Here is a 55682-nt window from a genome sequence, read left to right as displayed (position 1 = left end):
CTTGATATGTTTGAATTTTTGGTTAAGGGTAAATTTGACTGTATTGAACTTGGACAAACACAGGAATGGATTTTAAATAATTTTCCTGACCCCAATTATTATGACGGCAAATCAATATTGGGGTCAGAGATTTGGCAATATGGCAAAATTGAATTTCATTTTTATGATAACAAGTTGGAACAAATATTTTCTGACCACTTTCAATCCAATTATTTGGGAAAAAAATTCAATGCAGGTGATGAGTTTATTGTCAAACCGTGGATTTTTAAAAATCCCAAAAAATTAACTTTGGATTATGTGATGAGAAAATTTGTTAAATTAAACATTGATTTTGAAAAACGCACCACAAGTTATTCTATTGAGTTGATTTTAAAAAGTGGGGTTAAATTGATTTTTCAAAATCCCAATGACAGCAAAAATAAAAATCCCAATCGTTATTTGATGATGGCGTTTGTATTGAATTAAAGATTGTTTTGTTGAGAGATAAAAAATAAATATGAAAGACGTTGTTTTTATTAAAGGTTTAAAAATCAATACACATATCGGTGTATATGATTGGGAAAGAGCCATTAAACAAGCATTAATCGTTGATTGTGAAATGGTCTGTGACATGACTATGGCAAGTCAAACTGATGACGTGGCACACGCCATTAATTATAAAACAGTATGTGAGGATATTGAGCGTCTTTGTCATGAAATTAAAGCCAAATTATTAGAAAAGCTTGCCGAAGAGATTTGTGTCTATCTTTTGGCAAATTATCCTTGCCAAAATATCACACTCACCATTCACAAACCCAACGCCATCAAACAAGCAGATAGTGTGGGTGTGAAAATCGTTCGCCAGAAATCCTTATGAACACTCATTATATCATCGCATTAGGCAGTAACGTTAATAGCGACACGGCTTTTCAGATTGCTATTGATGAATTACAAAAACTGGGTGGTGTAATATTATCGTCAGTTGTTACTGGTGGAGACTTTACAGGTAAAACGGATTTGGTGTATCGCAATGTGGTGGCACTCATCACGTTATCAACACCTTGTGATTATGATGTATTTAATGAGATATTAAAAAACATAGAAAAACAATGTGGACGAAATAATGACAACACCCAAGTACCGATGGATTTAGATATTTTGGCATTTTATCAAGTGGATAAATGGTGTGTAGTAAAGAAGCGTTATCCCTTTAAAATGCATGAAAAAAAGGGGCTAAATGAAGTTGCCCCATTTTTATTAGATTGACATATCTTAGATGAAAAAATGACTCATCACCGCAATCAATGCTACGACTGACATTACTATCAACGCCATTTTGGTGGATTTTTGTTTGCTGGCTGTCTCGGCGAGGGCAGTGGTTAGGTGTGCGTTTTCGTTAGCAAGCGTAGCGACTTGTTCCTCTAACTTGGCAATTTTGGCTTTGGTGCGTTCGGCTTTTTTTTCACGTTCTTCGGCGGTGGGTTTGTCTTTTTTGACTTTGCCCAACAGGTTGTCAATCACTCCGCCTATGCCAAGCTGTACCAAAAAGGCTTTGAGCTGTGCCACATCGTCTGTCTCGCCACGGATTTGTAAGCCATCGACACTTTTGGGGTTGTGGTTGGTGAGTAGGTTAAATAGTTGAAATGTATAGGCATTGATGGTGATGTCTGCTGTACGGTTGGGAGGTAGGCGGTCATCAAGTAGCACGCCACGATAGCCAAAAGTAGCATATATTTGGGTATGGGGCAGATAGGTGCGAATGCAGACGATTTTGTCTTGATTGGCAAGCGGATAAGCAAGTTCACGCAATTTGGGGTCAAAGCGAAGCACAAGCGTGATGGCGGATTCTAAAAACACCAACAGAACGTTTAAGGCACTACGGGAAAAAACACCTGTCATGGTTTCGTTGGGTGGTAGCTCTTTTGGGTGTTCTGATGTTGGTTTTGTTGTGCTTTGGGGTGTGTCGGCATTCATAATCATCAATCACAAAATTTTTGAACATGATAAAATGATATTGACAAAAAGTAAACCATTGATGGGAAAATTTTCGGTAATTGTGTAGCGACAACGCCAAAAACCGTGAATTTTTGTAAAAATTTTGTATTTTTTCATCTAAACCCCTTGTAAAATGCCTATCTTATCCCTTACAATGCTTACCTAACCAAGGTTTATCCATTACAGGGTTTACCTTACCTATATTATCCAGTTTGGGCAATACTTGTTCAAACTTATTTTTCACGTGAGGAATTATCATGAATAAATCAGAATTGGTTGATAGCATCGCCCAACAAGCAGGTCTTACCAAAGATCAAGCTACCAAAGCATTGAATGCCTTTACTGCCAGCGTACAAGGTGCATTGGAGCGTGGCGATGATGTGGTATTGGTTGGTTTTGGTACGTTTAGTGTTAAAGAGCGTGCCGCTCGCACTGGTCGTAACCCAAAAACTGGCGAAGAGCTACAAATCGCTGCCAGCAAAGTGCCTAGCTTCAAAGCAGGTAAAGGTCTAAAAGATGCAGTAAATCCTGTGTCTGCCCCTAAAAAAGGCAAAAAATAATTTTGCTGATAACAAAAAACGCACTTCTAAGGTGCGTTTTTTTATGGGTGAAATGGGTGGTTTGTAAAATGATTAATACAAAATTTTTTTGAGTATTTTGCAAAAATGGCGTATCATAGTGAGTTTATTTGAGTTGATAAAAAGTGTGATTGTCTATGGATAAAATTCGTGATTTTATGCAAAGCTGGCCGGGTAAAATAGTGTTGTTATTGACGCTTGTGCCGATGGCATTTATGGGGATTTCTAATTTTCATGGCGGTGCAGGGATTGCCCCCAACGAAGTGGTTAAAGTGGGTAATGCTTCGGTAAGTTTGGATGTTTATCGGAGCGAAATCAACGCTTATCGCAGTCGTTTGTTAGAAAGCGTAGATGCCAATTTGATTGATGAAAAGGCACTTTCTGATGAAATCTTGCAAGGCATGATTGATAGGGCGTTGCTTGAAAATCAAAGCCAATTTTTGGGCATGACCGTCTCTGATGAAATGATGACTCGCCTGCTTAGTGCTGACAGTAGTTTTCACGATGCAAATGGTAAGTTCTCCAATGATTTGTTTGCCCAGTACCTACAAAGTCGTGGCATGACCAAAAGTCATTTGTTTGATGAATTTCGTGTTCAGTTGAGTTTACGTCAGCTGACAAGCAGTCTTTTGGGGACGGCAATTTATCCTGATTTGCAGATTGGGCGACTCTTAGATTTGCAATTACAAAGCCGTGAAGTGTGGCTTTATCGTTTGGCATGGCAAAATTTTGCAGACAAAGTCCATGTGAGCGATGGCGACATTGAAACTTATTATCAAGCCAACAAAGATAAACTCATCAAGCCTGCGACTGTTGATTTGGCATATCTTGAATTGTCCGATAAAGATGTCAAAGTGGAAGCACCCAACGATGAAGAAATTCAAGCTCAATACCAAGCCTATTTACAAAATAGTGGCGTGGCAAACAGCTTTGGACTGGCTCAGATTTTGTTGACAGGCGATGATGCGGAGAGTCGTGCCAAAGAAGTCAAAGCCAAACTGGATGCAGGTGGGGACTTTAAGGCACTTGCCAAAGAGTATTCAGACGACCCAACAGGACAATCAGGGGGCGATATTGGTTCGTATAATCCTGCCATGTTTGGTGAGAGTGCCAAAGCGGTGGAGTCTGCTGTTGATGGGCTTGGTGTGGGACAGTCAAGCAATGTGGTGAAGACACAGTTTGGTTATCATATTTTTAACATCACAAGATTGGCAGAAGTGCCAAGCCAAGACAGTATGCGTGATGAGCTTATCAAGCAAGCCTACGAACACAAACGCAAATCCGCCTTTGAGGAAATGGTTGCCAAAATCAACAGTATGGCGACTGATGGTATGGGTATTGCCGACATTGCACAGGCAATGGGCTTGACTGCCAAAAACATCAAGGCTTATCCACAAACGGGCAACCAAACCGAGCTTTCTGCTTCAAGCGTGATTACTGCCGCCTTTGATGAGTTTGCCATCGCTGACCAATCAGTGAGTGCAGGCATAACGCTGACAGATAAAACGGTGTGGGTACAATCAACCAATCACGAGGCACAGCGCCCCATGACCAAAGAGGAGGCAAATGCTGATATTAAGGCGATTTTGGTAAAACAACAAGCCATTGCTCTTGCTCTTAACGAAGCACAAAACATCGCCAAGCAAGGTGAGGCTGACCCTAAGGTGCTAGCAACCAAAGAGGCGAGTATTGGGCAGGTGGGTTTGAGTAGTTCGGCGTTGTCTACGGCTGAAAAAGCCAGTCTATTTTTGCATCAAGGTGAGGGGCTAAGCGTCTGGACGGTGGAGACTGACGAAGGGGCAAGCGTGCTGGTTGGTTCGCCCATCACATCTAGCAGTCAGCCACAGTTAGGACAAGCCGAACGCATGGCTACCGCCAAGATTATTCGTGATAATGTTGGTCAAGACCAGCTTGGGGACTATCTGCAATACTTGCGAGATACCCAAAAAATCCAGTTAAATGAACAAGCCCTAAAACAATAACACGCCACCCATAAACCCATATTCAAGCGTGAATGTGGGTTTTGTCTTTTGTTGTTAATGAGTTTTCTAATGCACATTCATACCCCTATTTTAAAAGCTGATTTTCATACCCAATTCATTGACCCTATATCAGACCTAAGTCGGGCGTTGTGGCTTACTACTTATGCCAAAACCGCCAAGCAGTTGGTTCTGATGGTGTGCCAGTCGCAAGAAAAATTACACACCCTTGCCGATGAGCTTGCTTTTTTTGGCATAACGCCATACATTTTTGCTGACTATGAAACGCTGGTTTATGACCGCTTGCCTGTGCAAGAAGACATCATTGCCGAGAGGATTGCTCTTTTAACCCAAATGCCAAGCACAGGCGTGTTGCTAGTTAGTGTGCAGTCTTTGATGCAAAGGCTTGCTCCGCCAAGTTATCTTTTGGGGCGGTTTTTTGATTTGAAGGTGGGTGAACGCTTTGATTTGACCACTCAAAAAGAACGGTTGATTAAGGCGGGTTACAAGGCGGTGGATAATGTCTATGTGGCAGGCGAATTTGCTGTGCGTGGGAGCGTGGTGGATATTTTTGCGGTGGGGCAGGCGTTGCCGTTTCGCCTTGATTTGTTTGATGATGAGATTGAGAGCATCAAATTTTTTAACCCTGATACCCAAAGAACACTAAGTGATGATGATTTTGCAAAACTAAAAAAGGATAGGGTATTTGGTGATACCACCCCAAACTCACCCAAAGTACATGAATTTCGCCTGCTACCTGCGTGTGAATTTGATTTTGACAACAAAGAACAATTTCGCCAAAATTTTGCCAGTATTTTTCCTGACGTTTCTGCCCGCAAGGTAGAATTTTATAATGACATTATGACAGGCATACAACCATCAGGGGTGGAGTATTATGCACCGTTATTTTTTGAGCTTGACAACTGGTATGCACACGGCTCGCTGTTTTCTTATTTGCCCAAAGATACGCTCGTTGTTTGTGATGATGGTCTTGCCCATGCTCACCACGATTTTTGGACACAGGTTAAGGCTCGTCATCATTCTTATGGGTTTGATAAAGATGTGCCGATTTTGCCCCCAGAGCTGTTGTATTTGCCAGAAAATGAGTTTTTTCACGCCTTAAAGCCCTATCCAAGAGCGGTGTTTGGGGTGGATAAGGGCAATGCCGTATCGCTGTTTTGTGATTTTGTCGGCGATGTTGTGCCAAGTTTGCCCATTAATCATCAAAAAGATGAGCCGTTGGACGCGTTTTTAAATTTTGTGGCAACTTGTGATGAGCCGATTTTATTTGCTTGTGAAAGTGCGGGCAGACGAGAGATTGTTTTGGAATTGTTAAGAGGCAAATTGGAAGTGGAACTGGTGGCAGATTTTGGCGAATTTTTCCAAAATTTGGACAAATTTACCCACAAACTTGCCCTAACTGTTGCTCCGATTGAGCAAGGTATTTGGTTAAAAAAACAGGGGTTAAAAAACAATCAAAACGGTTTTTGTGTGATTAGTGAAACGCACATTTTTGGCAGACAAATCAGCCAAAGTAAAAGAAAACGCCAAAATGCCCTATCGCAAGCCTTTTTGATAAAATCAGTCAGCGAAATGACCGAAGGGTCTTTGGTGGTGCATTTATCCTATGGTATTGGGCGGTATCAGGGGCTTGTTGTGCTTGATGTGGGCGAAGGTGAGCAAGAATTTATTCACATCAAATATGCCGATGATGCCAACGTCTATGTGCCAATCACCAATCTGGCACTCATTGGGCGGTATAGTGGTACGGACAGTGAGGCGGTGCAACTATCTAAACTTGGCTCAGGCAAATGGGATAAGGCTCGCCAAAAAACCTTGACCGACATTTATGATGTGGCAGCCGAATTGCTCAATGTGCAAGCCAGACGAAACGCCAAAGCTGGTATTGCCTTTGATATTGATATGGCACAGTATGAGCTGTTTGCCAGTGAGTTTGCTTTTGAAGAAACGCTTGACCAAAAAAGTGCCATTGATGCGGTGCTAAATGACATGAAACAAACCAAGCCAATGGATAGGCTCATTTGTGGCGATGTGGGTTTTGGTAAGACCGAAGTGGCAATGCGAGCGGCGTTTGTGGCGGTACAGGCGGGCTATCAGGTGGCAGTGCTGGTGCCAACCACGCTCCTTGCAGGGCAACACGAAGATAATTTTAAGACCCGTTTTGCTGATTGGGCGATTAAGGTGGAAAGTTTGTCAAGGTTTGTTTCTAAAAAAGCCCAAGACAAGGTGCTGACGGATTTGGCAGAAGGTAAAGTGGACATTGTTATTGGCACGCACAGACTGCTACAAGATGATGTTAAATTTAAAAAATTGGGGCTAATGATTGTGGACGAAGAACATCGTTTTGGCGTTCGCCACAAAGAAAAAATCAAAAGTTTGCAATCTGATGTGGATACTTTGACAATGACCGCAACCCCCATTCCAAGAACGCTGAATATGGCGTTGTCTGGAATGCAAGACATTTCTATCATTGCCACACCGCCTGCCCGCCGTCTTGCCATTAAGACTTTTGTTGCTGAAAAAAGCGAGCAGACGACCAAAGATGCTATTTTGCGGGAGATTTTGCGTGGGGGACAGGTTTATTATTTGCACAACGATGTGGCGAGTATTGATAGCGTGGCGGAGAGTCTGTCTGAACTGATTCCCGAAGTACGAGTGGGTGTGGCTCATGGACAAATGGCTGAAAAAGAGCTGTATGCAGTGATGAGTGATTTTTATCACAAAAAAACCAATGTACTGGTAGCAAGTACGATTATTGAAACGGGCATTGATGTGCCAAATGCCAACACCATCATCATTAACCGTGCAGATAAATTTGGCTTGGCTCAATTACATCAGCTAAGGGGTAGGGTGGGGCGAAGCCATCATCAGGCGTATTGTTATTTGTTTGTGCCGTCCATTAAGGGGCTAACCACGGACGCCAAAAAACGCTTAGATGCCATCAGCCGAGCCAATACGCTAGGAGCGGGTTTTATGCTTGCTAGTGAGGATTTGGAAATTCGGGGGGCAGGCGAGATTTTGGGTAAATCGCAGTCGGGCAATATGCAAACCATTGGTTTTGGTTTGTATATGGACATGCTTAATCGTGCCACAAAAGCCATTAAACAGGGCAAAACACCAAAGCTAGAAACGCCTCTTGATTTGGTTAGTGATATTAATATTCACACATCAGCACTCATTCCAAGCGATTATTTGGCGGATGTGTCAGAGCGACTGCTCTTTTATAAACGCATTGCAGGGGTGGATACGCTTGATGAATTAAATGACCTAAGAAGTGAGATGATAGACCGCTTTGGGGCGATGTCTGTCGCCCTTGCCAATTTGTTTTTGGTGCATAAAATCAGGGTGCAAAGTATGCCTTTGGGGGTGGTTAAGGTTGATGTTACGGCTCATTCTTTGACGGTTGAATTTAAAGCCGATACACCTGTGGACGGACTGGCGATTGTTCGGCTCATTCAATCGGACGACAAATACCGTATGCAAGGAGCAACCACCCTAAAATACACCTTCAAAGACGAAAAAGATGTGGTGGGGAGGACAAATGTGGTGTTTGAGTTGTTGCATTATTTTGGGAAAAATTTAATTGAGTGATAAAATCATCATCAAAGAGTCATTTTATGCTCTTATAGCCCCTGTGTTTTGGATTGTAGTGGGTTGGGGGTTTGTGTTTTTTATGTTTGTGGCAATTTATGAAGGTATTGTCAGTGCTGATTTGGTATTTATTTCTAACGCCATTTTTTTCTCTCCTGTGTTGTTGGGGATATTGTATCTTTTAATTAAAAATATCGGTTATTTTTTTAACTTATTAACCTTTTTTATTAAAAACCCTTATATCCAAATTTATGATGATGGTATTGTCGTCAATCATTATGATGTGGATGTTAAACCTGTATTAATTGCTTGGTCTCAAATTAAAGCGATATTTGCTACAAAGGATTTTTCTGTTCATCATCAATTATGTTTATTGTATGACAAGGAGTCCAAATCTCCTAAACATAAAAATACGAATGAATACAAAAAGTTATTTATTCATACAAAAGCAATTATTTATGATGGTGAAACCTATAAAGGAGGTGATTTATTTGATTGTTTATGCCAGCTTGCAGATGAAATTAGTGCCATAAAGCGTGAAAAATGTCCGCCACATGAGTCATCTGCTACCATGTCTCACCATACGACAAAGCGTGGTAGATTTGATGATAGAGAATGGCGATTGGTAGAGCCTATATTTTTCCCCGCTCTTTATTTGGTGGTTACCTTGATTTGTTTCTTTTTGGGAATAACATTTCCATTAAGTAAATTATCAAATCAAGGGGTTTCTTTGGCGAGCATTGCTCCCAATCTATTTTTTGCCAGTATCATGATATTGATGGGTCTGATTTGTGTTAATGTGTTTTTAAAAAGTGCATTATCATCATTTGGCTATTACTCATCAAAGATACAATTAGACAATCAAGGCATCAAAATTTATCAATACAATAAATCAAAACAAATGTTATTTATTTCTTGGGGATAAGTTTATCAAGCAAAAGCAGAATACAGCAGGCATTCTTATGATGTGTGTATTGAGACATTGGTTTATCCTGATGATGATATTGTAGTAGCCATAAAGATTAGGGTGGATAGTTTGTTTCCAATGCTATTTCCAGATTATAAAGAAAAAGCTTTGGACATTGTCAATGCAATTAATAACAGTGTTTACCCACCAAAAGGTCGCCAAGACAATAAATCTTTGTTGCGTATGTCGGTTGATGTGGGTGGTTATGGGCAATACTCCTTTCTTGATGTTGTGCCTTATGAATGATGTGCTGTGTAAAATTGGGCTTGGGACAAATAATCATCACGTTTGCCAAATTTTATGTTACAATAGTACGATTTATTCTATTATTTTAAACTAAAAAGAGAAAACAGATGTTCCAATTACACTCACAACTTGCCAAAGACACCTTTTTGGTGGGCGATTTTCCACTATCTACCGTGCGTTTGATGAATGATTGTCAGTTCCCTTGGCTGATTTTAGTGCCACGAGTATCAGGCATCAAAGAAATCTATGAGTTGTCTGCTACTGACCAAGTGCAGTTTTTGCGTGAATCAAGTTGGGTTTCAAGTCAAATGGCGAAAATCTTTGGGGCAGATAAAATGAATGTGGCAGCACTCGGCAACCAAGTGCCACAGCTACATTTTCATCACATCGTCCGCTACCAAAACGACAGCCGTTGGCCAAACCCTGTTTGGGGTGTGCCTGCCATTCCCTATACCGCCGAAGTGTTACAACATATGCAACAAACACTCATGATGGCACTGCGTGGACATCATGAAATGCCCTTTGATTGGAAGATGAGTGTTTGATTATTAAATTATTGATTTTAAATAAATTTATTTGATTTATAATGCTACATAGCATACTACAAAAATCCCCTGCTAAAAAACAGGGGATTTTAATGTTATTCTTGATATGCCAACTCAATATTTTCTTGTTGAATGGGTTTGACTTCCACTTTGACAATCCCAGCCGACAAGGGTGCAAGTTCCTTAAAGGCTTTTTGGGATAAATCAATCCGCCCAGATTTGCCGATACGGTCATTGACTTTGCAAATGACGGATTTGTTATTTTTGGGGTTAGTAACTTCAACATAAGTGCCTAGTGAGTATTTGTTAGAGGCACAGGTCAATTTTTGATTGCTAAATGTTTCACCGTTGGCGGTTTTACGTCCGTTGAAGTTGTTGGCGTAGTAGCTGGCTGTGGTGGCATGGGCTTGACTGGCAAACACACTGGCAACAAGTAAAGAGATGGTTAATAAACGCATAAAATATAAATAATGAAAAAAAATGAACGACCATTATAATAAAAAATACCACGATGTTTGCTAAAAATATTGCAATTTTTTGTTATTTTTGTTGCTTATTCTCATTTAATCGCTGAAAACTTGGGGTGAAAATGGCGATTTTTTGTTATCAATGTTATAATGCCATCATCATCACATATTGGAAAGACCATGACGATTCGCACACCCAGAGAACTAAACCACGCCCCAAGAAAACGCTTTGGGCAAAATTTCTTGCACGACACTGGCATTATCCGTCAGATAGTTGATGGCGTGCATTTGTCTCGGGGGGACAACTTACTTGAAATTGGGCCGGGTTTGGGGGCGTTGACCGAGCCACTTTTGGCAGAAGTGGATAGCATGACGGTGATTGAGCTTGACCGTGATTTGGCAAGTGCGTTACGCATTAATATTGGAGCAAATAGCCACCCTGATTTTACCATCATCAACGATAATGCCATGCACATTGATTATCGTCAGCTTGCCAATCAGGTGGGGCGTGGGGCGTTTCGGGTGGTGGGTAATTTGCCCTATAATATTTCTACGCCCATTTTGTTTCGTTTGCTTGAATTTAGTGATGTCATTATGGATATGCACTTTATGCTCCAAAAAGAAGTGGTTGATAGGATTACTGCTGAACCAAATACCAAAGCCTATGGGCGACTTTCTGTCATTATGCAGTATTATTGTCAAGCGGATTATTTGTTGACCGTCCCCAATGGGGCATTTAACCCACCACCCAAAGTTACTTCGGCAGTGTTTCGCTTGACACCTTTCAAAATAAAACCTTTGCAAGCCAAAGACGAAAAAATATTTGTCATTTTGGTGCGTGAGGCTTTCAACCACAGACGCAAAACATTGCGAGCGATTTTTAAAAGCGTAAGCCTCTTGCCCATTTTAGACGATGAAGATTTTGCCAAAGTGGGTATCAGTCCACAGGCACGTCCCGAGACACTAGAAGTGGCGGATTTTGTCAAATTGGCAGATTTGTCATTTGAAAAAATGAACCAAAATTAATAAAAAATTTATTTTATAAAATATGAATACATTAACTAAAACATACCGACATGAGTATGTCATTGGTGATTTGCAAGGCTGTTTTGATGCCTTCAATCGCTTGCTTGTGGCGTTGGATTTTGATGAAAATCTGGATAAACTTTGGCTATGTGGCGACATCGTGGCACGTGGCGAAAATTCGCTAGACACCTTACGACAAGTCAAACGCCTATCCGACAAAGGGGCTTTGACTACTGTACTTGGTAATCATGACATTACCTTGATTGCCACTTGGCGAGGACTTTTGCCAATAAAAGCAAAGGATAATACCGCATCAATATTTACCGCCCCTGACTGCGATGAGCTGTTAAATTGGCTTCGTTGTCAGCCTTTTTTGGTATATCCGAGTGAAAAGACAGTACTAACGCATGCGGGCATACCACCAAACTGGAAAGTCAAAGATGCCAAAGCATATGCCAAAGAGTTGCAAATACAGTTTTCAGGCAGTTTAAAACAGCTTGATAGATTGCTTCCTAATTTGTATGGCAAAAAAGCAGACGTGTGGTCTGATAAATTGCATGGTTATGAGCGCATGAGAGCGATTGCGAACTATTTTACTCGCATGAGATTGTGTGACAAGGATGGTATGCTAGAATTTTCTTTTAAAGAAACGCTAGGAGATGATATGCCCAAAGGGTTTCGTCCTTGGTTTGAGTGGGAGGTTACTCGTAAACGCAAAATCTTGTTTGGTCATTGGGCGGGCTTAAAAGCACAAATTGCCACCGACAAAGTGCGTGCATTGGACGCAGGGTGTGTGTGGGGCGGTCAACTCTTGGCATATCGTTTGGCTGATGAAAAAATCATCGTCGTAGAGAGTAAAGGAGAAATGTGATGAAATTAATAAAATTAACCTTAATCATGTCATTTTTGGCGTTGTCAGCATGTGTGGGTTTGCCAACAACCACGCCAGCCCCCAAACTCACCATCAATGCTCAGGGTGTACCCAGTCATTATCAAGTTAAAAAGGGCGATACCATCAGCAAAATTGCGACACGTTATGGCTTAAATTGGCGTGAAGTAGCAAACCTAAACAATCTTGATGACAAATACACCATTCGTCAAGGGCAATGGCTTACTTTGTGGGCAAACTCTACCACAAATACAAAAAGAAAAGCCATTACTACCCCTGTAACCCAACCGCTTATCATACAACAAAATGTTACCCCAGTTGTAATACCACAACCACAACAGCCAAAACCGCAGTTTGTATATCCTGTGCCACAAAATAGCGTGATTGTACGTCATTTTGGTGCAACCAACAATGCCAATGTCAAAAGTGAAGGGGTGTGGTTTCGTAGCGAAGAGAATGCCCCTGTGGTGGCAATTGCTGATGGGCGAGTGATTTTTGTAGATGAAAGTAGTGCTAATGGAATTTTTATCAATATCCGTCACACCGATGGGCTTGTGAGCGAATATCGTTTTGTCAAACAACTTAAAGTTGAGCCAAATCAAATGGTTCGGGTAGGGCAACAAATCGCTAGCACCAAAAAAGCCAATAGCGGTTCGGTGATTACGGAGTTTCGTTTGTCCAAGCATGGGGCATATATTGACCCCATGACGGTCTTAAAATAAACCTTAAAAAACCGTTGGTGTTGTTATACTTTTCCAGAAAACCGTTCGTGGTGAGCTTGTTGAACCATAACGGTTTTCCTAGACTTCGACAAGCTCAGTCCGAACGGAAAACCTTAAAATCTATCTTTATTTAACAATACCAAACCGTTCTTTACAGAACGGTTTTTTTTTATGAATGATTATGCCAACACTTTGTGTAGTAGTTGTATCAGCTTGTTTGTTAGAGTGATTGTGTCTTCATGTGTGATGTTGAGTGCAGGTAGTAAGCGTATGATGTTACCGCCTGTTACATTTAAAATCAGATGAAATTCATCACGAGCCATATCCACGATGTGTGTACAGTCCACACCATCAGGCAAGCCAAATCCAATCATCATACCACGTCCACGAATGTCAAGTTGGGGGAAATGCTCACGTACGCTGGCACGGATAAACTCCCCTTCACGCACGGCATTGTCTAGCACGTCTTGGCTAAGTTCATCATAGACAGCACAGACGACTCGGCAAGCCAGTGGCGTGCCCCCAAAAGTTGAGCCATGACTGCCCGCCCCAAACAAATCACAAGCCTTGCCTGCCACCATGCACGCTCCGACAGGAAAACCGTTACCCAAGCCTTTGGCGGTAGTGAGTACATCAGGCTTGATGTTTGTGTGTTGGTGGGCAAAATATTTGCCTGTGCGACCATTGCCTGTTTGGACTTCGTCTAGCATGAGTAGCCAGTTATTTTTATGACAAATAATCTGTAATTTTTCTAAATAATCATCATGAGGTGTGTGTAATCCACCTTCGCCTTGAATGGGTTCAACTAAGATTGCACAAATATCTTTATCGCCACTCAACGCTTCAATCGCTTCTATGTCATTAAATGGTACACGTACAAAATCATCATCTAATGTATAAAATCCCGCCCTTGCTTTTGGGTTGGCGGTGGCGGTAACGGTGAGTAGGGTGCGACCATGAAAGCTATTTTCCATGACGATGACTTTGGGACGAGATTTGCCTTGTTGGTGGGCATATAGGCGAGCCAGTTTCAATGCACATTCGTTGGCTTCTGCCCCTGAATTAGCAAAAAAGACCTTGTCCATACCTGCTTTTTGGCACAAAATCTCACCTGCCTTTTCTTGCCAATCAATTTGGTAAAGATTGCTTGTGTGAATGAGTGTATCAGCTTGTTCTTTGATGGCATGGCTGATGGTGGGGTGGCAATGTCCAAGCCCACATACTGCAATGCCTGTTAATGCGTCTAGATAAGCTGCGCCATCTGCTGTGTACAGATATGAACCTTCACCACGAGTAAAGGCAATGGGCTGGCGAGCGTAGGTTGGCATGAGATAACTCATGGTATTTTCCTTATTTTTGGTTTGGTGTTAATTCATCACTAAATGGTGTATCGTCAGCAGGTACACGATAGCTTTCGCTTGCCCACGCTTCCAAATCAATAAGTTTACATCGTTCACTACAAAAAGGCTTGGTGGGGTTGTCTGTCCAAACGGTGGGTTTTTGGCAATGGGGGCAGGGATAAGTGGTCATCATCAGATAAATGTGGTAAAAACGTTGTGCTATTATAGCACAAGTCATGTTATTGTGTATTCATGGTGTGTGATGATATATTTGTTTTATTAATAATTATATCTTGAATAATAATTTTTTGTGAAAAATAAAAATAATACATGACAGATATAAAAAATGGCGTTATAATCCCAAACGCAATTTAAATTTTTGATTGCAGGGTTATAAAGAAAACAAGGAAAAAATATGGTTTATAATCATCGCACATGATGTGTTTTGGGGTTATAAATTGTATTTTATCATCACAATCTAAGGAGTTTATTGTGAGTGATAGTAATATGACTGCGGAGCTCAGCGAAGAGCGTCTGCGAGAAATAGAAAGCAAGAGTTATCAAGAGCTACATAAGCCATCATCTAGTTTTGACTCTCGTGATGCCTATCTAAGACACGAACTACAAATCATGAAACCTAAGCGGTGGAAAATAAACCTACCGTTCAAGGACTATCGTTTTGAGTTTGAAGATGCCATTCCTGCGATGGCGGGTACGATTGGCAAGATTGTGATGGTGGGTGCGATGGCGGCAGCTTTTGCGACACCACTCGGTCTTGGCGAAGATTTTATCTTGCAAAACGTCCGCTATGAGATGCTTATCGCTGCCATTTTGGTACTCATCTTTTCAGGTCTTTTTTTACCAACCTCCAACTTACCAGGTACGCATGGTCCACTTATTCCACTAATTCCTATTGTGGTGGCAGCAGGCGGGCACCCATTGGCATTTGGTGTATTGATTGGTGTATTTGGACTTGTCATGGCACTACTTAAAGGTGGTAGCCTGATGTCAAAACTTACCAGTAATGGTGTGGCAGGGGGACTGTTACTCTATCTGGGTTTTGTTGGGACGATAGGGCAAGTCAAAAACATGATAGCATGGGCGGACAAGATTGGTTTGCCACATATTGCTTTCATCATCATTTTGGCAACCATTGTGATGTATGCCTTGCTTGAACACTGGCAAAAACGTTGGCTTGCTGTGCCAGTTGGTTGTGCGTTAGCAGGATTTTTGGCATTTATTTTGGGTGCTCCTTTTGAGTTTCATACAGAACCAGGTTTGCCACCACTTAGCCCAGCTTACTGGTGGGGTGAAAATACAGGTTGGACGCTTGGTTTGCCTGATGCAAAAGCCTTTATTGTCGTATTTCCATTTGCGGTGCTTGCAGTTGCCATGTGGCCACCAGATTTCTTGGGACATAAAGTATTCCAACAAATCAGCTACCCCAAACATAGCGAACGTACGCACATGAATATTGATGATACAACCATCACTTGTTCGGTTCGTCAGATTATTGGTTCGGTGTTGGGCGGAGCAAACTTCACCTCATCATGGGGTACATACATGGTGCCTGCCTCCATTGCCAAACGCCCAATTCCAGCAGGGGCAATTCTGACGGCGACTTTTTGTATCATTGCAGCCATTTGGGGTTATCCGATGGACTTGGCAGTATGGCAACCTGTACTATCCACCGCCTTGATTGTGGCAGTATTTGTGCCACTCCTAGAAGCAGGTATGGAAATGACCCGTGCAGGTAAAACCACTCAATCAGCTGCTATCGTGGTGTTTGCATCAGCCCTTGTGAACCCTGTGTTTGGTTGGTCGCTCACCATGATGCTTGATAACCTAGGTCTTATTGGCGACAAAAAACGTAGTGTTGAGCTTGGGTTTATGGGTCGCGTTGTGATTCCTGTGGCTGGCTTTGCGATTCTGTGTTTCTCTATGGCAGCAGTAGGTATGTTACCGGGCATTCCTGCCATCTTTGAGCAGTTCAGAATCAAATAATGTAAATGTTAAAAACCGTCCATGATTGGGCGGTTTTTTTATGAAAATGCACTTGCAAAATCTTTAAAATTGATTATAATTATCAATCCCAACACTAAATAGGTATTTAGCCATGACTGATGAAAAAACTACATTTAATTTGCGTGTGGACAAAAATTTGGTTGAACAATTTAAAAAGGCTGCCAAAGAAAACAACCGCACTGCCAGTCAACTTTTGCGTGATTGCATGATTGATTATGTCAAAAAGAATCGTCAAGGCGATATGTTTGGCAAATGATGTTTTATGCCAGATTTAAAACCACTCGGTAATGGGTGGTTTTTTTTATTTAAAATTAAGAAAAACTTACTTCATTTATATCTGATGAGTAAAAAATTACCATAAGGTTGTCAGGTACATATCATGCACTGTTTTGGATTATCTCTTTAATGGTATAGTTCGGTTGGCATAATGTGGTGTATTTTGAGTTTGATGATTGTAATTGTAATTGAAATAAAATATACACACAATTCACAAATAAAAAAGACCTTGAAATTCAAGGTCTTTTTATACGATGGTGATTAAGCGTCTTTTAGAGCTTTAATCGCAGCATTTAGACGGCTCTTGTGGCGAGCGGCTTTATTCTTGTGGATAATGCCTTTGTCTGCCATGCGGTCAATCACAGGCACAGCTTTGTTGTAGGCTTCGGTTGCAGCTTCATAAGATTTGCTTTCAATAGCAGAAACAACACGCTTGATGAAAGTACGTACCATAGAGCGTTGAGAAGCATTTTGGGTACGGCGTTTGACATTTTGACGAGCACGTTTTTTTGCTTGGGCTGAGTTTGCCATAAGTTTTCCTTAGTAGGTAAAAAGTGAAAAGGGTTGTTGTCTAGGTGTAGGCGATAATTCAGGCAGCCACCGAATTAACCAAAAGGAGACACGTTGCCTAACACAAACTGCTATATTATCAAATTTTTATTCATTTCTCAATAGCTTTTAACCAACCCATACAAATTTAATCAAAAATAGCAACGCAACCACCGCAACAGGTGCGTTGATTTCTTTGTGGCGTCCTGTGGCAAGCTTCATGATACAGTAACTGATGAAGCCAAAGGCAATTCCTTCGGTGATGGAGTAGGTAAACGGCATCATGGAAGCAGTGATAAAGGCAGGTGTGGCTTCGGTGAGGTCGTCCCATTGGACTTTGATGAGACTGCTTGCCATTAAGATACCCACAAAAACAAGCGCCCCTGCGGTAGCATAGGCTGGTACGATGCTAGCAAGTGGTGAAAAGAAAATGGTCAATAAAAATAAAATGCCAACAACGACAGCTGTTAGACCTGTGCGACCACCGACTGATACGCCAGAGCCACTCTCAATGTAGGTGCTAATGGCAGACGTACCCATATATGCCCCTGCGATGGCACTGGTACTATCTATGAATAGAGCTTGTTTCATTTTTGGAAATTTGCCCTCTTTATCAGCAAATCCTGCTTTATCAGTAACAGCAATGAGCGTGCCAGACGAGTCAAATAAATTAACAAGCATAAACGAAAAAATCACCCCAAGCAATGCCACATCCAACGCACCCATGATGTCCACTTGACCAACCACAGGCGTTAGGGCAGGGGGTAGGGAGAGAATTTGTCCTGAAAATTTGACATTGGGGTCAAATACAAGTGCCAAAAGCGTTACCACCACGATGGAAACGAGTACGCCAGAGTACTTTCCCCGTGCTGCCATGATAACAATAATAAAAAACCCAAATACACTCATTAATAGTTGTGGTGAATGTAAGTTGCCCACAGTAACCAGTGTGGCTTCGTTTGGGACAACCAAACCCATATTTTTAAAGCCGATAAGGGAAATAAAAAAACCGATACCAGCACCAATACCGACACGCAACCCCAAAGGTATGCTTGCCATGAGCCAATAACGCACACCAAACAGTGTCATTAGGAACAGTCCAACCGAACCCCAAAAAACTGTTCCCATGCCAATCTGCCATGTATGACCCAGTTTTGAGACGACCACGAAAGCAAAGAAGGCGTTTAGACCCATGGCGGGAGCAAGTGCGATGGGTAAGTTACTAAATAAACCCATCGCTATTGTGCCAATGGCGGTGATAAGGCAGGTGGTTACAAATACCACCTGTGTATCCATGCCCGTAGTGCCTAAAATGGAAGGGTTGACAAAAACGATATAAACCATCGTAAAGAAAGTGGTGATACCAGCGATGATTTCTGTTTTGATGTTGGTGTTTTTTGTGGTGAGATGGAAGAAGTTATTTAAGAAAGTTTTCATTGGCAAGCCATTGTTTAGTCAAATATCAAAGCCTAATGAAAAACAAAAAAAGGTTTGTTTTTCTAGTGGATTGTATCATAAAAAAACAAAAACGTAAAATTTGCGTTAAATTTTGGTGTGGTTTGGCAGACAATGCTTGCTGATAAGGTTGGTTAAATAAGGTTGGTAGTAGGCAGGCAAATCATGTGCTAAGCCATCTACGATGACTAATTGACTATTTTTGATGTGTTTGGCGATGTGTTTACCATGATTTTGGTGCAATAAACCATCTTTGTTGCCATGAATGATGAGTGTGGGTGCGGTGATGCGTTTGGTGTATTCAAAAATTGACCCAGTGGCGAGTATGGCATTCATTTGTTGAGCCATGCCTAAGGGGTTGTGGCAACGCTGATAACGTATAGATGCTATTTCTCGTGTGCCTTTGATATCAAGATGACCCGGACTACCAACCGCCGTCATAAACCATACGGCGTGGCGTAGCATATCTTTTTCACTATTGCTTTGAGCTTTTTTAAAAAAGGTAGAAAATTGCTTTGGTTTGGGCAGTCGTAAAAAAGGGTGGTTGGTGCTACTAAATAGTAGCACCAATTTGTCTATATAATAAGGATATTTTGCACAGAGTATTTGGGCGATTAATCCGCCCATACTCGCCCCTACGATGTTGGTTTTGCCAAGATTCATGGCGTAAATTAGCCCTGCTACATCATCTGCCATGTCGGTAAGTTTGTAGGCAACTTTTTCTTGTGCATTGGAGAGTCCTACATGATTTTTGGCAATCATTTTTAAGATGTTGGTATGGGGGAGTTTGTGCAAATGGTGAATTTTGGTGGATAATCCTGTGTCTCGGTTGTCAAAGCGTATGACAAAAAAACCCATATCCATCAACTTTTTTAAAAATTTGTCCGACCAAAACATCATCTGTGAACCAAACCCTGTAATGAAAAGTAGGGGTGGGTTATCAGGATTGCCCCCTGCTTCTACACACAGCGTGATGCCTTGTCCCACATTGATTTTGGCTTGGTAAAAATGCGGAGACAAATCAGATGGATACCAAAATTGTTGGAATTTATCCCAACTTTTTGGAGGTGTGGCTGACAATTTTGGCATGGCGTGGGTTAGATTTCAACCATTTCAAAATCTGCCTTGCCCACGCCACAATCAGGACAAATCCAATCATCAGGAATGTCTTCCCAACGTGTGCCAGCAGGCAAGCCTTCTTCTGGACAGCCTAATGCTTCGTCATAAATCCAACCACAAACGATACATTGGTATCTTTTCATGATAAAAACCTCAATAAAATCAGTGAATAAATGTTAATTGTACACCTATTCACTGATTTTGTAAAGTAATTTTTGTATTTTTATGATAAGTTTTATCAATGATACCGTTTTTAATTTTATAAATTAGGGTGTATTGGACTTGTAGATGGTGTTTAAAGGTTCAACATGCCCTAATCATTTGTTTTCTTGATGATGCTACCAGTGCTATCAATGTAAAATGAACGACCATCTAGTCTTACTAAGGCTTGCCCATCTCTAAAATCCCATACATAGTCATACTTTAAAGGTATGGCGATTTGTCCAGATTGATTGATGAAACCCCATTTGTTTTTAATTTCTACCGCCGCCATACCTTCGTGAAATTCCCAAGCATAGTCAAAATCTACCTCACTGATTTTTTGACCTTTTGAATTGATGTGGTTCCATTTGCCTTTTTGCATAACTCGGGCAAAACCATCATAAAAGCAATCCACGCCATCAAACTCTTTAGAGTCTTCAAGGTTGGGGGTTTCGCAAGCGATGACAGATTGACTAAATAAGCAAGTAACTAACGAGATGATGATAAGTTTTATTTTCATGGCAGTGTCCTAAGATAACCAATTAAAATAACTGATGAGTCAATTTGTTGCGAGCGTCAATAAAACCGTCAATACCTTTGAGTAATAGCGTGTTTAATGGCGAGTCATCTTGTTGTGTGTAAAAGTCTTTTTCGCTAATTGGGGTAGGGCGTTCAAGGGGGTTATTGCTGGGTGTTAATTGGCGTATCACTTGGTCGTCCATATTTGCCAACTCATCAAGTAAAGCAGGTGAGATGGTGAGCAAATCACAGCCCGCCAAAGCCAGAATTTGGGCGGTGGAGCGAAAACTTGCTCCCATGATTTCGGTGGCATAGCCGTGTAATTTGTAAAATTGGTAGATATTTTTGACTGAATTTACGCCCAAGTCATCAGCAATATCAATTAGTTGTTTGTTTTCGTGTGTTTTTTGCCAGTCGGTAAGTCGTCCCACAAAGGGGGAGATGAGTTTCACGCCAGCATCTGCACAGGCACGGGCTTGAGTGTTGGTAAATAGTAGGGTGAGATTACAATGAATGCCTTGTTTTTCTAGGATTTCGGCAGACTTGATGCCTTGCCATGTTGAGGCGATTTTGATTAAAATACGGCTGGTATCCACACCTAATTTATCATAAAGTTCAATAAATTCTAGGGCATTTTTGACTGTTTTGTCGGTATCAAATGAGTGGCGTGCGTCCACTTCGGTAGAGACACGTCCATCTATGTGGCTTAGGATCTGTTTGCCAAGTTCGGCGGTCAAACGGTCAATGGTTGCGTCTTGGGTCAGTCCCAACCCTTTGATTTGTTGTATTAAATCGTCATGTTCACCAGAGAGTAGGGCTGATGTTACAAGGCTTGGGTTGGTGGTGGCATCTTTTGGGCGTAAGCGTCTGATGGCATTTAAATCACCTGTATCTGCCACGATGGTGGTATAATGACTAAGTTTGATTAAAGCACTCATCAAAAATATCCTTAAATAAAAAGTTGGTTTAAAATAACACAATTATGAGTTTTTGGCAAAATAAATTTTTGTCATTGTTATAACATTATTTTTATTTTGATAATTTTATTTTGGAATGGTAATATGTTTCGTTTGACTTTTTTAGGCACATCAAGTGGTATTCCCACACGTGAAAGAAATACATCGGCTTTGGCGATAGAATGTATGGCAGATATTCATGCCAAACGTCATGGTTGGTTATTGGTGGATTGCGGTGAAGGTACTCAGCACCAATTATTAAAAAGTCATTTATCCATTACTAATTTGTCCGCCATCTTAATTACGCATACGCATGGCGACCATTGTTATGGGCTTGGTGGGCTTTTGGCAAGTTTGGCAATGCACAAACGTACCAAGCCTTTAACCATCATTGCTCCCAAAGCCATTGCCAAGCTTTTGGATACGCTAACAATAGTGAGTGAGTTGTACTTTAATTACCCCATTGAATTTATAAGTATTGAGGATTATTTGGCTCAAAATCTAACCATCTCGTTTGGCGATAATCATCATATTGATATTTACATTCATACATTATCACATCGTATTAGTTCATTTGGTTTTGAGATTATTCAATATTTACAAAAAGATAAATTATTGGTGGATAAACTCAATCACGAAAAAATACCAACCATATATTGGAATCAAATATTAAAATCTGATGAAGTGATGATTGATAATAAGAAAATTTGTGCTAATGATTATAAAGTTCATTTGGAGAATAAGCTTAAAATTGTCATTGCAGGCGATAACGATACACCAGATTTGCTTGCCCAAGCGGTGCAAGGAGCAAAAGCTTTAGTTCACGAAGCGACTTATACGCATGATATCATGCAAAGAATTATCCACAAACCTATGGAGCAAGGTGGATTTGACCCTAAGCATTCAAGTGCTAAAATGGTGGCAGAATTTGCCCAAAAACACCATATCCCCATGCTGATTTTGACGCATTTTAGTGCCAGATATGCCTTGTTTGAAGATATAGCCTCTAATCTGCCAAACATGGGTCATGTACGTGCCGAAGCTGGTCGGTATTATGAGGGGGAATTGGTGTTGGCAAAGGATTTTTTGCAGGTGATGATTGAATAAATGGTGATTTGATTGGTAAACTTTGCCCATTCATCATGAGCAAAGACAGATGGTAAATGTGTGTGATTTATTTTGTAATGCCTGTGTATTTTTCAAAATTTTGGGCATAATCATCAATGTTATCGGCAAGCATTTGTTGGTACTGCTTGGTATAAAAGTCAATCATCTCTGATTTTTCTTTGGCAAAATCAGATCCTTTGACAAAGCCGATACTCGCTGCCGACACGGCAAAGCGGGCAGCCGCATAGGTCAAGGACGCTGCCACTTGCCCTGCGTGTGAGGTGGGCGACAGTTGTGAATTTGCCAAAGTAATCACCTCGTCCGCGCGCTCAAAAAAGGCGTGGGCATCTTGGGGAAGTTGAGCGGTGTTTTCACTGATTTGTTCATTTAAGTTTGACATAAAATTCCTTAGAGATTGTAAAATAAAAGCCAGTCATGGACTAGCTTTTATTGTATCATAGTTCATCAGTTGGGTAAAATTACCAATTTGTATCTGCTTTAATCGCTTCTACTTTGTCAGTTTTCTCCCAAGTAAAGGCATTGTCTGTACCATGTCTGCCAAAATGCCCATAACTTGCCGTGATTTCATACATGGGTTGTAGGAGATTTAGCATACGAGTGATGCCATAGGGACGCAAGTCAAAATGAGTGCGAATGAGGCGAATGATTTCATCGTTGGAAACCTTGCCTGTGCCAAAAGTGTTCACCGAAATAGAGGTGGGTTCAGCCACACCAATAGCGTAGGATACTTGTACTTCAATACGGTCGGCAAGCCCTGCTGCCACTAGGTTTTTGGCGACATAGCGACCTGCATAGGCGGCACTTCTATCTACCTTGGATGGGTCTTTACCAGAGAATGCTCCACCACCATGACGAGCCATGCCACCATAGGTATCCACGATGATTTTGCGTCCTGTTAAGCCAGCATCGCCCACAGGACCACCAATGACAAATTTGCCTGTGGGATTGATGTGGTATTTTGTGCCAGCGTGTAGAAGCTCGCTAGGAATGACTTTCTTGATGATTTCTTCCATGACTGCTTCGTGCAAATCTGTCTGACTAATTTCTGGGGCGTGTTGGGTGGAGAGTACGAGTGCGTCCACCGCTAGTGGGCAATGGTTGTCATCGTAGCGTAGGCTGACTTGGGCTTTTGCGTCTGGGCGTAGCCATGAGAGTGTACCATTTTTGCGTAGCTGTGCCTGTTTTTCCATGAGGCGATGCGATAGCTGTATGGGGGCAGGCATGAGTACATCTGTCTCGTTGCAAGCGTAGCCAAACATCAAACCTTGGTCGCCTGCTCCTTGATCTTCTGGGCGTTGTCTATCCACACCTTGGGCAATCTCTGGTGACTGCTTGCCAATCATATTGATGACCGCACAGCTAGACCCATCAAAGCCCAAATCAGAGTGGTTATAGCCAATTTTATTGACCGTTTCACGCACTACTTTTTCTACATCAATGTTGGCAGTGGTGGTAATCTCTCCTGCCAGTACCACTGCCCCTGTTTTAGTTAAGGTTTCGCACGCCACACGAGCATCCTTGTCTTGGGTCAAAATGGCGTCCAAAATGGCGTCCGAGATTTGGTCAGCCATTTTGTCTGGGTGTCCTTCGGAGACGGATTCGGAGGTAAATAGTTGATAATTCATAAAATTTCATCTTGATAAGTTAAAAAACTTACGACATTCTGGTGGCTTTTCATCATTTGCCTGAGCATGGCAAATCTAGGCTTGACAGAATGAGCAAGGCTCTGACGTCGTAAGGCGAGAATATCTTGGTTTCAAATAGATATTTGGTGGAAAATTATACGCCATTTTTGTGCAAAAAGGGAAAAATTTTAGATGAAAAATATTTATGATAAGATGAAAAATTATAAATTCATAGTTCTTTTTCATAATTTTTCCATAATTCAAGCTGATTGAGCTTGTTATAATGATGTTATATTTTTTTATGAGGTCAATATTATGTTGTGGGTCAAATGGACGGCGTTGGTTTGGGTAAATGCTATTTTGGGATTGGTATTTGCCAATTTGGGTAATGATTGGTCTTATGATTTGGGTGTGATATTGGGAATTTGTATATTTATTCCTATTTATGTAATGATTGATAATCATGCCATAAAAAGCAATAATCACATCTTGCAAAAATCTTTATTAAATGGTGTTATCATACGAGCTATGACCCAATCTATTGGGATAGTGGATATATGGGCAGGTTTGGTGGCAACATCTATGGTTGGGACAATTGGTGAAGGTGGGTTATTTGTTGGGTTTGCTTTAACGGTCATTACAGGTATTATTTTATCAGGAGTTGTAGCGATATTAACGGGTTTATTGGTGTTAATCATGACAGCTGTTAAACATAAAAAATCACATTAAGTAAATTTGTGAATGGATAATGGAGATTGTTTAATTAGAGCTTTAAACACCCCATTATCCGCCACATTGCCATTTTTTAATAAAGTCAGGCTATCTATACTGATTAAATTGGTAAAATTTTGCAATATCAACGCACCGATTTTGGCAATAAAAAAGGGCATTGAAATAATAATGGCTTTATCTTTTTGATAATGGTTTTTTCTTAATAGTATCAAATAGTCTTTTAAAGTCAAAATTTGATTGCCTGTAAAATTGATAATATTGGGATAATGATAATTGCCAATCAATGTAACAATGCCCAATACCACATCATCGGCGTGTACAGGCTGAATGTTAAAATTTCCGCCCTTTGGTAATGGTAAAATGGGGAATTTGGCTAATTGTAAAAATAATTTGGTACTTGCTCCACCATCGCCATAAATCAAAGATGGACGGACAATGCTAACTTTAAAATAGTCATCGGCTAATGCCAAAACACCCTTATCGCCTTGCCCTTTACTTTTTACAAATGCCACATCGCTATTTTCATCCGCCCCAAGTGCGGATAAATTTAGCCATTGAATTTTTTTATTAAAATCATTGGCATAATCTTTGGCGATTTTGGCAAATAAAATAGGGGTATCACAATGCACTGTTTGCATTAACTGTTTATCACGGCTCATTATGCCAACTGTATTGATGATAACATCAATGTCTTTTAATAAATCTTTAAAAACTTCATCATTAGGATTTAAAAAATCCAGCTCTTTTGAAGTGGGGCAAATCACCAAAAAGTTATTTTGCTGACAAGCCTTTAATAAATGCCGACCAATAAAACCCGATGAACCAAGTAATAAAATTTTCATTGGTTGATTCTATCTTTTGGGTTAATATGACAAACGCCATTTTCACAATGAACCTTTGGCTTACCAAAGAGTAAATGGGCAATCCATTTTGGAATTTTATAACGGTGTTTGGCAAAGATTGGATAAATCAATTCGCTCATTGGTTTAATGATGGGTAAGTCTAAAATAAGGGCAAATTCGCTATTGGCGGTTTGGTGTAGTAGTCTTACCGCCTCTATGCCTTTATAGAAATGACCTTTATCATCTTTGATACACAAATAAGTGAGTGCCTCTATTTTATCAATACCTGCTTGATTTAATTCATCAAGAGCATTTTTAACAGGAATGCCAATGATTTTATCAGGATTTTTGGCGGTTAAATGTGTAATTTCACTTTGACAAATCGGGCAATCATCATCATAAAAGACGGTAATCATTATTTATTCTCCGCTTGATTTTCTTTAATGTTGGCTCTTAATTTTGGGTCAATATGGCAAACGCCATTTTCACAAGAATTGGCAACCCTACCATAAATAAGCCTGATAAGCCATTTTGGGGTTCTGTATCTATTTTTGGCAATAATGGGATAAATAACATTGCTTATTTGTTTGATGATTGGAAAATAAAGCAATGAATGAAAAGGAATATTGGCGGTTTTATATAAAAGCCTGACCGCATTCATTCCCTTGTGCATTTGCCCAAATTCATCTTGTACTACGACATAAGTCATTATATCCAATTCTGTGATGTTGTATTTTGCCAATAGGTCTATGGCATCATCTTTTGGAATAATGGTAATTTTGTTAGGGGCTTTTTGTTGCATTGTGATGGCATTGGTGGTACAAAGAATGCACGAATTGTCATAATATAGGGTAATCATAAAATTATTCCACTCGATTTAAATATTTTGGCAAAACAATAAAACCTGTAATGATTGCCGAAATTGCCCCAATAATTCCAAAAGCTCCCATAAAAGTAAAAACCGTGTTCCATTCATCAGACTTTATACCATCTATCAATGCAAAGAGCGGAACAACATAAATGGCGGATAATATAAAACCAATGAGTGCCATTATGGGATAATGTTTTTTGATATTTTTATATAAGTTGAATCGGCTAATGGCATAGCCTGTCAAGCCAGCAGGAATACCACCAAACAAAATACCAAGCAATCCAAAACCAATAACCGAACCAATAAATTCAAAAATTTCGGAAATTCCATCAAGCTCACCCATAAAAATAGAAATTGCCAATAATATTCCGCCAATAAAACCACCAATGAGCGTATATAAAAAAGTTACTTTAAAAATAGGATATTTATTCATCATATTTTCCTACATCGGTTTAAATACCATTAAAAACACAATGCCCATTGTCGCCAAAAAGGCAGGATAACCAAACAGCTCCCATTTTTTGGCGTATTGCCAATAACTTTAGGGTAGGGTTGTTTCGCCATTATCGCACGCTTTTTTGGCAATATCACGCATTTTAAGTTGCCAGACCACCACAGGAAGCCACAACGCTCCACAAAAGAAAAATAGCACAAGGCTTGCCCAAATCCAAGTGGCGGAAAATGGCATTTTGATGGCGTGCATTAGCCAAAGTCCTGAAAAAAACTGAAAAAACACACACGGTGTGGTAAACCAAAAGTCCGCCTTGCACACCCAGTAGCTGACCACCGATTGGGCAGGGACGCTACCGCTACGGTTGGTAACAAACAAATAAAATGCCGTGCCAAAGCCTGTGCCGATGATGACCATTGCCGATAAAATATGCAAGGTTTTAATAAGGTGGTAAAGGGCAAGACTGTCCATTTTGATGTTCCAAATTGGGATTTGCTCTATTATACAATAATTTCTGTATTTACAGAAATAAAAATTTAAAAAATTTTGTAAGCAAACGATGATAGGGGGCTAACTTGGGGTGTTATTCCCAAGCAAGCTAAGCGATGTCATTGATTTTTAGGTACATTCTTAAATTATCGTCAAACAACTCAAAACCAAATTGTTCATAAAAGGCAACTAAGCCTTGATATTTTAAATCCACAACTAAAAAACAAATGCCGATATCAAGGCTGGCTTTGATTACTCGTTCAATGGCATTTACCATCAGTCGTTGGGCGTGTCCTTGTTTTTGATGAAAGCGACTGACTGCCAGTCGTCCCAGTAACACGCTTGGTAAAGAATGAGGCATACCTTTAATGTTTGGGTTATCCACACTCACCGCCGATAGGGTGTAAAAGCCCAAAATCTCATCATCGGCATTGGTTAAAATATGGGTGCGACTAACACCCTTTTTGGCGTGTTGATTTGCCATTGTGTGCAGGTAACGATTGAGAGCCTCATTACCACAGTCAAAATTGGCTTTGTTGTGGTGCTTGCCCAGCAGTTCAATTTTATACACCCAAGCCCCCAAATTCTTTGAGTAATCTTTGTAATTTTGGGTTTGGGGCTGCTGGCTCATCAAGCCACGCATTTAAACGGTTAAAAGCCGTTTGGCTAATGCCAATGGTTTCATTACTATCAATCCCATCTTTTTCAATAAAATCAAAACCTTGCACTTCGTTACCAACCGCTTGCAATAAAAATTCATCAACCGAGACCCCTTGTTTTTGGGCGTATTCGGTAACTAATTGGGCGGTGTGGGGAGCAACCTCTAAAATCATCGTCTTTCTCTTTTTTTGATATATCAATCATCATAACACAGTTTAGCATCATTGTAAATTTATTGGTTTATGTTCTTGTGATATTGATAAAGCCAAAACAATAACGCCATAATCGGAATATTTTTAATCAAAGGGGCAAACGGGTGGGTTAAATTTTCTGGTAAAAAGACAATAATTAACACACTGTACAATGATACGGTTAAAAATTGACTTAACCACAGCCAGCTATGATATTTAAATTTGGTTAAAATCAAAATACCATAAACAATATCCAAAACGCTTGCCCCAATAAAAATAAGCCAATCTATGCCATTACTTGGAACAGACATTTTATGTAATAACTGCAAAGATGGCTCACGAGCAAATAATAGGGGTATAAGACCGCTATATAGCCATAAAAAGGATAAAGCATAATAAAGATGGTTTGGGATTATCATTTTGATTTTTTCTCAAATATGTGCTAAAATTGGGAAAAGTATATGTATTGCACAGCAAATTAGACTAATAAATAAAGACAGGTGTCAGTCTTAAAAACGCACCATAATGCCTACTGTATATCTTGATGATACTCAAAATCTTGACCAAGCCTTTGATGAATTAAATGAAAAACTCTATCGCCAAACCGCTACTCGTTGGTATAAACGCCGATATGGGTTTTATGAAAAACCGTCTTTATTAAACGCCAAACGCAAAAAGATGCAACTTTTATCAGGCGGACAACGCCAAACATTATGGCTAAAAATAGAACAACCTTTACAATTTGCCCGTACAGGTAAAAATGCGGTTGGCTATTAACTTGTTGTTAAATATTCATCAATATTGTTATATTCAAACTCAAACCCCATCTCCAATAACACTTTGGGATAAACCCTTTGACCGTCCAATAATAAAGTTGCCATTTCGCCCAAGATAGCTTTTAAAATAAAGGCAGGCACAAAAAATAGTGTTGGGCGATTTAAAAATTTGCCAAGTGCTTGGGTAAATGCTTGGTTATTGACACTATTGGGGGCGGTTAAATTATAGATTTGACGATAAGCTAAGTCATCGCTTAAATTTTTATTGATGATAAATAGTACTGCTCTGACCCAATCATCAATACTTATCCAGCTCATTGTTTGTAATCCATTGCCAAGTTTACCGCCCAAGCCAAATTGAAATTGTGGTAATAGCCGTTTTAATATTCCTTTACCTGTTTTATCCAGTACCACCCCTGTTCTGATAATGGCAGTTTTGATGGTGGCGGTATTGGCGAGTATTTCCCATTTTGTACAAAGTTCATTTGAAAAATCATTACAAATAGGTGGGCTTGTTTCATCTAATTGTCGGTTATCATTGAATGATTGAACGCCATAATAACCAATCGCTGAACCGTTAATTAAAAGTTTGGGTTTATAATGAGTGGATTTAATAAAATCAAGCAGTTTTTGCGTGGGAATTAAACGGCTGTCCAATAATTCTTGTTTACGAACATTGCTCCACCGTTTATCGGCAATGCCTGCCCCCGCTAGGTTAATGACAATGTCTATTTTTAAGTCATCATTTAACTCATCATAAGTCAAAATTGTTACTTTTTTATTGGGAGTAAATGCTTTGCGACTAACCCAAAAGAGATGATTATTAGGATTTTTTAATAATTCATCAGTTAAGGCATTACCCAAAAATCCGCTACCGCCTGTGATTAAAATATTCATAGATTTTCCTAATTAAGCAAATAATCCTTTGATTGGACAAGGTTTATTTTCTTTATTTAAAAATGGCATAACCCTATTATTAGCAAGATGTGGAGCAACTTTGTCCAAACGATTGGCAAGTTTGGGTAGGTTTTGTGTTGGTACAGCAGGGAATAAATGATGTTCGGCGTGATAAAATAAATTAAATGATAAGGCATTGACAATCGGATTTCTTTCGGTACGACCCACTTCATCGCAGTCGTGATGAAGTCCCCAAATGGCAATTAACCCTGCAAATGCATTGATGATAAACATTGCTACAAATTGATAGATAAAAACAGTATTTTGATAATAAAAAATGACAATGGCGAATAATACAATTAACACACTTTCTAAAATGATTTTGTGTTTTTCTTTTTTGGGTGCTAAGTTAAAGCCGTGTTTATAAATACGAATACGAAATAATAATCCACCCAATAAGGCTTGATGCCAAGTTTGATGAGCCAAATAACCTTCGGTATCATCATCGCCAAGCGGATTTCTATGATGATGTAAATGGCTGTATTTCATACTGTGCAAACTGGCAAAGGATAATAGGCTCATCACAAAAAGCAAAATAGATCCAAATGCCTTTGGTACACCAAGTGATTGATGATATAAATCGTGTGCTTGCCGATAAGCAGTAATGGCAAAAAAGGTTGAAAATATAAAGGCAATCAAATAAGAAGCATTATAAGCAAAATACCAAGACAATGCCAAAAACGGATAAGGCAAAACAATGTTATAGACTTTTTGATGAAAAGTTAAATGGCGTAAATCTTGCCATTCTATTTTGTTAAGATAATTGGGTTTTTTCATTTTACTTTCCTATTTATTAAAATTTTTGGGTAATTTTGGTAAAAACAACTTACCACAAATCATTGAGGATATTCCGCCAATAGTGCCAAAAAATAAAGTATCAAACATCATCTTAAAAACTTCATCAGATGACAAATAAATAAAAATATAAAGCAAGAAGTAGATGATAGAAATTATCTTTCCAACAAAATAAAGATGAATGTAATCTACCCATTTTTTGATAATAAAATCACGAATGGCACAATAACTACCAACCAGAAAACTTGGAATTAAACCAACAAAACTACCAACAAGAACAATTAGCAAAAAAAATTCAATATCAAGCCAATACACACCGTCTATGATATTTGTTATTAAAATATAAACACTTAAAACAATACTACCAATAGCACCACCAAATAAAACAAAACTAACAATCACTTTTACAGAAGGGTAATGATTGGCATTTTGTTCGTTATTTTTAAATACTTCTTGGTTGCTTGTCATTTTTTTATCCTATTTTTCAAACTCTTTGGGTAATTTTGGTAAAAATAATTTACCACAAGTCATACAACCTTTGCCAAAATTCATCAGGTAAATTTAACCAATGATTAAAATAAATGGCTGAAAATATTGTACCAACCACATACAAATGTATGTAATCTAATTTTTTCATAATAATAAAATTAAAAACCGCACAATAAATGCCTGTTAATAAAGCAGGAATACAGCCAAATACGATACCAAAAGCAACAACGCCCCCAACAAATTGAAAAGTACCACTAATAATAGAAATAACATTTGTATTTATATAAGAAAACAAACTGCTAGAATTTGTAATGAGTGCATAAATAAACAGAATGACTGTCGTAGCCATTAAACCAATGATTCCACCAAATAAGCCAAAATAAAACCCCACTTTAAATTTTGGATAAATAAAACCATTTTGTTTGGCATAAGCGAGAATTTCTTGTTTGGTGGTCATTTTTATTTCCCATTAACTTTATTTCAAAAACTTCTGCACCGTTGCCCCAAGTTTTAAAATTTTATTTAAAGTATTGGTGGAGAGTTTGAGCATTTCATTTGCCCAAGTGGTTAGAGTTGAGACAAATTGGTGGGTGTCTTTGATGCGTTTTTGTACCGCTTCGTTTTCCAGTTCAAACTCGGGCGTTTTGGTCAGCTCTTCCAAAAACTGTACGGTGGGGGCAAGCTCACGCCGATAGCGTTCTTCTACAATGACTTTGGCAAGCTCCCAGACATCACCACTGGTCGTAAAATAGTCCTTTCTATCGCCCAAGATATGGGTGGTCTGCACAAGATTTAGGCTTTGTAACTCCTTGATACTATTAGAAACATTGGAGCGGGCAATGCCAAGCGTTTCCATAATCTCATCAGCATTCATCGGCTTGCCTGTGATAAAGAGTAGGGCGTGGATTTGGGCAACGGTGCGATTAACCCCCCATTTTGAGCCCATTTCGCCCCAATGTAGAACAAATTTTTCGGTGGTGGGATTGAGTTTCATTGTCTATTCTCATCAAATTTTTTTTTTATATTTTAGAAGTTTTTTAATTTTCTGTCAAGAGTGAAAATTTGTGTTATGGTTTTTAGCCAATAGGATGGAGAAGGAAGGGGATAATAAAAACAAAAACCCCCAAACAAATTTGTTTGGGGATATATGATGGTGCCCGGAGCCGGACTCGAACCGGCACGCTCGTAAGAGCGAGGGATTTTAAATCCCTTGTGTCTACCTATTTCACCACCCGGGCAAGTTGCAATAACTTATCCAAAAAAAACTATAAATGTAACCATTTATATCAACCAAGGAGCAAGATAAGTTATCGCAAAAATGGAGGCTGAGGTCGGAATCGAACCGGCGTACACGGAGTTGCAGTCCGCTGCATGACCACTCTGCCACCCAGCCTTTATGGGTACGTATATTACCATACTTTTTGACAAATGCAAGTGATTTTTTGATTATTTTTTAAAATATTGCTTGGTGTGGGTGCTTTGTACAGATTTTTTGTGAAAAAACAAGCAATTTTTATCACAATATTTACAATAAATATCATAAATTTCCACTAGATTTGGGGTATAATAGGCGGATTTAATCACTGTATGGTGAGTATGATTTTACGATTTTGTTTTGTTGGGTATTTTAGTAAAAAACAGTCATGTGGGTTCAAAAAACAAAATCCTAAAATTGATGAAGTAAATGAAAGCAAACATATGTATTAAAGGTAGTTTATGAATGCAATGACAAGAGCAATAACGGTTGCTGTGATTTTGCTTGGTGCAGTTACAGTAACGGCTTGTAAAAATGAATCTGCAAAAGCAAAAGCTGGGGCAACGCCAGCAGGTCAGCAACAACAAATGCCACCAACTGTGGTTGATGTGCAAGTGGTAGAACTTGGTGTGGTGCCTATGGTGAAGACGTTTTCAGGGCGAGTGTCTGCTCTTGAGACATCAGAGGTGCGACCACAGGTGAGTGGTATTATTGATGAGGTGTTGTTTAGAGAAGGCAGTTATGTCAAGAAAGGTCAGGAGCTTTATCGCATTAATCGTGATAATTATATCAGCTCTGCCAATTCTAGCTTGGCAGCCATACATACTGCAGAATCTAATCTAGAAAGTGCTAAAGCTAATTTGTTGGCACAAGAAGCACAGCTTGCTCAGGCTCGGGCAGATTTGGCTCGTGTAGAGGGTTTGGTAAAAATTGATGCCATTTCAAGACAAATGTATGACCAGTATCGCACTGCTGTGCGTACTGCCCAAGCAGGGGTGGAGTCTGCTAAAGCGGGTGTAAATCAAGCCCATGCCAATATTAATAGTGCAAAAGCAAGCCATGATTCTAGTCGTTTGGATATGAGTCGTACGGTGGTTAGAGCTCCCATTTCTGGTAAAATTGGTATATCTTCTGCTACCGCAGGAGCATTGGTATCAGCAGGGCAAGCCACTCCGCTAGCAACCATTTCACGTACAGATATGGTGTATGTAGACATCAGTCAATCATCTTCAGAGATTTTACGTTTGCGTCAAGCGATTGCACAAGGCAAGGCTTTGGAAGGTTCGCCACAGGTACAAATTGTGTTAGAAGACGGCGAAGTCTATCCGATTATTGGACAGCTTGCCTTGTCAGATGCTAAAGTTGATGAGGCGACAGGAGCTGTTACGGTCAGAGCGGTATTCCCAAATCCAGATGGTGTGTTGATTCCAGGTATGTATGTCAATGCCAACCTTGCCCAATCGCTAGCACATAATGCGGTGCTTTTGCCTCAAACTGCCATCATGCGTACACCACAGGGCAAAACCCAAGTTTATATCGTCAATGCCGACAAAAAGATAGAAGTGCGTGAAGTAAAAACCGCTGGCACACATAATGGTCAATGGGTGGTCAATGGCGGTCTACAAAATGGCGATGCGGTCGTAGTCATGGGGGGTGCTAAGGTCAAACCAGAACAAGCTGTAGAAGTAAATTCCCTGTTGTCAGTTGGACCACAAAGCAATCAAAAAAAATCAGATGTTTCTACATCTGCTGATAATGCAGATGACAAAGAAGATGTTGCAGGTCAGCACAGTGTCATGGCACCTAGTGAGTCTGATGAACCTACTGAATCAGCTGACGAACAAGTAGAACCACAAGAGTAGGAGCGTTCATGTCTAAGTATTTTATTGAGCGTCCCATTTTTGCTTGGGTAATTGCTATCCTAATCATGCTTGTGGGGGTGCTTGCGGTACGTTCATTGCCCATTGAGCAATACCCTCAAATCGCACCGCCGACAGTCTCTGTTAATGCTGTATATCCTGGTGCCGATGCTGAAACCATTGAAAATACCGTCACCCAAGTCATTGAACAACAAATGAAGGGACTTGATGGTTTGATGTACATGAGTTCTAGCTCTTCATCAACAGGTAGTGCTTCGGTTACTTTGACTTTTGATAATTCAGTCAATCCTGATACTGCACAGGTACAAGTCCAAAACAAACTACAAGCAGCAACGAGTTCATTGCCCACTGATGTACAGCGTATGGGTGTAACGGTAAATAAATCCACCAGTTCGTTTTTGATGGTAGCAGCCTTTGTATCCGAAGATGGCAGTATGACCCAGTCGGACATTGCAGACTACGTCAACTCCAATGTGGTTGATAGCCTAAGCCGTGTCAATGGTGTAGGCTCGTTGAATGTTTTTGGTTCACCTTATGCCATGCGTATTTGGCTTGACCCAGAGAAGTTGCGTTCTTATTCGCTCATGCCCTCTGATGTGTCATCAGCCATTTCTGCCCAAAACGTACAAGTTTCTGCAGGTCAGCTTGCTGATTTACCAACCAGTCTGGATCGTCAGGTTATTAACGCTACTATTAGCGTGCAAAGTTTTCTACAAACACCTGAAGAATTTGGCAACATTTTGCTAAAAACAGATGCGTCAGGCGCACAGGTTCGCATTAGAGATGTGGCAGAGGTTGAACTTGGTAGTCAAAACTATTCAGTCAAAACTTTTTATAATGGCAAACAGGCTGCTGGTATGGGTATTATGCTTGCTTCTGGAGCGAATGCCTTAGAAGTACGTGAAGCAGTACAGCAACGTTTGGATGAACTCTCCAAGGGTTTTCCTGCTGGTCTAAAAATAGAAGTGCCTTACGATACCACGCCATTTGTTAAGCTCTCTATTGAACAAGTGGTCAAAACATTACTTGAAGCGATTGTGCTTGTATTTTTGGTGATGTTTTTGTTTTTACAAAATTGGCGTGCAACCATCATCCCAACACTTGCTGTTCCTGTGGTGATTTTGGGTACATTTGCCGTTTTGTCCCAGTTTGGTTTCACTATTAACATTCTTACCATGTTTGCTATGGTGCTTGCCATCGGTCTTTTGGTTGACGATGCCATTGTCGTGGTAGAAAACGTTGAGCGTTTGTTAGAAGAGAATCATCATCTTTCTGTGAAGGAAGCCACCATTCAATCAATGAATGAGATTAGTAAAGTGGTCATTGGTATTGCCTTGATTTTGTCAGTGGTGTTTGTGCCGATGATTTTCTTTGGTGGTTCAACTGGGGTGATTTATCGTCAGTTTGCTGCCACGCTCATCATTAGTATGACCTTGTCTGCTTTTATTGCACTTGTGTTTACCCCAGCATTGTGTGTTACGATTTTAAAACGTCAAGCACATAAAGACATTCACACCCAAACTGGTTTTTTTGGTTGGTTTAACCGCTTCTTTTATAATGCCAGCCAAAGTTATGAGAATTTTGTTGGTAAATCATTTGCTGCCAAAACCTTGTTTTTACTCATGTATGCAGGCATTGTGGCGGTACTTGGGTTTACTTTTACCAAATTGCCAAGTTCGTTTGTGCCAGAAGAAGACCAAGGCATGCTCATGACGCTTGTGCAGTTGCCAACAGGTGCAACACTTGACCAAACCGAAGAGGTGATGAGAACCATTGATGGTTATTTTCATAGCCAAGAAGAAGCAAATGTAGACACTGTATTTACTGTATCTGGATTTAGCTTTATGGGTTCTGGTCAGAATGCGGGTTTGGCATTCATTAAACTAAAAGATTGGAGTGAGCGTACTGGTAAACAAAATACTGCCCAAGCAATTGCAGGGCGTGCCATGGCGTTAAATGTGATGGTGCCACAAGCTACCTTGATTTATCCGCTTGCACCGCCAGCCATTCAAGGTTTTGGTAATGCCAACGGTTTTGATTTGCAATTACAAGACATCGGCGGTGTGGGTCATGAGAAACTGCTAGAAGCTCGCAATATGCTACTTGGTATGTCCGCCCAAAACCCAGTTGTGGCAGGCGTGCGACCAAATGGTCAAGAAGATTCACCCAAATTGAAACTAAACATCAATCGTGAGCAGGCAGCAGCCTATGGCGTGTCATTGCCAAGTGTTAATGCAATGCTGGCTCAAGCGATTGGCGGTAGTTATGTCAATGACTTTATTGACCGTGGACGTATCAAAAAGGTCTATATTCAGGGTGAGCCTGACAGTCGTGCTACCCCAGAAGACATCAATAAATGGTACGTACGTAACAATCAAGGTCAAATGGTGAGTGTGGGTGCATTTTCTAATGCCGAATGGATTTATGGTAGTCCAAGCCTAAGTCGTTATAATGGATTGCCATCAATGAATGTGCAAGGAGCGGCAGCACCTGGCAAAAGCACAGGTGAGGCTATGGTTGCCATGGAGCAAATGATTGCACAGTTGCCAGACGGTATTGGTTTTGAGTGGAGTGGTCTGTCACTTGAAGAGAAAAAATCAGGCGGTCAGGCATTACCATTGTACATTTTATCAATGCTTGTGGTGTTTTTGTGTTTGGCGGCGTTGTATGAAAGTTGGTCCATTCCGTTTTCGGTCATGCTTGTTATTCCACTAGGGGTGCTTGGAGCGGTGCTATTTACTGCCATCAAAGGTCTGGCAAATGACGTTTATTTGCAAGTAGGTCTTTTGACGGTGATTGGCTTGTCTGCCAAAAATGCCATTTTGATTATTGAGTTTGCCAAAGAAATTCAAGAGTCTGGCAAATCCTTGAAAGAAGCAGTCATGACAGCAGCAAGACTTAGACTTCGCCCAATCATTATGACATCGTTGGCGTTTGGTATTGGTGTTGTGCCACTATATTTGGCAACAGGAGCAGGTTCTGGTAGCCAAAATGCAGTAGGTACAAGTGTGGTTGGGGGTGTGATTACCTCAACATTCTTGGGAATCTTTTTTATTCCAATGTTTTATATTTGGGTAAGAAGTATGTTTCCACTCAAACCAACCCAAACTACAACCAATCTAACGAAGGATAAATCATGAAAACTAAAAACACCATACGTTATTTTACGCTTTCAGCATTGGTGTTGGGAATGGTGGCGTGTTCTGCCATTCCACCACGTGCGGATACAACCATCGTGGCTGTACCCAATGTTGCCATCAATGAAAACTATCGCATTATGGACAAAGACACCATCAGTGTTGAAGAAATGCCTAGTTTGGCATCGGTGCGTTGGCAAGATTTTTATACTGATCCAAAGTTAAAAGCACTCATTGAGATTGGCTTAAATAACAACAAAGATTTACAAAAAGCGGTGCTTGCCATTCAAGGTGCCAAAGCTCAATACCAAATCAAAGATATTGCTAATATTCCAACCATCGGCAGTAGTGCATCAGCCTCTCGCATTGGTAGTGGGGGTTTTAGTAACTCAGGAGCCAAATATGATGTTGGTCTTGCTATGTCGGAGTATGAGTTTGATTTTTGGGGTAAAATAGCCGACCAAAAAGAAATGGCATTGCATGACTATCTTGGCACCAACTCTGCAAAGGATACTGTGCAAATCACACTGATTGCCAATATTGCCAAGAGTTATGTAAATCTAAGCTACGCATTAGCACAACGTCAGCTTGCCCTAGAAACGCTTAAAACCCGTGAACACTCACTTGCTATTACCCAAGAGCGATTTAAGGCAGGTATTGACGCCAAAACACCAAGTTTACAAGCAGATGCTTCGCTTGAAAGTGCAAAATTGGCAATCTATAAAGCAGATACCGAGATTTTAAAAACTCGTAATGCGTTACAGTTGCTATTGGGTGCACCTATTCCTAACGGTTTGTTGCCTGATATGGCGGTTAATGACATTGTTACTGCCAAGGTGTTTAGTGCAGGTTTGCCAAGTGAGCTTTTGTATTATCGTCCTGATATCATTAAAGCGGAACATGCCTTGCGTCAAGCAGGTGCCAATATCAATGTGGTGCGTGCTTCCTATTTTCCATCAATTAGCCTAAGTGGCAATCTGGGTTTTAGTTCGTCTAGTTTGACAGATTTGCTAAAAAGTAGTGCTTTTGGTTGGAAGATTGTTCCTTCTATTAGTTTGCCCATTTTTGATGCAGGTGCAAGACGTGCCAACTACGAGGTTGCTCAAATCGCCCAAAAACAGGCTTTGGCAGAATATGAAAAAACCATTCAGACTGCCTTTAAAGAAGTTGATGATGTGTTGGCAACTCGTGCAACCATTGGACAGCAGTTGGATTCTCAATATCGCCTCCAAAAAAATTATCAAGAAACCTATGAAATTGCATTGGCTCGTTTTCGTTCTGGACTAGATGACTATTTGAGCGTGCTTGATGCGGAGCGTTCGTTGTTTGCAAACCAGCAAAACATTTTACAGCTTGAATTAACCAAAGTTGTTAGCCAAATTGAGCTTTATCAAGTACTTGGCGGTGGAGCAACGCTAGAAGTGGAGCAAATTACCCATGCCAATACCCAAAAACGAGCCATGACGCCAGCAAAGATTGCTACGCCAGAGCAAGTGGAAAAAGCCAATGAAAAAGCGGTGCAACCAACTGATGTGGTTATGATAGCTCAACCAAAATCTGCCCAAGATGATAATCTTGAAGCGTTGTCAGATGATGTAGAGTCAGCCACGAAAGCAGATGTCAAGACCACTAAAACCATTATCACACCTCCCCCCATGCCATTCGCTACCGAAAGTGAAAGTGTGGAAGTTATAGAAGAAGCTCAAGAAGCTACTGAGTAACATAGCATAAAAACCACTCAATTTTTTGGGTGGTTTTTATTTTGTTTAAGATTTAGGGAATTTTGTTTCATTTGACAGGTGGTGAAAAAATGGTAAAATACCAAAATCCATCTTGGTTGAGACTATGTCATGCTGGAAAAATGAATGGCAAAACATACTCAATATGGGACATATTTTTCATTTTTAAGATTATTTGAATAAATATTCTATAAATCATCCACAGGATAATTAGTATGATTTTAATGATAGATAATTATTGTAGTTTTACTTATAACATTGTACAGTATTTTGGTGAGTTGAAGCAGGATATCGTGGTTAAACGCAATGATGAGATTGGTCTAGATGAGATTGCAACCCTTCTTCCCAAAGCCATCATACTAGGGCCAGGTCCATGTACGCCGAATGAAGCAGGGGTTACAATTCCAATTTTGGAGCGGTTTGGTGGTCAGATTCCGATTTTGGGCGTGTGCCTAGGTCATCAGGCAATCGGCCAAGCGTTTGGTGGTGATGTTGTGCGGGCGGGCGAAGTCATGCACGGACGACTGTCAGATGTATATCATCATAATACGGACGTATTCGTCAATTTGCCAAATCCTGTGTCGGTGGTGCGTTATCATTCGCTTGTGATTGATAAAAATACCTTGCCCGAGTGCCTTGCCATAACAGCATGGACACAAAACGATGATGGCTCAATGGGTGAGATTATGGGTGTACGCCATAAGACGTTAAATATTGAGGGTGTACAGTTTCACCCAGAATCCATTCTAAGTGAGCATGGTTATCAGCTATTTAACAATTTTTTAAAACGCTATGGCTTGGCAGTGCTGTCTGATGATGAACTGCCCAATGTTGCCTAATTGCCAAATGAGAAGGATAAATCATGAATGACTTAGATGAAAAAACCCATGCTTTTTTGGTAAAAATTCTAAATGATTTGGTAGCTGGCAAAGATCTAAACCAAGATGATACTACCACACTGATGACACTTATCATGACTGGTAAATGTCCAGATGTGTTACTGTCTGCCATCATCACAGCATGGCGTATCAAGGGTGAGACGGTTGATGAAATTAGTGCGTCCGCCCGTGTCATGCGGTCATTTGCCAACAGAGTGGTGCTACATACGGACAATGCGGTAGACATTGTAGGAACGGGCGGTGATGGGGCGAATTTGTTTAATGTCTCCACAGCATCTGCCTTTGTGGTAGCAAGTGCAGGAGGGGTAGTTGCCAAGCATGGTAGTACAGGTGTATCCAGTCGTTCAGGTGCGTCCGATTTACTTGCTCATGCAGGTGTCAATTTGGTGCTAAATGCTGATGAAGTTGCTAAATGTGCCGATGAACTGGGTGTGTGCTTTATGTTTGCTCCCAATCACCACCCCACCATGCGACATGCCAAAGCGGTGCGTGGAATATTAAAAATACGTACGATTTTCAATATCTTAGGGCCACTTACCAACCCTGCGTCTGCCCCAAATAGCTTGCTTGGGGTGTATGATGTAGCATTGTGTGAAAAGTTGGCAAAGGCGATGGGAGAGCTTGGTTCTCGTCATGTGTGGGTGGTGCATAGTGATGATGGATTGGACGAGATAAGTCTTGCCAAGCCCACCACCGTCTGTGAGTACAAAGATGGTCGGATTAATACCTTTAAAATTAGCCCTACTGATGTTGGTCTTCCCATACAGTCTCTTGATGGTTTGGTGGTGGGATCGGTTGGTGAAAGTTGTGAGCTGATTAAAAACGCCTTACAAAACCAAATCCATGATGAGCGTACCCAAAAAGCCCAACACATCATCGCCCTAAATGCAGGGGCAAGCCTATATGTGGCAGGCGTGGCAGATAATTTTAAAGCAGGCGTGGAGCTTGCACTAACAACCCTACAAAGTGGCAAGGCGTGGGATAAATTGCAAGCCTTTGCCCAATTTACTCAAAAATTTACACATTAATTAAAAATGTCATTATTTTATTAGGGTGTGTTGAATATTGGTATTTGCAATGAAAAATGAGAAAAATTGCACGTTTTTCAAGGAAAAAGTGAAGTTTGATAGTTATTCTATCAAACAAGATTTAGCCATTTTTCATGCAAAAATTAATAAAAAGCGTTAAAGTTTAATCGTTTTTATAAATAATGTTATCAATGTTCAATACATCCTAGTACATTTTCTTTATTTTAATGATAAAAAGGAAAATCCATGTCTACCCCCACCATTTTACAAAAAATCGTTGCTACTAAACATATCGAGGTCATGCAAGCAAAAGATAAAATTAGCCTTGATGAGTTAAAAGAAAAAGTAAAAACTACCCCTGCTGTTCGGGGTTTTGCAAGGGCGTTGCGTGAATTTGATGGTAAAATTGGTGTGATTAGCGAAATCAAAAAGGCAAGTCCGTCCAAAGGTGTGATTTGTCAAAACTTTGACCCAATCGTCATTGCGAAGGCTTATGAGCAAGCAGGGGCGACTTGTTTATCAGTACTGACAGACCGTGAGTATTTTATGGGGCATGATGATTATTTGATACAAGCTAAAAATGCCTGTACATTGCCAGTGCTGCGTAAGGATTTTATGGTGGATGAATACCACATTTATGAAAGTCGTGTGTTGGGGGCGGATTGCATTTTACTCATCATGGCGTGCCTTGATGATGAGACGGTGGCAATGTTGCACAAGATTGCCATAGAGCTTGGCATGGATGTATTGATTGAGATTCATGATGAGAGTGAATTGTTTCGTGCCCTAAAATTACCAAAATCCACTCACAACATTTACGGTATCAACAATCGTAACTTAAATAACTTTGAAGTTAATTTAAATACAACCATTAATCTTGCCGATACTTTGCGTGATGAGCTGGGGTCGGATGTGCTGATTGTCAGTGAAAGTGGCATTCATGGGGCAGACGACATTCATCTCATGCAACGTCATGATGTTCATCATTTTCTCATCGGTGAGCAGTTTATGAAAACGGAAAATGCAGGGCAAGCGTTGGCGAAGTTGTTGAGCGAAGTTTAATTCAAAACACCAACAAAATCAAAACTTTGTTGGTGTTTTTTTATTAGGCGAATTTTAATACCGTATGGCTGTTAAACTTTTGGTATTTTTGTGTGGTGGGGCGGTTGGGGTCTTGGGTCATGTCAGGAATGAGATTGCTTCTAGGAATGGCATAACCCAAAGCAGGTAATAATACACCCAAATTTTCTTCTGGACAGAATACATTGTAATCTTGAGCTAGCCAACAAGGTTTGTAGGTTTCAAGCCATTGAACGATGGCTTTGGCTCGGGATTTTTTGATGAGATAAAGCGATGCGTCCACTTGACGAAACAGTTCTTTGGAATGTTTTAAGATGCGGAATTTGCCTCGCCCAAATTCTTCTGGGGTTTGGGTGGCAGGGCATTTTTGCAAGACCAAAATGTCAATTTTGGAAAATTCACCCAATGCTTTTAAGATGGCGTTTAGATATTTAGAAAAATTGTGCGTCAAAATGATGTTGTCTTCGGCAATGGCAACAAATTCGTTGTCTAAGATTTTTGGGTTGTGAGCAATGGTTTTCCACACGTTGATGTGTGACATGGCACGAATGATTTCATCAATGGTGGCATCTTGTCCAACCATTTGTTTGAATTGCTGGTTGTTAAAAAACCAACTGTTATCACCGATAAAATCCAAAATCCGCTTATCCACGGCAGGCAATAATTGAAAATATTTGGCATCAGCGTGTTGGTAGAATTGATGTAGTTCGCTTGGGTGGCGATTTAAATTAATAACATAGGCATGAAACATCATAAATCCCAATATGGTTAGGTATGTGTTGAATGCGACATTTTAACGCATTTTGTTAAATTTTTATACTAAAAAATGACCAACTTAGGCAATATTCTCACTTTTATTATTTTGATTGTTGTTTGCTAGTTTGTCTAGAAATGACTCGGTCATGTTCCAAATCAGAATCCTCACTCTCAACCACGCCAATAAGGGGGTAGAGTAGCCCTGTATGTTCTGTGGGGCAAAAGGCAACAAACTCGTCAGCCAACCAAATAGGTTTGTGGCTTTTTAGCCAATCACAGATGATTTTTAGGCGAGATTTTTTTATCATGTACAAGCCTGCACCTGCATAGTTGTACTTGATGTTGGTAAGAATGTCAAATTGGGGATTTTGGTAATCTATGGGCTTATTTTCGGTCAACAGTCGTTGCAATATCAACAAATCTATGCTGGCACTTTTTAAAAAGTTGTTTAGGTAGCGAATATGTGTCAAAAAATGTTTATCCAAAGTAACATCATCTTCGGCAATCACGATAAAGTCATCAAAAGCAATGTCATCATCAAGTAGGGCTTTTTGCCAAACACTGATGTGTGAGAGGGTGCAGGCAATCTCACCCAATGTGATTTCTCGGCGATGGTTTTCATAAAATTTGTGAGTATCAAAAAACAATGACCTCACACCCTCCCCAAGCATTTCTAAGGCTTTCTTGTCAATGGCTGGAAAACGCTCAAAATATTTAGCATCTGGGTGCTGGTTGAAACGATACAGTCTGTCATAGCGATGATTAAGATTGATGACATAGCCTTTAAACATGATGTTACCTGTATTAATTTAAGATAAAATCCTTGCCCAAATAGACTTTTTGTACCAATTCGTTGTTTAAAATCTCACTTGGGGAACCTTGTGCGATGATGTTGCCTTCGGAGACGATGTAGGCATTTTGGCAAATAGATAAAGTCTCTCGCACGTTGTGGTCGGTGATGAGTACGCCAATACCCCGAGATTGTAGAGCGACAATCACATCTTTGATGTCACCAACCGATATGGGGTCAACCCCTGCAAAAGGTTCGTCAAGTAGGATAAATTTTGGGTTGCTTGCCAAACAGCGAGCGATTTCACAGCGACGGCGTTCACCACCTGACACACTCATACCAAGCGAATGACGGACGTGTTCTAGGTGAAATTCGCCCATGAGTTTTTCAAGTTCGGCAAACTGTGCGTTTTTATCCAAATCCTGACGTGTCTGCAATATCGCCATGATGTTTTGTTCTATGGTGAGTTTGCGAAAAATGGAGGCTTCTTGGGGCAAATAGCCGATGCCTGCCTTAGCCCGCTCGTGCATGGCTTTTTTGGATAAATCAATATCACCAAGCATGACTTGTCCTTTATCCATCGGCACAAGTCCGATGACCATATAAAAGCTTGTGGTTTTGCCTGCTCCGTTTGGCCCTAAAATACCCACGACTTGTCCTTGATGAATTTCAAAAGAAACATCTTTGACCACCCAACGCTGTCCATAGCGTTTACCCAGATGTCGCATGGCAAGTGTTAGCATTAGCGAACACCTTGATGAGAGCCATTGCCATTTGGTGGGAAAATAAGTTCCACACGTTTGCCGCCGCCCGCAGTTGCTTCAACATCACCAAGTTTTAGGCTATAACGAATGACATTACCTGCAAAGCTTGCCCCTGCTTGGGTGAGCTTGGCATTGCCTGTCAAGGTAACAATGCCTGTAACGGCGTTATAATCAATTTTATTGGCTTGACCTTTGGCAAGCCCTTTTTCTTGGGTAACAACTTGTTGCATGGTAGCAGGGCGACCTGTGGCAACGGCACTTTGGATAGAACGGTTGTTGCCTAGATTGAGAGTGATGTTGTCGGCGGCGATTTTGAGTGTGCCTTGTTCAATAGTAACATTGCCTGAATAAGTGGTAATGCCAGTACGCTCACTATAAGTGGCTTTGTCTGCCAAAAGACGAATGGGTTGGTTGGCATCTGATGGCAAGGCGTGTGCCACGAATGGAGACATACCAATAATAAGGGATAGTACGTAAATGCGTTTCATTAATAATCTCAAACTCAATGAAATAATATGGTTAAAATAAAGGCTTATCGGTGCGTTTTGGGGGGTTAAATTCAATCTGTACTTGGTGAAATTCATATTCACCTGTTTGTACATTGCCGTCCAGTCTTTGAGCCATAAAGCTATTTTCGCCTTGTGTGATGTGAATGGGCTCATCACTTTTAATGGTGTTTGATTTGGTGTTGCCTGCCAAACTTGTGCCTTTGATGATTAAATCGGCTTTGGCGTGAAGATTTTCATCATCTGTATTTTGATTTGTGGTGGCTTGATTGTCTTGGTTGGTGATGTTTTGTTTGGTTAGGATAAACCCTTCATCAAACCATATTTCACCTGTTGTTTGGCTGTGTTTGGCTTGATTGGCGGTGAGATGAATGGGACTGGCATCACTAGGTTGCCAAAGTACATCAGCATCCAACATAACATCTTCGCCCTGTGCATTTTTGGTCAGTGATTGAGCGATGAGCGTATATTCTACCTCACCTGTTTTGGCATTTGTTTGAACGGCTTTGATTTCCTCAACCTCATAAGAAACATCAGGTGTGGTGGGTGTGGTGGGTTTGATTTTAACATCTTCTTTGTAAAAAAACCAAACCGCCACCGCCAATATCATCGTGCCAAATAGGCTTAAAATTTTTAGATTCATGATCTAAAACCGTCAATAAAGTCATCATAGCGACTTTGTGCTTTTAAAATAAACTCACAAGCCTCACGTACTGCACCATGACCGCCTAATTTGACCGTAACCAAATCAGCAATCTCTTGCACTTCACTACAACCATTAGGGACGCTAATGCCCAGTCCTGCGTATTTAATAGCCATCAAATCAGGCAAATCATCGCCCATATAAGCACATTCGTTAAGCTCCAAGCCAAGCGATACAGCAAGTGTAGATAATTGAGTAAATTTGTCATCTTGACCCTGTATGACATGCTTGATACCAAGCTCTTTGGCACGGCGTTCAACCATTGGTGAGCTTCTGCCTGTGATGATGGCAAGCTGTATGCCAATATCACGCAAACCCTTTAAACCAACACCATCTTGCACATAAAAGGCTTTTGTCTCGTTGCCATTGCTGTCATAGATGATTTGACCATTTGATAAAATGCCATCTACATCCATCGCAAAGAGTTTGATTTTTTGGGCTTTTTGAATGGCGTTCATGCACTAATTCCTGTTTTGATGATGTCATGTAAACTTACCACGCCTTGCAATGTACCATTATCTAGTACTAAAAGCTGACTGATGCCTTTTTCATTCATAAGCGTCAACGCATCAGAGGCACGCACATCAGCAGTGGTGGATTTGGGGTGCTTGGTCATAATATCACCCATAAGAGCCGTGAGCGGGGTGGACTTGGCAAGTTTACGGCGTAAATCACCATCAGTAAAAATTCCCACTACCTTGTTATGTTTATCAACCACAACTGCCAATCCAAGTCGTCCCTTCGTCATGGCAAATAGCGTGTCATTGAGACTGGTATCGGTGTGGACAATGGGTAAATCTTGGGTAGTCATCACATCTTTAACGTGAGTGAGGAGTCTTTTGCCCAATGCCCCAGCAGGGTGAGATAGGGCAAAATCATCGCTGGTAAAACCACGAGCGTGCAACAGTGCTACCGCCAACGCATCACCCAACGCCAAAGTTGCAGTCGTACTTGAAGTGGGGGCAAGCCCAAGCGGACAGGCCTCGTCTGATAAACCGAGTGTTAAAGCGATATCCGCAGATTGGGGCAAAAAGCCTCGTTTATCACGGCTGATGGTAATGAGTGGTATGCCAAGTTGTTTGACCACAGGAATGAGCATTCTAATCTCGTCTGATTGCCCTGAATTAGAAATGGCAATCAGCACATCGCCACGCACCAACATACCCAAATCACCATGACCTGCTTCGGCAGGGTGGACAAAAAATGCAGGCGTACCTGTACTTGCAAGTGTTGCTGCTACTTTGCGTCCGATATGACCTGATTTGCCCATGCCCGTAACAACTACACGCCCACGACACGCCAAGATGGTTTGGCAGGCGTTGATAAAGCGTTCATCAAGTTCACCTTTTAATAACTCCAAAGCATCTTTTTCGGTGTTAATGGCTTGGGTGGCGATGGCAATAAAATCGGTTGGCGATGTCATGTGGTTGCCCATAAGTTGATGAAAATTTAAAAAGCATTATCATACCATATTTGGCAAATTTTTACTTCAATTTATCTCATTTTACACATAAATCACACATAAAAAAACCCACGATGGCGTGGGTCTTAGATGAAAGAGGGTTACTCTTCGTTGTTGTTGTCAAATTTGTTGTCAAAAATTTGGTTGCCAAAACCCTTGCCGTCAAAAGGGCGAGTTTCTTTTTCAAAACTCTTGCCATCAAAACCACGTTCCTCGAAGTTGGAACGGTCAAAGCCTTGATTGTAGCCCATGCCACTTTGGGGGTAGCCACCACGCTCAAAACCTTGCCCATTACCAAAGCCTTGATTGGGTGGAGTACGAGTAAAACCACCAACAGGGCGAGTTGTGCCAGCACCACCACCAAAACCACTTTGTCCACCAATGGCATTGGGGTAGCCTGTGGGGGTTTGGTAACTACTGCCACCCATGACACCAACTGCACCTGTGGTGGAGTAGGGCGTGCTTGGGGTGGTACCATCAGTGCGAGGGTTACGAGCGGGGACAACGGTAGAGATGGCGTGTTTGTAGACCATCTGGCTAACAGTGTTTTTTAATAGCACAACATATTGGTCAAATGACTCAATTTGACCTTGTAATTTAATGCCATTAACGAGAAAAATAGATACAGGGATGCGGTCTTTGCGCAATGCGTTTAAAAATGGGTCTTGCAAACTTTGCCCCTTTGACATGAATGTTCTCCAAAATAAATCAAAAAACGATAAAAACCAACCTTAGCTTAAGTATCTGATGACAACTTATTGTTCCATGTTGTAAAGCCAACACTTTTGTTTAATAATTGCTCTTGTACTTGTTTTATGCTATTAAAAGACAATATCATGGGATAAAACACACCCTGATTGGTCTGTATTATTGTTGGTGCGTGAGGCAGACGAGCTAAGCTACGTTGCCAAGTGGCTTGACGTTTGGCAAGCTGTCTTGTTGCATATAATGCCTTATTTTTCATGTCTTGGCAAGCCAAATTATGTAATTTTTGAGAATCTGTTACAAAATTGTTGTTTTTTGTTGTAAAAATTGTGTGATTTTTTTGTAAGTCTTTGGAAAAATGTCGCCAACTGGGAGAAATTTGCATAATTGGGTGTTCTGTTATTGCCAAAAATTCCAAAACCTGCCGATAACCAACACACCGCATAGATGGCATATCAGGGCTTAATTCTGGGTATTTTTGCAAAAGTTGTATCACTTCATCAACAAAACCCCTCTCCCACATGATATCAAGCCGTTTTGCAATACGTTCATGCAACCACATACGGTCAGGCTCAACCGATAATCCAATCCAGTTTTGATTGGGATTTTGGCAGGGGGCGGTTTTTGGTGTTTGTTGCCAAACACTCATTGCAATTTTTGTTTGCAAATGCACTTCCACCGCCCTTGTAATTCGCTGAGTATCGGATAATTTTAGTTTTTGACAAATAATAGGGTCGTGTATTTGTAAATAGTGATACAAATCATCAATCCCTTTTTCATCAAGCCAATTCATTACCTGTTTGCGAATGGCAGGATTTGTATCAGGCACAGATGAAATACCGTCAAAGAGTGCCATATAATACATCATTGTGCCACCAACAAGTAATGGGATTTTACCATTTTGATGGCTGTTATCAATTAAATTTTTAACATCATTAATAAATGAGGCGACATTATAAGTTTGAGTTGGTTTTATAATATCTACCAAATAATGTGGATAATTGGCAAGTTCATCGGTAGTTGGTTTTGCTGTGCCAATATTCATATCTTGATAAATTAACGCACTATCCACCGAAATAATCTCAAATCGCCCTGTTTCATAAAGTTTAAACGCCAAATCAGTTTTACCGCTGGCAGTGGGAGCAATAAGGGATAGCACCGTATTATCGGGAAGGTTTTTGTAATTTAAATTCATCTTAGTAAGTTATTAAGCGAAAAATATGGAAAAACAACAACAAAGTTATCAATAATGCCATTGTTTTAATGGAAAAGTTGATAAATTTATTAAAATATCCATCAATTTCTTTATTAAAGGCTAAGCCAAAAAATATGATAAAAACCAAAATAAAACCAGTAAATAATACCACAAAATAATTGGCTTTATTTTTTCTGGCATTAAAATCAACAGGCGTATTAATGAAAAATTCTTGACCATTTTCTGATAATTTTCCACCTACTAAATGATAATAAGATTTTTTACCATCAATTGCCATTTGTACTTTTAAATCATTTATGTGATAAGAAGTGGTATTATTGTGTTGATAACTAATATTGATTTCTTTATTTTTGGCAAGCTGATTTTTGATTAGATAAGTATTTTTATTGTCATTTTCAGACAAACTTAGTCTTACAAAATCTAAACCTCTTCCTCTCCTATCAGAAAAATCATCATTAATTTCAAGGATATAAGTTTTATTTTTCTCAAAAACAACATTTCTCCAACCCAAAAGATTGCTTTTTTTATAATCGTGCCAAAAAAGTTCCAATATTATAGATAGTACAACAACAGAAAAAATACCAACAAAAAATAGCAAAATAGAAATAATGGTATTTTTAATAGTGTTTATAAAATCACTCACAAATCATTGTTACCTGTCTTACATCATTATCCAATTTTTTAATTTCAATCAATACATCAGCCTTTGGTAAAATGCTTTTGGCACGGCTTGCCCATTCAATAATCATCAATGAATTAGGTTCATTAAAATAATCAAAAAAACCAATAAAATCCAATTCTTCTGGGTCATTTAGGCGATACAAATCACAATGATAAACTGGTTTACCGCCAATTAAATATGGCTCAACCAAAGTATAGGTAGGGCTTTTTACTGCCCCTGTATGCCCAAGTGCTTGTAATAAATAACGAGTAAAAGTTGTCTTGCCCGCTCCCAAATCACCCGATAGCCAAATACTGCCTGATAATAATTTAAATTCATCGGCAAGCGCTTGGGCTAGGGTTTGGGTATCAAATTCAGAGTTTAAAATAATGGTTTTTTGATGATTCATTGTTTAATTAAAAATAATTTTTGACTTTTTACTTAAAGATTCACTTGCAATTCTATCTTGGGATTATAAAATTTTTCACCCCTTTTTAATTTATCAAATAATAAGGGATCGCCCCACTCTTTTTTGACATCATTGCTAAATTCAAAGGCGTTTAAATCAAGCAATCCCATTTGTGGATTGATAATATCTTCATAAAAACATTGGGCATAGCCTGTGGCAGTTTCGTGAACAATAACCGAATACACCGATATGTCCGCTTCGCCATTTTGCATTATTGTTTGCTTTAAAATTTGACTTGCCCAAAAAAATATCACACGGCTAAATTGCTCGGCAGAGGGTGAAACAGGCAATGACACCCAGCGAGATGAAAAGGTTTGGCACGCTTTGATATAGTCAGGGTCATCTTTATCCCAAAAAGTAATGGCGTGGTCAAAACTATCAATCAAATCCTTGATATGCCCCTTTAATAGCCCAAAATCATAGACCATTTGCCCATTATCCAGAGCGTTCGCTTGCAAAATAAGCTCCACTTGATAACTGTGTCCGTGAATAGAATATTTACAGCGGTCAGAACTGCAATTTCTAACAATGTGGGCATTTTCAAATTTAAAGAGTTTACGGATATGCATTTTTGGTTTTCTTTTTGGATTTGTTTTATTATATCATGAATGAAGGTGGGTATTTGAGTGTTTTAAAAGAAAAGTAGATTTTTAATGTTGAAGGCAAACCAAATCAATGAGCCTGCGAGCAATTGTACCTATGTTTGGAATGTGCGGTAAGTTGTCCAAATCAAAAAATTGAACATCTGCCAATTCATCTGCTTGGGGTGCCAATACGCCACTTTCGTACTCCGCCACAAAACCAAGCATGAGATTGGTGGGGTAGGGCCACGCTTGGCTTTCTAGATAATGTAAGTTTTTTATGTGCAGTCCTGTTTCTTCTAAAACCTCACGATGCACCGCATTTTCCAGACTTTCACCCACCTCTACATAACCTGCAATCAATCCATACATGTTGGCGTGGGCGTGGCGATGGTGTTTGGCAAGTAGGATTTGTTGTTTTTGGGTGTTAGGGTTTTTTCTGGTGATAGCAACGATAACGCAAGGTTGTATTTTGGGGTAGCTGTGATGGCGACAATTTGGACAAACTTTGGCATATTCGCTATTGGCGATTTGAGTAGGTGTGCCACATACACCACAAAAACGATGAGTGTGTTGCCATGTTAGAAGTTGAATGGCGGTGGAAAATTGACAGGTCATATCAGCTGTCAACGTAGCAACCAACTGACGATAAGGGACAAATTCACCCACCAGTGCCATACCCAAAGATTGAATTTGGGTAAAAGTCAGTAGATAATGCCCAGATAGTGTAAATACATCATCATGACATGATAAATCATCAACTGTGATGGCGTGAGGAACTCCTTCTTGGCATAATACGCTATCGCCATCAAACACCCAAGCCAATGTGGGGTTGGGTGTTTGTGTTGGGGTAGTTGACATTAGGCAGCCAAAATTTTATTAAGGCTATTTTCGCTAAGTAGCAACGTTTGTTTGTTGCTTGGGCGGTTTTGTTCAAAGTTTTCAAGCTCAATATCTGCCGCTACCAACACGTCTGCCCATGCACTTGTGAGTTGTGCTAGCTGGGTTTCGTTGGCGGTATGAATTAGGTCTAATAGGTCAGTTTCCAACTTGTGTGCCAAACGGTAAAGTTGTTTGGCGATTGGCATACGCAAGAAACCAGCCGCTCCTGCCACTTGACGAACCATCTCTGGGGTGTTTTGTAGATTCATTCTATCACGATTAGGGTCATCAATGTAGGTGCTGATGATGCCAGAAATGCCTGAGATGTTGCTACGAGCTTCTTTGACCAAAGTTTCATAGGCAGTGTCTAGTTGATGTAGCGAGATTTCACGGTTGTGAAGTGGCAATTTGACCGCACCGGGAATATGAGTTTTGGCTAGGAAAATAGAAGCGTTTTCAGCCACCATCAATTTGTCTAGGAAGTTATCCAAGTCTTCAAGTGTGGGGTTTTGCCAACTAACGATTTGGGTGGAAATGGATTTTAGAGCAAGGCTTGCATCATTAAGTTCCAATAAGCTCATGGTGTTCGCCAAAGCACGAATCTCTCCTGCGATTTCGTTGATGTCTGGTCTGTTGCTACCAATGTCGTTTTCAGCACGTACAAAGGTGTCTACTTTTTGCTTAATTTCTTCAATTTGAGTTTGGATAAGTTCGTTGAGTGTATCGGTAATCTCACGGTTTGGACCAAACAAAAAGTGTTGCATTTCTTCAAATTTGGCTTGACTGATTTTGTTGAGGGAGTATTTTTGGGTGGCAAGGCTTGCAAAATTGGCGTTTTTGTTGCATGCAAAACTCACCAGTTCAGCAAAGCGTCTGTCCTCGATGGGTAAGTAATCACCAAACTGCTGTTCAAGATAAATCAAAATGCGTTTTTTGGGGTGGCTCAATGGTAAATCTTTACCAATGTTTTGGGTCAAGGTGGCGGCTGCGTGCCAAAATAAGGTATCTGATTTTTGGGCGACCAACGCACAGGCTTTTGCCATGCCGTCTAGCTTTTGGCGGTCTGGCTCAAACAGTACAGTGCCTTCTTTGTAATTTAAAATGATGGATAGTCCAGCACGGTAGGCTTGGGTGAGTGCGGTGGTGTTTAGACCCAAACTACTCAAAGATGTATAGTTACTCGCTGGGTCAGAGATGATGACACTGCTACTATTTTGTTTTAGGTCATCAGCACTAATGGTAGGTTTGCCAAGCTGGGTGTTAAGTTTGTTGATGATGGGTAAAAGTAGTGCAGGCTCTGGCATTTCTTTTAAAAGGACAAATTCCACATAGCGATCAAGAAGCATGACGGCTTCTGAAATATCCGTCATTAGATGTTCATTTTCTTCTTCGTCACCATCAAGGTTGCTGTGGAGTTTGGTATAGCAATCAGAAAGATTGCTAGAAAGTAAATCTGCCCCATCAAAAGCAATCAATTCAAAAATAGACGCCAATTGTTTTAGGTTGTTGGCAGAATCGAGCAAAAATGATGCTTGTTCTGGGTCATCATAAAACTCACGCAAGTGGACTTCGGCATCTTTTAGGACGATGTTAATTTCGCTACGCAACAAATGAAGAGAGGTCAAATCAAAATTGGTTGAGGCTGATTGAGTCATGGCTGTCCTTTCGGATTGTCAAAGTGAGTAAAAATAAATGTCCTATTATAAACTGCTTTATCTTGTTACTGCAAGCATAAATAACCAAATATCAACATAATCAAGACAAATGGTTATCATTAGGTCAAGAATTCTTGATGGTATTGGCTCGCCAAGCACCATCAGATTCAAAATCGGCTTTGGAGTGCAGTAACAGATGTGCCAGCTCACTAAGGTTGGAAAAAGTAATTTCGCTGTCATCTTCGGTAGCAACCACCTCTTCTTCCATGGAGAGCGAGATTTGTCCACCTGTCATGGCAAGATAGACTTCAGCTAGGATTTCGGAGTCAAGCAATGCCCCGTGAAAAGTACGGTCTTGGTTGCCAACATCTAAACGCTTACGCAAAGCGTCTAGACTGTTTTTTTGTCCAGGGTACATTTGCCGAGCCAAAGCGAGTGAATCGGTAACTTGAACAACGTCCAAAAAGTCAGTCAATCCAACTTTATCAAATTCCATTTTTAAAAAGCCCATGTCAAAGCCTGCGTTGTGGGCGATGAGTTCTCCACCTTTCATGAACTCATATAAATGGTGGGCGATGTCAGCAAATTTGGGCTTATCTTTGACAAATTCGTTGGTAATGCCGTGAACTTTGATGACCTCTTCGTCCATTTCTTTGTCGGGATTTAGGTAGATGTGGACTTGTTGTCCTGTAAATTTTCTCCCCACCATTTCAATGATACCAACCTCCACGATACGGTCGCCTTTTTGGGGTTCGGTGCCTGTGGTTTCGGTATCCATGATGAGTTGGCGTTCAGATTTGCCACGATTGATGGGGTCAGGTAGCACAAGCCAAAAGTCGGCGTTGGGCTTGGACGTATCGCCATTATAGGCGGGGTTTTGGTGGTTATGACGTTCGATGCCTGTGGTGGCTAGGGGGGTATTGTTGGTAAGTTGTGTCATGACTGATGTTGTGGGTTGTGTGGTATTTTTTGTTTGGTTGTTTTGGGTGAATTTTTCGCCATTGGCACTCACGCCTAGATTGGCAAGCAAATCAGCGATTTCGTTACCATGATGTCCTGCATGACCTTTGACCCATTGCCAGTCTATTTGGCGGTTTTGGCATAGGGCGTCTAGGCGTTGCCACAAATCAACGTTGAGTACGGGTTTGCCGTCTGACTTTTTCCAGTTTTTGGCTTTCCAACCTTTTATCCATTCACTGATGCCTTTCTGGACGTAGCTAGAATCCGTCCAAATTTGCAATGGTACATCGGCAGGCGTGCGTTCTAGAGCGGTGATTGCCCCCATAAGCTCCATGCGGTTGTTGGTGGTGGATGGTTCACCTCCCCAAACATCAAGCGTGTCGCCATTGGGGTAGATAATGTGAGAGCCAAAGCCACCACCAGCATTGGTTTGACCGTTGCCCTTACACGCTCCATCTGTATAGGCGATTATCATGTTTTATCCTGATAAAGGTGGGTTACAAAATAATCCAACGCAAAGTCATAGCCTTTATCGCCCAACCCACAAATCACGCCTACCGCTTTGTCCGAAAAGTACGAATGCGTACGAAATGGCTCACGGGCGTGGATATTGGAAAGATGTACTTCTATAAAGGGCTTGCCTGTGGCAGTGAGTGCATCTCTTAGTATTACTGATGTGTGAGTAAAGCCTGCAGGGTTGATGATGATGGCATCAAATTGCTCATGGGGTGGGGCGAGCAACCCAAGTTCACCAATCTTGTCCACCAATTCGCCCTCATGATTTGATTGTATGTGTAAAATATCTACATTGTATTTTTTTGCAGTATTTTTTAGGCGACCTACAATATCATCTAGGGTGGTTGAGCCATAGATGTGAGGTTCACGTTTGCCAAGCAAATGTAAATTTGCACCATTGACGAGGAGAATTTTGCGGTTTGGGGTCATATGTAAGGGAAAATTTTAAAAATTTGGTGTATTTTAGCAGAATTTGGGCAGGTTTTTAAGGAAAAATTTATTTAACATAATCTTGTTAAAAACTTTTGGCTATGAATTATACTTAATTCATATCAAAACTATACAGCAAAACCGTTCACCCCAAGCTT

At 40.5% G+C, this 55682-nt stretch carries 63 protein-coding genes, 2 tRNA genes and 1 pseudogene (1 of these 66 running past the window's edge); 23 read left to right on the top strand and 43 right to left on the bottom strand.

Features of this window, described 5'->3' with window-relative positions; translation table 11 throughout:
• The 3 genes in view from MOB01S_RS04340 to MOB01S_RS04330 are tightly spaced (at most 31 nt apart) and all read left to right on the top strand, a layout consistent with a single transcriptional unit that may run on beyond the window.
• Positions 1 to 465, top strand: partial view of a hypothetical protein gene (locus tag MOB01S_RS04340; RefSeq protein ID WP_066802052.1) — the 3' portion only. Its footprint begins 24 nt before the window's first position; 465 of the gene's 489 nt are visible here — the last part of the coding sequence; its start codon lies off the left edge, out of view; the stop codon is at positions 463 to 465.
• A 31-nt stretch (positions 466 to 496) separates the two neighbouring features.
• Entirely contained in the window at positions 497 to 856 is a 360-nt protein-coding gene (gene folB, locus MOB01S_RS04335; RefSeq protein ID WP_066802050.1) for a dihydroneopterin aldolase, read from the top strand.
• Complete coding sequence (locus tag MOB01S_RS04330) at positions 853 to 1245, top strand: 2-amino-4-hydroxy-6-hydroxymethyldihydropteridine diphosphokinase (protein ID WP_066802048.1); 393 nt, start codon at positions 853 to 855, stop codon at positions 1243 to 1245. Before folB ends, MOB01S_RS04330 begins: the two co-directional genes overlap by 4 nt.
• A gap of 6 nt (positions 1246 to 1251) precedes the next feature.
• Here the strand turns inward: MOB01S_RS04330 and MOB01S_RS04325 are convergent, their stop codons facing one another.
• Complete coding sequence (locus tag MOB01S_RS04325) at positions 1252 to 1953, bottom strand: hypothetical protein (RefSeq protein WP_066802118.1); 702 nt, start codon at positions 1951 to 1953, stop codon at positions 1252 to 1254.
• A 278-nt stretch (positions 1954 to 2231) separates the two neighbouring features.
• Between MOB01S_RS04325 and hbs the strand changes: the two genes are divergently transcribed.
• From hbs to MOB01S_RS04295, 6 genes are all read left to right on the top strand, one after another.
• Complete coding sequence (gene hbs / locus MOB01S_RS04320) at positions 2232 to 2534, top strand: non-specific DNA-binding protein Hbs (protein ID WP_066802047.1); 303 nt, start codon at positions 2232 to 2234, stop codon at positions 2532 to 2534.
• A gap of 155 nt (positions 2535 to 2689) precedes the next feature.
• A complete protein-coding gene (locus tag MOB01S_RS04315; RefSeq protein WP_066802045.1) occupies positions 2690 to 4534 on the top strand; it encodes a SurA N-terminal domain-containing protein in 1845 nt (614 codons plus the stop codon).
• 69 nt (positions 4535 to 4603) lie between these two features.
• Positions 4604 to 8143, top strand: a complete 3540-nt coding sequence (gene mfd, locus MOB01S_RS04310) for a transcription-repair coupling factor (RefSeq protein ID WP_245639994.1) — start codon at positions 4604 to 4606, stop codon at positions 8141 to 8143.
• A complete protein-coding gene (locus tag MOB01S_RS04305; protein ID WP_066802043.1) occupies positions 8136 to 9068 on the top strand; it encodes a hypothetical protein in 933 nt (310 codons plus the stop codon). Before mfd ends, MOB01S_RS04305 begins: the two co-directional genes overlap by 8 nt.
• Positions 9069 to 9110: 42 nt before the next feature.
• The gene (locus MOB01S_RS04300; RefSeq protein ID WP_066802041.1) at positions 9111 to 9356 is read left to right on the top strand and encodes a hypothetical protein; all 246 of its coding nucleotides are present in this window, start codon (positions 9111 to 9113) and stop codon (positions 9354 to 9356) included.
• A 107-nt stretch (positions 9357 to 9463) separates the two neighbouring features.
• Positions 9464 to 9901 carry an HIT domain-containing protein gene (locus MOB01S_RS04295; protein ID WP_066802034.1) on the top strand — a complete coding sequence of 146 codons (438 nt, stop codon included), beginning with the start codon at positions 9464 to 9466 and terminating at the stop codon, positions 9899 to 9901.
• A 95-nt stretch (positions 9902 to 9996) separates the two neighbouring features.
• On the opposite strand, the gene MOB01S_RS04290 is transcribed toward MOB01S_RS04295, so the two are convergent.
• Entirely contained in the window at positions 9997 to 10359 is a 363-nt protein-coding gene (locus tag MOB01S_RS04290; protein ID WP_066802031.1) for a septal ring lytic transglycosylase RlpA family protein, read from the bottom strand.
• A 189-nt stretch (positions 10360 to 10548) separates the two neighbouring features.
• Between MOB01S_RS04290 and rsmA the strand changes: the two genes are divergently transcribed.
• The 3 genes from rsmA to MOB01S_RS04275 are packed head-to-tail and all read left to right on the top strand — an operon-like array spanning position 10549 to position 13005.
• The gene (gene rsmA, locus MOB01S_RS04285; protein WP_066802029.1) at positions 10549 to 11394 is read left to right on the top strand and encodes a 16S rRNA (adenine(1518)-N(6)/adenine(1519)-N(6))-dimethyltransferase RsmA; all 846 of its coding nucleotides are present in this window, start codon (positions 10549 to 10551) and stop codon (positions 11392 to 11394) included.
• A 22-nt stretch (positions 11395 to 11416) separates the two neighbouring features.
• The gene (locus MOB01S_RS04280; RefSeq protein WP_066802027.1) at positions 11417 to 12265 is read left to right on the top strand and encodes a symmetrical bis(5'-nucleosyl)-tetraphosphatase; all 849 of its coding nucleotides are present in this window, start codon (positions 11417 to 11419) and stop codon (positions 12263 to 12265) included.
• Positions 12265 to 13005: a peptidoglycan DD-metalloendopeptidase family protein gene (locus MOB01S_RS04275; RefSeq protein ID WP_066802025.1), complete on the top strand. Its 741-nt coding sequence runs from the start codon at positions 12265 to 12267 to the stop codon at positions 13003 to 13005. The genes MOB01S_RS04280 and MOB01S_RS04275 overlap by 1 nt, the downstream gene beginning before the upstream one ends.
• A gap of 179 nt (positions 13006 to 13184) precedes the next feature.
• Here the strand turns inward: MOB01S_RS04275 and MOB01S_RS04270 are convergent, their stop codons facing one another.
• On the bottom strand, positions 13185 to 14345 hold the full coding sequence (locus MOB01S_RS04270) for an aspartate aminotransferase family protein (RefSeq protein WP_066802020.1): 1161 nt from the start codon (positions 14343 to 14345) through the stop codon (positions 13185 to 13187).
• 10 nt (positions 14346 to 14355) lie between these two features.
• On the bottom strand, positions 14356 to 14538 hold the full coding sequence (locus MOB01S_RS04265) for a DNA gyrase inhibitor YacG (RefSeq protein WP_066802018.1): 183 nt from the start codon (positions 14536 to 14538) through the stop codon (positions 14356 to 14358).
• Between the two features lie 314 nt (positions 14539 to 14852).
• Here MOB01S_RS04265 and MOB01S_RS04260 point away from each other — a divergent pair, with 314 nt between their 5' ends.
• Both MOB01S_RS04260 and MOB01S_RS12545 read left to right on the top strand, forming a co-directional pair.
• Positions 14853 to 16349 (top strand): DUF3360 family protein, encoded by a 1497-nt coding sequence (locus MOB01S_RS04260; RefSeq protein WP_157073892.1) that lies wholly within the window; start codon positions 14853 to 14855, stop codon positions 16347 to 16349.
• Between the two features lie 112 nt (positions 16350 to 16461).
• The gene (locus tag MOB01S_RS12545; protein ID WP_169798117.1) at positions 16462 to 16626 is read left to right on the top strand and encodes a hypothetical protein; all 165 of its coding nucleotides are present in this window, start codon (positions 16462 to 16464) and stop codon (positions 16624 to 16626) included.
• Between the two features lie 281 nt (positions 16627 to 16907).
• On the opposite strand, the gene rpsT is transcribed toward MOB01S_RS12545, so the two are convergent.
• The 6 genes from rpsT to MOB01S_RS04230 form a co-directional block, all read right to left on the bottom strand.
• On the bottom strand, positions 16908 to 17177 hold the full coding sequence (gene rpsT, locus MOB01S_RS04255; protein WP_066802016.1) for a 30S ribosomal protein S20: 270 nt from the start codon (positions 17175 to 17177) through the stop codon (positions 16908 to 16910).
• A gap of 147 nt (positions 17178 to 17324) precedes the next feature.
• Entirely contained in the window at positions 17325 to 18632 is a 1308-nt protein-coding gene (locus MOB01S_RS04250; RefSeq protein WP_066802014.1) for an NCS2 family permease, read from the bottom strand.
• 105 nt (positions 18633 to 18737) lie between these two features.
• Positions 18738 to 19739: an alpha/beta fold hydrolase gene (locus tag MOB01S_RS04245; protein ID WP_066802008.1), complete on the bottom strand. Its 1002-nt coding sequence runs from the start codon at positions 19737 to 19739 to the stop codon at positions 18738 to 18740.
• Between the two features lie 8 nt (positions 19740 to 19747).
• Positions 19748 to 19912, bottom strand: coding sequence for a rubredoxin (locus MOB01S_RS04240; protein WP_066802006.1), 165 nt, complete (start codon positions 19910 to 19912; stop codon positions 19748 to 19750).
• A gap of 170 nt (positions 19913 to 20082) precedes the next feature.
• On the bottom strand, positions 20083 to 20490 hold the full coding sequence (locus tag MOB01S_RS04235) for a WG repeat-containing protein (protein ID WP_066802004.1): 408 nt from the start codon (positions 20488 to 20490) through the stop codon (positions 20083 to 20085).
• A gap of 22 nt (positions 20491 to 20512) precedes the next feature.
• Entirely contained in the window at positions 20513 to 21427 is a 915-nt protein-coding gene (locus MOB01S_RS04230; protein WP_066802002.1) for a transaldolase family protein, read from the bottom strand.
• Between the two features lie 123 nt (positions 21428 to 21550).
• Here MOB01S_RS04230 and MOB01S_RS04225 point away from each other — a divergent pair, with 123 nt between their 5' ends.
• Positions 21551 to 22552 (top strand): ribonuclease Z, encoded by a 1002-nt coding sequence (locus MOB01S_RS04225; RefSeq protein WP_066802000.1) that lies wholly within the window; start codon positions 21551 to 21553, stop codon positions 22550 to 22552.
• Between the two features lie 67 nt (positions 22553 to 22619).
• Here MOB01S_RS04225 and MOB01S_RS04220 read toward each other — a convergent pair whose 3' ends face one another.
• Both MOB01S_RS04220 and metK read right to left on the bottom strand, forming a co-directional pair.
• Positions 22620 to 22952: a DUF3144 domain-containing protein gene (locus MOB01S_RS04220; RefSeq protein WP_066801999.1), complete on the bottom strand. Its 333-nt coding sequence runs from the start codon at positions 22950 to 22952 to the stop codon at positions 22620 to 22622.
• A gap of 79 nt (positions 22953 to 23031) precedes the next feature.
• Positions 23032 to 24198 (bottom strand): methionine adenosyltransferase, encoded by a 1167-nt coding sequence (gene metK / locus MOB01S_RS04215; protein ID WP_066801998.1) that lies wholly within the window; start codon positions 24196 to 24198, stop codon positions 23032 to 23034.
• A gap of 381 nt (positions 24199 to 24579) precedes the next feature.
• Here metK and MOB01S_RS04210 point away from each other — a divergent pair, with 381 nt between their 5' ends.
• The gene (locus tag MOB01S_RS04210) at positions 24580 to 24927 is read left to right on the top strand and encodes a hypothetical protein (protein ID WP_157073890.1); all 348 of its coding nucleotides are present in this window, start codon (positions 24580 to 24582) and stop codon (positions 24925 to 24927) included.
• On the opposite strand, the gene MOB01S_RS04205 is transcribed toward MOB01S_RS04210, so the two are convergent.
• The 8 genes and pseudogenes from MOB01S_RS04205 to MOB01S_RS04170 all read right to left on the bottom strand — a co-directional run bounded on the left by MOB01S_RS04205 (position 24924) and on the right by MOB01S_RS04170 (position 28853).
• The gene (locus tag MOB01S_RS04205) at positions 24924 to 25772 is read right to left on the bottom strand and encodes an NAD-dependent epimerase/dehydratase family protein (protein WP_066801996.1); all 849 of its coding nucleotides are present in this window, start codon (positions 25770 to 25772) and stop codon (positions 24924 to 24926) included. The two genes, MOB01S_RS04210 and MOB01S_RS04205, sit on opposite strands and share 4 nt — an antisense overlap.
• The gene (locus MOB01S_RS04200) at positions 25769 to 26188 is read right to left on the bottom strand and encodes a thiol-disulfide oxidoreductase DCC family protein (RefSeq protein ID WP_066801994.1); all 420 of its coding nucleotides are present in this window, start codon (positions 26186 to 26188) and stop codon (positions 25769 to 25771) included. The genes MOB01S_RS04205 and MOB01S_RS04200 overlap by 4 nt, the downstream gene beginning before the upstream one ends.
• On the bottom strand, positions 26188 to 26631 hold the full coding sequence (locus MOB01S_RS04195; protein WP_066801992.1) for a thiol-disulfide oxidoreductase DCC family protein: 444 nt from the start codon (positions 26629 to 26631) through the stop codon (positions 26188 to 26190). Before MOB01S_RS04195 ends, MOB01S_RS04200 begins: the two co-directional genes overlap by 1 nt.
• 4 nt (positions 26632 to 26635) lie before the next feature.
• On the bottom strand, positions 26636 to 27076 hold the full coding sequence (locus MOB01S_RS04190; RefSeq protein ID WP_066801990.1) for a hypothetical protein: 441 nt from the start codon (positions 27074 to 27076) through the stop codon (positions 26636 to 26638).
• A 9-nt stretch (positions 27077 to 27085) separates the two neighbouring features.
• A pseudogene (locus MOB01S_RS04185) lies at positions 27086 to 27565 on the bottom strand (DUF2269 family protein).
• 127 nt (positions 27566 to 27692) lie between these two features.
• Positions 27693 to 28154: a GNAT family N-acetyltransferase gene (locus MOB01S_RS04180; RefSeq protein ID WP_066801988.1), complete on the bottom strand. Its 462-nt coding sequence runs from the start codon at positions 28152 to 28154 to the stop codon at positions 27693 to 27695.
• Positions 28147 to 28416, bottom strand: a complete 270-nt coding sequence (locus tag MOB01S_RS04175) for a type II toxin-antitoxin system TacA family antitoxin (protein ID WP_066801986.1) — start codon at positions 28414 to 28416, stop codon at positions 28147 to 28149. The genes MOB01S_RS04180 and MOB01S_RS04175 overlap by 8 nt, the downstream gene beginning before the upstream one ends.
• Positions 28417 to 28475: 59 nt before the next feature.
• Positions 28476 to 28853, bottom strand: coding sequence for a DoxX-like family protein (locus tag MOB01S_RS04170; RefSeq protein WP_066801984.1), 378 nt, complete (start codon positions 28851 to 28853; stop codon positions 28476 to 28478).
• A gap of 106 nt (positions 28854 to 28959) precedes the next feature.
• On the opposite strand from MOB01S_RS04170, the gene MOB01S_RS04165 reads away from it, so the two are divergent.
• Positions 28960 to 29211 carry a hypothetical protein gene (locus MOB01S_RS04165; protein WP_066801982.1) on the top strand — a complete coding sequence of 84 codons (252 nt, stop codon included), beginning with the start codon at positions 28960 to 28962 and terminating at the stop codon, positions 29209 to 29211.
• On the opposite strand, the gene MOB01S_RS04160 is transcribed toward MOB01S_RS04165, so the two are convergent.
• The 7 genes from MOB01S_RS04160 to MOB01S_RS04130 form a co-directional block, all read right to left on the bottom strand.
• Positions 29208 to 30107 (bottom strand): TIGR01777 family oxidoreductase, encoded by a 900-nt coding sequence (locus MOB01S_RS04160; RefSeq protein WP_066801980.1) that lies wholly within the window; start codon positions 30105 to 30107, stop codon positions 29208 to 29210. The two genes, MOB01S_RS04165 and MOB01S_RS04160, sit on opposite strands and share 4 nt — an antisense overlap.
• A 12-nt stretch (positions 30108 to 30119) precedes the next feature.
• Complete coding sequence (locus tag MOB01S_RS04155) at positions 30120 to 30944, bottom strand: fatty acid desaturase family protein (RefSeq protein WP_066801978.1); 825 nt, start codon at positions 30942 to 30944, stop codon at positions 30120 to 30122.
• A 9-nt stretch (positions 30945 to 30953) separates the two neighbouring features.
• Positions 30954 to 31430: a hypothetical protein gene (locus MOB01S_RS04150; protein ID WP_066801976.1), complete on the bottom strand. Its 477-nt coding sequence runs from the start codon at positions 31428 to 31430 to the stop codon at positions 30954 to 30956.
• Positions 31431 to 31479: 49 nt separating this feature from the next.
• Positions 31480 to 31908, bottom strand: a complete 429-nt coding sequence (locus MOB01S_RS04145; RefSeq protein ID WP_066801974.1) for a hypothetical protein — start codon at positions 31906 to 31908, stop codon at positions 31480 to 31482.
• Between the two features lie 18 nt (positions 31909 to 31926).
• On the bottom strand, positions 31927 to 32445 hold the full coding sequence (locus MOB01S_RS04140) for a GbsR/MarR family transcriptional regulator (protein WP_066801972.1): 519 nt from the start codon (positions 32443 to 32445) through the stop codon (positions 31927 to 31929).
• A gap of 157 nt (positions 32446 to 32602) precedes the next feature.
• Positions 32603 to 32689 (bottom strand) — tRNA-Leu (locus MOB01S_RS04135).
• A gap of 81 nt (positions 32690 to 32770) precedes the next feature.
• Positions 32771 to 32844: transfer RNA gene (locus MOB01S_RS04130), tRNA-Cys, on the bottom strand.
• A gap of 323 nt (positions 32845 to 33167) precedes the next feature.
• Between MOB01S_RS04130 and MOB01S_RS04125 the strand changes: the two genes are divergently transcribed.
• The 6 genes from MOB01S_RS04125 to trpC all read left to right on the top strand — a co-directional run bounded on the left by MOB01S_RS04125 (position 33168) and on the right by trpC (position 42451).
• Positions 33168 to 34568: an efflux RND transporter periplasmic adaptor subunit gene (locus tag MOB01S_RS04125; protein WP_066801967.1), complete on the top strand. Its 1401-nt coding sequence runs from the start codon at positions 33168 to 33170 to the stop codon at positions 34566 to 34568.
• A gap of 8 nt (positions 34569 to 34576) precedes the next feature.
• Positions 34577 to 37726 (top strand): efflux RND transporter permease subunit, encoded by a 3150-nt coding sequence (locus tag MOB01S_RS04120; protein WP_066801953.1) that lies wholly within the window; start codon positions 34577 to 34579, stop codon positions 37724 to 37726.
• Positions 37723 to 39444: an efflux transporter outer membrane subunit gene (locus tag MOB01S_RS04115; RefSeq protein ID WP_084349609.1), complete on the top strand. Its 1722-nt coding sequence runs from the start codon at positions 37723 to 37725 to the stop codon at positions 39442 to 39444. Before MOB01S_RS04120 ends, MOB01S_RS04115 begins: the two co-directional genes overlap by 4 nt.
• Before the next feature lie 233 nt (positions 39445 to 39677).
• Entirely contained in the window at positions 39678 to 40301 is a 624-nt protein-coding gene (locus MOB01S_RS04110; RefSeq protein ID WP_066801951.1) for an aminodeoxychorismate/anthranilate synthase component II, read from the top strand.
• 23 nt (positions 40302 to 40324) lie between these two features.
• Positions 40325 to 41389, top strand: a complete 1065-nt coding sequence (gene trpD / locus MOB01S_RS04105; protein ID WP_066801949.1) for an anthranilate phosphoribosyltransferase — start codon at positions 40325 to 40327, stop codon at positions 41387 to 41389.
• A 246-nt stretch (positions 41390 to 41635) separates the two neighbouring features.
• Complete coding sequence (trpC, locus tag MOB01S_RS04100; RefSeq protein WP_066801947.1) at positions 41636 to 42451, top strand: indole-3-glycerol phosphate synthase TrpC; 816 nt, start codon at positions 41636 to 41638, stop codon at positions 42449 to 42451.
• Between the two features lie 43 nt (positions 42452 to 42494).
• On the opposite strand, the gene MOB01S_RS04095 is transcribed toward trpC, so the two are convergent.
• From MOB01S_RS04095 to aroQ, 16 genes are all read right to left on the bottom strand, one after another.
• Positions 42495 to 43220 (bottom strand): glycosyltransferase family 25 protein, encoded by a 726-nt coding sequence (locus MOB01S_RS04095; protein WP_066801945.1) that lies wholly within the window; start codon positions 43218 to 43220, stop codon positions 42495 to 42497.
• Between the two features lie 106 nt (positions 43221 to 43326).
• Complete coding sequence (locus MOB01S_RS04090) at positions 43327 to 44016, bottom strand: glycosyltransferase family 25 protein (protein ID WP_066801943.1); 690 nt, start codon at positions 44014 to 44016, stop codon at positions 43327 to 43329.
• Positions 44017 to 44029: 13 nt separating this feature from the next.
• Positions 44030 to 44758 (bottom strand): LPS export ABC transporter ATP-binding protein, encoded by a 729-nt coding sequence (gene lptB, locus MOB01S_RS04085; RefSeq protein ID WP_066801941.1) that lies wholly within the window; start codon positions 44756 to 44758, stop codon positions 44030 to 44032.
• Positions 44758 to 45267, bottom strand: a complete 510-nt coding sequence (gene lptA / locus MOB01S_RS04080) for a lipopolysaccharide transport periplasmic protein LptA (protein ID WP_066801939.1) — start codon at positions 45265 to 45267, stop codon at positions 44758 to 44760. Before lptA ends, lptB begins: the two co-directional genes overlap by 1 nt.
• Positions 45268 to 45298: 31 nt before the next feature.
• Positions 45299 to 45928: an LPS export ABC transporter periplasmic protein LptC gene (lptC, locus tag MOB01S_RS04075; RefSeq protein WP_066801937.1), complete on the bottom strand. Its 630-nt coding sequence runs from the start codon at positions 45926 to 45928 to the stop codon at positions 45299 to 45301.
• Positions 45925 to 46446 carry a KdsC family phosphatase gene (locus MOB01S_RS04070; RefSeq protein ID WP_066801933.1) on the bottom strand — a complete coding sequence of 174 codons (522 nt, stop codon included), beginning with the start codon at positions 46444 to 46446 and terminating at the stop codon, positions 45925 to 45927. The genes lptC and MOB01S_RS04070 overlap by 4 nt, the downstream gene beginning before the upstream one ends.
• Positions 46443 to 47411 carry a KpsF/GutQ family sugar-phosphate isomerase gene (locus MOB01S_RS04065; RefSeq protein WP_157073888.1) on the bottom strand — a complete coding sequence of 323 codons (969 nt, stop codon included), beginning with the start codon at positions 47409 to 47411 and terminating at the stop codon, positions 46443 to 46445. Before MOB01S_RS04065 ends, MOB01S_RS04070 begins: the two co-directional genes overlap by 4 nt.
• A 140-nt stretch (positions 47412 to 47551) precedes the next feature.
• Positions 47552 to 48139, bottom strand: coding sequence for an RNA chaperone Hfq (gene hfq, locus MOB01S_RS04060; protein ID WP_066801929.1), 588 nt, complete (start codon positions 48137 to 48139; stop codon positions 47552 to 47554).
• 47 nt (positions 48140 to 48186) lie between these two features.
• Positions 48187 to 49350 (bottom strand): tRNA (adenosine(37)-N6)-dimethylallyltransferase MiaA, encoded by a 1164-nt coding sequence (gene miaA, locus MOB01S_RS04055; RefSeq protein WP_066801927.1) that lies wholly within the window; start codon positions 49348 to 49350, stop codon positions 48187 to 48189.
• Between the two features lies 1 nt (position 49351).
• Positions 49352 to 50014 (bottom strand): hypothetical protein, encoded by a 663-nt coding sequence (locus MOB01S_RS04050; protein WP_066801925.1) that lies wholly within the window; start codon positions 50012 to 50014, stop codon positions 49352 to 49354.
• A complete protein-coding gene (gene tsaE / locus MOB01S_RS04045; protein WP_066801923.1) occupies positions 50007 to 50441 on the bottom strand; it encodes a tRNA (adenosine(37)-N6)-threonylcarbamoyltransferase complex ATPase subunit type 1 TsaE in 435 nt (144 codons plus the stop codon). Before tsaE ends, MOB01S_RS04050 begins: the two co-directional genes overlap by 8 nt.
• 32 nt (positions 50442 to 50473) lie before the next feature.
• Positions 50474 to 51070 (bottom strand): 6-pyruvoyl trahydropterin synthase family protein, encoded by a 597-nt coding sequence (locus MOB01S_RS04040; protein ID WP_066801921.1) that lies wholly within the window; start codon positions 51068 to 51070, stop codon positions 50474 to 50476.
• 81 nt (positions 51071 to 51151) lie between these two features.
• Positions 51152 to 51943 carry an NAD(+) diphosphatase gene (gene nudC, locus MOB01S_RS04035; RefSeq protein WP_157073887.1) on the bottom strand — a complete coding sequence of 264 codons (792 nt, stop codon included), beginning with the start codon at positions 51941 to 51943 and terminating at the stop codon, positions 51152 to 51154.
• Positions 51943 to 53619 (bottom strand): hypothetical protein, encoded by a 1677-nt coding sequence (locus tag MOB01S_RS04030; protein WP_066801919.1) that lies wholly within the window; start codon positions 53617 to 53619, stop codon positions 51943 to 51945. The genes nudC and MOB01S_RS04030 overlap by 1 nt, the downstream gene beginning before the upstream one ends.
• 124 nt (positions 53620 to 53743) lie before the next feature.
• On the bottom strand, positions 53744 to 55054 hold the full coding sequence (gene dnaQ / locus MOB01S_RS04025) for a DNA polymerase III subunit epsilon (RefSeq protein WP_066801906.1): 1311 nt from the start codon (positions 55052 to 55054) through the stop codon (positions 53744 to 53746).
• Entirely contained in the window at positions 55051 to 55524 is a 474-nt protein-coding gene (aroQ, locus tag MOB01S_RS04020) for a type II 3-dehydroquinate dehydratase (protein ID WP_066801904.1), read from the bottom strand. The genes dnaQ and aroQ overlap by 4 nt, the downstream gene beginning before the upstream one ends.
• Positions 55525 to 55682 lie beyond the last annotated feature (158 nt).

Origin of the sequence: Moraxella oblonga NBRC 102422 (assembly GCF_001598275.1) — a bacterium.
Taxonomy (GTDB): Bacteria; Pseudomonadota; Gammaproteobacteria; order Pseudomonadales; family Moraxellaceae; genus Moraxella; species Moraxella oblonga.
This window is presented reverse-complemented; position numbering and strand designations above follow the sequence as displayed.

Bases quoted from the DNA above. Each gene is read 5' to 3' on its own strand.
- folB (WP_066802050.1), top strand. From the start codon at position 497: ATGAAAGACGTTGTTTTTATTAAAGGTTTAAAAATCAATACACATATC.
- MOB01S_RS04330 (WP_066802048.1), top strand. From the start codon at position 853: ATGAACACTCATTATATCATCGCATTAGGCAGTAACGTTAATAGCGAC.
- MOB01S_RS04325 (WP_066802118.1), bottom strand. From the start codon at position 1,953: ATGAATGCCGACACACCCCAAAGCACAACAAAACCAACATCAGAACAC.
- hbs (WP_066802047.1), top strand. From the start codon at position 2,232: ATGAATAAATCAGAATTGGTTGATAGCATCGCCCAACAAGCAGGTCTT.
- MOB01S_RS04315 (WP_066802045.1), top strand. From the start codon at position 2,690: ATGGATAAAATTCGTGATTTTATGCAAAGCTGGCCGGGTAAAATAGTG.
- mfd (WP_245639994.1), top strand. From the start codon at position 4,604: ATGCACATTCATACCCCTATTTTAAAAGCTGATTTTCATACCCAATTC.
- MOB01S_RS04295 (WP_066802034.1), top strand. From the start codon at position 9,464: ATGTTCCAATTACACTCACAACTTGCCAAAGACACCTTTTTGGTGGGC.
- MOB01S_RS04290 (WP_066802031.1), bottom strand. From the start codon at position 10,359: ATGCGTTTATTAACCATCTCTTTACTTGTTGCCAGTGTGTTTGCCAGT.
- rsmA (WP_066802029.1), top strand. From the start codon at position 10,549: ATGACGATTCGCACACCCAGAGAACTAAACCACGCCCCAAGAAAACGC.
- MOB01S_RS04280 (WP_066802027.1), top strand. From the start codon at position 11,417: ATGAATACATTAACTAAAACATACCGACATGAGTATGTCATTGGTGAT.
- MOB01S_RS04275 (WP_066802025.1), top strand. From the start codon at position 12,265: ATGAAATTAATAAAATTAACCTTAATCATGTCATTTTTGGCGTTGTCA.
- MOB01S_RS04270 (WP_066802020.1), bottom strand. From the start codon at position 14,345: ATGAGTTATCTCATGCCAACCTACGCTCGCCAGCCCATTGCCTTTACT.
- MOB01S_RS04265 (WP_066802018.1), bottom strand. From the start codon at position 14,538: ATGATGACCACTTATCCCTGCCCCCATTGCCAAAAACCCACCGTTTGG.
- MOB01S_RS04260 (WP_157073892.1), top strand. From the start codon at position 14,853: ATGACTGCGGAGCTCAGCGAAGAGCGTCTGCGAGAAATAGAAAGCAAG.
- MOB01S_RS12545 (WP_169798117.1), top strand. From the start codon at position 16,462: ATGACTGATGAAAAAACTACATTTAATTTGCGTGTGGACAAAAATTTG.
- rpsT (WP_066802016.1), bottom strand. From the start codon at position 17,177: ATGGCAAACTCAGCCCAAGCAAAAAAACGTGCTCGTCAAAATGTCAAA.
- MOB01S_RS04250 (WP_066802014.1), bottom strand. From the start codon at position 18,632: ATGAAAACTTTCTTAAATAACTTCTTCCATCTCACCACAAAAAACACC.
- MOB01S_RS04245 (WP_066802008.1), bottom strand. From the start codon at position 19,739: ATGCCAAAATTGTCAGCCACACCTCCAAAAAGTTGGGATAAATTCCAA.
- MOB01S_RS04240 (WP_066802006.1), bottom strand. From the start codon at position 19,912: ATGAAAAGATACCAATGTATCGTTTGTGGTTGGATTTATGACGAAGCA.
- MOB01S_RS04235 (WP_066802004.1), bottom strand. From the start codon at position 20,490: ATGAAAATAAAACTTATCATCATCTCGTTAGTTACTTGCTTATTTAGT.
- MOB01S_RS04230 (WP_066802002.1), bottom strand. From the start codon at position 21,427: ATGAGTGCTTTAATCAAACTTAGTCATTATACCACCATCGTGGCAGAT.
- MOB01S_RS04225 (WP_066802000.1), top strand. From the start codon at position 21,551: ATGTTTCGTTTGACTTTTTTAGGCACATCAAGTGGTATTCCCACACGT.
- MOB01S_RS04220 (WP_066801999.1), bottom strand. From the start codon at position 22,952: ATGTCAAACTTAAATGAACAAATCAGTGAAAACACCGCTCAACTTCCC.
- metK (WP_066801998.1), bottom strand. From the start codon at position 24,198: ATGAATTATCAACTATTTACCTCCGAATCCGTCTCCGAAGGACACCCA.
- MOB01S_RS04205 (WP_066801996.1), bottom strand. From the start codon at position 25,772: ATGAAAATTTTATTACTTGGTTCATCGGGTTTTATTGGTCGGCATTTA.
- MOB01S_RS04200 (WP_066801994.1), bottom strand. From the start codon at position 26,188: ATGATTACCGTCTTTTATGATGATGATTGCCCGATTTGTCAAAGTGAA.
- MOB01S_RS04195 (WP_066801992.1), bottom strand. From the start codon at position 26,631: ATGATTACCCTATATTATGACAATTCGTGCATTCTTTGTACCACCAAT.
- MOB01S_RS04190 (WP_066801990.1), bottom strand. From the start codon at position 27,076: ATGAATAAATATCCTATTTTTAAAGTAACTTTTTTATATACGCTCATT.
- MOB01S_RS04175 (WP_066801986.1), bottom strand. From the start codon at position 28,416: ATGATTTTAGAGGTTGCTCCCCACACCGCCCAATTAGTTACCGAATAC.
- MOB01S_RS04170 (WP_066801984.1), bottom strand. From the start codon at position 28,853: ATGATAATCCCAAACCATCTTTATTATGCTTTATCCTTTTTATGGCTA.
- MOB01S_RS04165 (WP_066801982.1), top strand. From the start codon at position 28,960: ATGCCTACTGTATATCTTGATGATACTCAAAATCTTGACCAAGCCTTT.
- MOB01S_RS04160 (WP_066801980.1), bottom strand. From the start codon at position 30,107: ATGAATATTTTAATCACAGGCGGTAGCGGATTTTTGGGTAATGCCTTA.
- MOB01S_RS04155 (WP_066801978.1), bottom strand. From the start codon at position 30,944: ATGAAAAAACCCAATTATCTTAACAAAATAGAATGGCAAGATTTACGC.
- MOB01S_RS04150 (WP_066801976.1), bottom strand. From the start codon at position 31,430: ATGACAAGCAACCAAGAAGTATTTAAAAATAACGAACAAAATGCCAAT.
- MOB01S_RS04145 (WP_066801974.1), bottom strand. From the start codon at position 31,908: ATGACCACCAAACAAGAAATTCTCGCTTATGCCAAACAAAATGGTTTT.
- MOB01S_RS04140 (WP_066801972.1), bottom strand. From the start codon at position 32,445: ATGAAACTCAATCCCACCACCGAAAAATTTGTTCTACATTGGGGCGAA.
- MOB01S_RS04125 (WP_066801967.1), top strand. From the start codon at position 33,168: ATGAATGCAATGACAAGAGCAATAACGGTTGCTGTGATTTTGCTTGGT.
- MOB01S_RS04120 (WP_066801953.1), top strand. From the start codon at position 34,577: ATGTCTAAGTATTTTATTGAGCGTCCCATTTTTGCTTGGGTAATTGCT.
- MOB01S_RS04115 (WP_084349609.1), top strand. From the start codon at position 37,723: ATGAAAACTAAAAACACCATACGTTATTTTACGCTTTCAGCATTGGTG.
- MOB01S_RS04110 (WP_066801951.1), top strand. From the start codon at position 39,678: ATGATTTTAATGATAGATAATTATTGTAGTTTTACTTATAACATTGTA.
- trpD (WP_066801949.1), top strand. From the start codon at position 40,325: ATGAATGACTTAGATGAAAAAACCCATGCTTTTTTGGTAAAAATTCTA.
- trpC (WP_066801947.1), top strand. From the start codon at position 41,636: ATGTCTACCCCCACCATTTTACAAAAAATCGTTGCTACTAAACATATC.
- MOB01S_RS04095 (WP_066801945.1), bottom strand. From the start codon at position 43,220: ATGTTTCATGCCTATGTTATTAATTTAAATCGCCACCCAAGCGAACTA.
- MOB01S_RS04090 (WP_066801943.1), bottom strand. From the start codon at position 44,016: ATGTTTAAAGGCTATGTCATCAATCTTAATCATCGCTATGACAGACTG.
- lptB (WP_066801941.1), bottom strand. From the start codon at position 44,758: ATGCTAACACTTGCCATGCGACATCTGGGTAAACGCTATGGACAGCGT.
- lptA (WP_066801939.1), bottom strand. From the start codon at position 45,267: ATGAAACGCATTTACGTACTATCCCTTATTATTGGTATGTCTCCATTC.
- lptC (WP_066801937.1), bottom strand. From the start codon at position 45,928: ATGAATCTAAAAATTTTAAGCCTATTTGGCACGATGATATTGGCGGTG.
- MOB01S_RS04070 (WP_066801933.1), bottom strand. From the start codon at position 46,446: ATGAACGCCATTCAAAAAGCCCAAAAAATCAAACTCTTTGCGATGGAT.
- MOB01S_RS04065 (WP_157073888.1), bottom strand. From the start codon at position 47,411: ATGACATCGCCAACCGATTTTATTGCCATCGCCACCCAAGCCATTAAC.
- hfq (WP_066801929.1), bottom strand. From the start codon at position 48,139: ATGTCAAAGGGGCAAAGTTTGCAAGACCCATTTTTAAACGCATTGCGC.
- miaA (WP_066801927.1), bottom strand. From the start codon at position 49,350: ATGAATTTAAATTACAAAAACCTTCCCGATAATACGGTGCTATCCCTT.
- tsaE (WP_066801923.1), bottom strand. From the start codon at position 50,441: ATGAATCATCAAAAAACCATTATTTTAAACTCTGAATTTGATACCCAA.
- MOB01S_RS04040 (WP_066801921.1), bottom strand. From the start codon at position 51,070: ATGCATATCCGTAAACTCTTTAAATTTGAAAATGCCCACATTGTTAGA.
- nudC (WP_157073887.1), bottom strand. From the start codon at position 51,943: ATGTCAACTACCCCAACACAAACACCCAACCCCACATTGGCTTGGGTG.
- MOB01S_RS04030 (WP_066801919.1), bottom strand. From the start codon at position 53,619: ATGACTCAATCAGCCTCAACCAATTTTGATTTGACCTCTCTTCATTTG.
- dnaQ (WP_066801906.1), bottom strand. From the start codon at position 55,054: ATGATAATCGCCTATACAGATGGAGCGTGTAAGGGCAACGGTCAAACC.
- aroQ (WP_066801904.1), bottom strand. From the start codon at position 55,524: ATGACCCCAAACCGCAAAATTCTCCTCGTCAATGGTGCAAATTTACAT.